59 protein-coding genes and 1 tRNA gene (1 of these 60 running past the window's edge) are annotated in these 55172 nt (G+C 67.2%); 30 read left to right on the top strand and 30 right to left on the bottom strand.

Translation table 11 applies throughout. From position 1 onward, the window contains the following. Positions 1-6: 6 nt before the first annotated feature. The 5 genes from hdrA to FY251_RS03380 all read right to left on the bottom strand — a co-directional run bounded on the left by hdrA (position 7) and on the right by FY251_RS03380 (position 4380). The gene (gene hdrA, locus FY251_RS03400) at positions 7-492 is read right to left on the bottom strand and encodes a dihydrofolate reductase HdrA (protein ID WP_148413445.1); all 486 of its coding nucleotides are present in this window, start codon (positions 490-492) and stop codon (positions 7-9) included. Between the two features lie 89 nt (positions 493-581). Continuing rightward, positions 582-962: a hypothetical protein gene (locus FY251_RS03395; protein ID WP_148413444.1), complete on the bottom strand. Its 381-nt coding sequence runs from the start codon at positions 960-962 to the stop codon at positions 582-584. Positions 963-1142: 180 nt separating this feature from the next. Further along, complete coding sequence (locus FY251_RS03390) at positions 1143-1736, bottom strand: hypothetical protein (RefSeq protein WP_148413443.1); 594 nt, start codon at positions 1734-1736, stop codon at positions 1143-1145. Positions 1737-1778: 42 nt separating this feature from the next. Beyond that, positions 1779-3554 (bottom strand): hypothetical protein, encoded by a 1776-nt coding sequence (locus FY251_RS03385; RefSeq protein WP_255516586.1) that lies wholly within the window; start codon positions 3552-3554, stop codon positions 1779-1781. 154 nt (positions 3555-3708) lie between these two features. Beyond that, positions 3709-4380, bottom strand: a complete 672-nt coding sequence (locus FY251_RS03380; protein ID WP_255516585.1) for a hypothetical protein — start codon at positions 4378-4380, stop codon at positions 3709-3711. A 245-nt stretch (positions 4381-4625) separates the two neighbouring features. Between FY251_RS03380 and FY251_RS03375 the strand changes: the two genes are divergently transcribed. Further along, positions 4626-5633, top strand: coding sequence for a site-specific integrase (locus FY251_RS03375; RefSeq protein WP_148413441.1), 1008 nt, complete (start codon positions 4626-4628; stop codon positions 5631-5633). A 209-nt stretch (positions 5634-5842) separates the two neighbouring features. Here the strand turns inward: FY251_RS03375 and FY251_RS22425 are convergent, their stop codons facing one another. The 6 genes from FY251_RS22425 to FY251_RS03345 all read right to left on the bottom strand — a co-directional run bounded on the left by FY251_RS22425 (position 5843) and on the right by FY251_RS03345 (position 9779). Continuing rightward, a complete protein-coding gene (locus tag FY251_RS22425) occupies positions 5843-7153 on the bottom strand; it encodes a hypothetical protein (protein WP_187367326.1) in 1311 nt (436 codons plus the stop codon). Positions 7154-7590: 437 nt separating this feature from the next. Continuing rightward, a tRNA-Trp gene (locus FY251_RS03365) sits at positions 7591-7767 on the bottom strand. Positions 7768-7823: 56 nt separating this feature from the next. Then, positions 7824-8051 (bottom strand): DUF5795 family protein, encoded by a 228-nt coding sequence (locus tag FY251_RS03360; protein ID WP_013035372.1) that lies wholly within the window; start codon positions 8049-8051, stop codon positions 7824-7826. A 102-nt stretch (positions 8052-8153) separates the two neighbouring features. After that, entirely contained in the window at positions 8154-8540 is a 387-nt protein-coding gene (locus tag FY251_RS03355) for a secondary thiamine-phosphate synthase enzyme YjbQ (RefSeq protein WP_148413440.1), read from the bottom strand. Positions 8541-8582: 42 nt separating this feature from the next. Continuing rightward, entirely contained in the window at positions 8583-9497 is a 915-nt protein-coding gene (locus FY251_RS03350) for a DUF5794 domain-containing protein (RefSeq protein ID WP_148413597.1), read from the bottom strand. Between the two features lie 84 nt (positions 9498-9581). Then, a complete protein-coding gene (locus FY251_RS03345) occupies positions 9582-9779 on the bottom strand; it encodes a hypothetical protein (RefSeq protein WP_148413439.1) in 198 nt (65 codons plus the stop codon). Positions 9780-10171: 392 nt separating this feature from the next. On the opposite strand from FY251_RS03345, the gene guaB reads away from it, so the two are divergent. The 4 genes from guaB to FY251_RS22420 all read left to right on the top strand — a co-directional run bounded on the left by guaB (position 10172) and on the right by FY251_RS22420 (position 14091). After that, on the top strand, positions 10172-11668 hold the full coding sequence (gene guaB / locus FY251_RS03340; RefSeq protein ID WP_148413438.1) for an IMP dehydrogenase: 1497 nt from the start codon (positions 10172-10174) through the stop codon (positions 11666-11668). Between the two features lie 228 nt (positions 11669-11896). After that, complete coding sequence (locus tag FY251_RS03335; RefSeq protein ID WP_148413437.1) at positions 11897-12985, top strand: TrmB family transcriptional regulator; 1089 nt, start codon at positions 11897-11899, stop codon at positions 12983-12985. Between the two features lie 153 nt (positions 12986-13138). Further along, a complete protein-coding gene (locus FY251_RS03330) occupies positions 13139-13729 on the top strand; it encodes a HalX domain-containing protein (RefSeq protein ID WP_148413436.1) in 591 nt (196 codons plus the stop codon). Between the two features lie 221 nt (positions 13730-13950). Further along, positions 13951-14091, top strand: coding sequence for a hypothetical protein (locus tag FY251_RS22420; RefSeq protein ID WP_187367325.1), 141 nt, complete (start codon positions 13951-13953; stop codon positions 14089-14091). Here FY251_RS22420 and FY251_RS03325 read toward each other — a convergent pair whose 3' ends face one another. The 5 genes from FY251_RS03325 to FY251_RS03305 all read right to left on the bottom strand — a co-directional run bounded on the left by FY251_RS03325 (position 14092) and on the right by FY251_RS03305 (position 19281). Further along, positions 14092-16125 carry a hypothetical protein gene (locus tag FY251_RS03325; protein WP_148413596.1) on the bottom strand — a complete coding sequence of 678 codons (2034 nt, stop codon included), beginning with the start codon at positions 16123-16125 and terminating at the stop codon, positions 14092-14094. It lies immediately after the preceding gene. 134 nt (positions 16126-16259) lie between these two features. Beyond that, positions 16260-16976 carry a hypothetical protein gene (locus FY251_RS03320; protein WP_148413435.1) on the bottom strand — a complete coding sequence of 239 codons (717 nt, stop codon included), beginning with the start codon at positions 16974-16976 and terminating at the stop codon, positions 16260-16262. Positions 16977-17125: 149 nt separating this feature from the next. Next, complete coding sequence (locus FY251_RS03315; RefSeq protein WP_148413434.1) at positions 17126-17551, bottom strand: universal stress protein; 426 nt, start codon at positions 17549-17551, stop codon at positions 17126-17128. Positions 17552-17647: 96 nt separating this feature from the next. Then, positions 17648-18799, bottom strand: a complete 1152-nt coding sequence (locus FY251_RS03310; RefSeq protein ID WP_148413433.1) for a pyridoxal phosphate-dependent aminotransferase — start codon at positions 18797-18799, stop codon at positions 17648-17650. Then, on the bottom strand, positions 18796-19281 hold the full coding sequence (locus tag FY251_RS03305) for an Lrp/AsnC family transcriptional regulator (protein ID WP_042663838.1): 486 nt from the start codon (positions 19279-19281) through the stop codon (positions 18796-18798). Before FY251_RS03305 ends, FY251_RS03310 begins: the two co-directional genes overlap by 4 nt. Before the next feature lie 136 nt (positions 19282-19417). On the opposite strand from FY251_RS03305, the gene FY251_RS03300 reads away from it, so the two are divergent. Next, positions 19418-20047 (top strand): PH domain-containing protein, encoded by a 630-nt coding sequence (locus FY251_RS03300; RefSeq protein ID WP_148413432.1) that lies wholly within the window; start codon positions 19418-19420, stop codon positions 20045-20047. Then, positions 20044-20676 (top strand): PH domain-containing protein, encoded by a 633-nt coding sequence (locus FY251_RS03295; RefSeq protein ID WP_148413431.1) that lies wholly within the window; start codon positions 20044-20046, stop codon positions 20674-20676. Before FY251_RS03300 ends, FY251_RS03295 begins: the two co-directional genes overlap by 4 nt. A 49-nt stretch (positions 20677-20725) precedes the next feature. On the opposite strand, the gene nhaC is transcribed toward FY251_RS03295, so the two are convergent. Next, a complete protein-coding gene (gene nhaC / locus FY251_RS03290; RefSeq protein ID WP_148413430.1) occupies positions 20726-22183 on the bottom strand; it encodes a Na+/H+ antiporter NhaC in 1458 nt (485 codons plus the stop codon). 230 nt (positions 22184-22413) lie between these two features. Here nhaC and FY251_RS03285 point away from each other — a divergent pair, with 230 nt between their 5' ends. The 7 genes from FY251_RS03285 (at position 22414) to FY251_RS03255 (ending at position 31459) form a co-directional block, all read left to right on the top strand. Then, positions 22414-24210 carry a BatA and WFA domain-containing protein gene (locus FY251_RS03285; RefSeq protein WP_148413429.1) on the top strand — a complete coding sequence of 599 codons (1797 nt, stop codon included), beginning with the start codon at positions 22414-22416 and terminating at the stop codon, positions 24208-24210. Next, a complete protein-coding gene (locus FY251_RS03280; RefSeq protein ID WP_148413428.1) occupies positions 24210-26675 on the top strand; it encodes a vWA domain-containing protein in 2466 nt (821 codons plus the stop codon). Before FY251_RS03285 ends, FY251_RS03280 begins: the two co-directional genes overlap by 1 nt. After that, positions 26672-27295, top strand: a complete 624-nt coding sequence (locus FY251_RS03275; RefSeq protein ID WP_148413427.1) for a uroporphyrinogen-III C-methyltransferase — start codon at positions 26672-26674, stop codon at positions 27293-27295. Before FY251_RS03280 ends, FY251_RS03275 begins: the two co-directional genes overlap by 4 nt. Continuing rightward, a complete protein-coding gene (locus FY251_RS03270; RefSeq protein ID WP_148413426.1) occupies positions 27288-28247 on the top strand; it encodes a hypothetical protein in 960 nt (319 codons plus the stop codon). Before FY251_RS03275 ends, FY251_RS03270 begins: the two co-directional genes overlap by 8 nt. Next, positions 28240-29256, top strand: a complete 1017-nt coding sequence (locus FY251_RS03265; RefSeq protein WP_148413425.1) for a MoxR family ATPase — start codon at positions 28240-28242, stop codon at positions 29254-29256. Before FY251_RS03270 ends, FY251_RS03265 begins: the two co-directional genes overlap by 8 nt. Before the next feature lie 7 nt (positions 29257-29263). Beyond that, positions 29264-30154: a DUF58 domain-containing protein gene (locus FY251_RS03260; RefSeq protein ID WP_148413424.1), complete on the top strand. Its 891-nt coding sequence runs from the start codon at positions 29264-29266 to the stop codon at positions 30152-30154. A 66-nt stretch (positions 30155-30220) separates the two neighbouring features. Further along, positions 30221-31459: an MFS transporter gene (locus FY251_RS03255; RefSeq protein WP_148413423.1), complete on the top strand. Its 1239-nt coding sequence runs from the start codon at positions 30221-30223 to the stop codon at positions 31457-31459. Positions 31460-31500: 41 nt separating this feature from the next. On the opposite strand, the gene FY251_RS22415 is transcribed toward FY251_RS03255, so the two are convergent. After that, positions 31501-31653: a hypothetical protein gene (locus tag FY251_RS22415; protein WP_187367324.1), complete on the bottom strand. Its 153-nt coding sequence runs from the start codon at positions 31651-31653 to the stop codon at positions 31501-31503. A gap of 149 nt (positions 31654-31802) precedes the next feature. Between FY251_RS22415 and FY251_RS03250 the strand changes: the two genes are divergently transcribed. Beyond that, positions 31803-32249: an ester cyclase gene (locus FY251_RS03250; RefSeq protein WP_148413422.1), complete on the top strand. Its 447-nt coding sequence runs from the start codon at positions 31803-31805 to the stop codon at positions 32247-32249. A 37-nt stretch (positions 32250-32286) separates the two neighbouring features. On the opposite strand, the gene FY251_RS03245 is transcribed toward FY251_RS03250, so the two are convergent. Further along, positions 32287-32484 carry a hypothetical protein gene (locus tag FY251_RS03245; RefSeq protein ID WP_008573933.1) on the bottom strand — a complete coding sequence of 66 codons (198 nt, stop codon included), beginning with the start codon at positions 32482-32484 and terminating at the stop codon, positions 32287-32289. Positions 32485-32793: 309 nt separating this feature from the next. On the opposite strand from FY251_RS03245, the gene FY251_RS03240 reads away from it, so the two are divergent. Continuing rightward, positions 32794-33219, top strand: a complete 426-nt coding sequence (locus FY251_RS03240; RefSeq protein ID WP_148413421.1) for an EamA family transporter — start codon at positions 32794-32796, stop codon at positions 33217-33219. Between the two features lie 82 nt (positions 33220-33301). Continuing rightward, positions 33302-33865, top strand: coding sequence for a thioredoxin family protein (locus FY251_RS03235; RefSeq protein ID WP_148413420.1), 564 nt, complete (start codon positions 33302-33304; stop codon positions 33863-33865). A gap of 33 nt (positions 33866-33898) precedes the next feature. Here the strand turns inward: FY251_RS03235 and FY251_RS03230 are convergent, their stop codons facing one another. Both FY251_RS03230 and FY251_RS03225 read right to left on the bottom strand, forming a co-directional pair. Beyond that, a complete protein-coding gene (locus FY251_RS03230) occupies positions 33899-34327 on the bottom strand; it encodes an RNA-binding protein (protein ID WP_004977322.1) in 429 nt (142 codons plus the stop codon). Between the two features lie 36 nt (positions 34328-34363). After that, complete coding sequence (locus FY251_RS03225; protein WP_148413419.1) at positions 34364-34579, bottom strand: DUF1918 domain-containing protein; 216 nt, start codon at positions 34577-34579, stop codon at positions 34364-34366. A gap of 161 nt (positions 34580-34740) precedes the next feature. Here FY251_RS03225 and FY251_RS03220 point away from each other — a divergent pair, with 161 nt between their 5' ends. Then, positions 34741-35319, top strand: coding sequence for an NUDIX hydrolase (locus FY251_RS03220; protein WP_148413418.1), 579 nt, complete (start codon positions 34741-34743; stop codon positions 35317-35319). A gap of 13 nt (positions 35320-35332) precedes the next feature. Here the strand turns inward: FY251_RS03220 and FY251_RS03215 are convergent, their stop codons facing one another. After that, positions 35333-35719 carry a 2Fe-2S iron-sulfur cluster-binding protein gene (locus tag FY251_RS03215; protein WP_148413417.1) on the bottom strand — a complete coding sequence of 129 codons (387 nt, stop codon included), beginning with the start codon at positions 35717-35719 and terminating at the stop codon, positions 35333-35335. Between the two features lie 182 nt (positions 35720-35901). On the opposite strand from FY251_RS03215, the gene FY251_RS03210 reads away from it, so the two are divergent. The 3 genes from FY251_RS03210 (at position 35902) to FY251_RS03200 (ending at position 38000) form a co-directional block, all read left to right on the top strand. Beyond that, entirely contained in the window at positions 35902-36585 is a 684-nt protein-coding gene (locus FY251_RS03210; protein WP_148413416.1) for a DsbA family protein, read from the top strand. A gap of 147 nt (positions 36586-36732) precedes the next feature. Beyond that, the gene (locus FY251_RS03205; protein WP_148413415.1) at positions 36733-37308 is read left to right on the top strand and encodes a TlpA disulfide reductase family protein; all 576 of its coding nucleotides are present in this window, start codon (positions 36733-36735) and stop codon (positions 37306-37308) included. Continuing rightward, positions 37308-38000: a cytochrome c biogenesis CcdA family protein gene (locus tag FY251_RS03200; protein ID WP_148413414.1), complete on the top strand. Its 693-nt coding sequence runs from the start codon at positions 37308-37310 to the stop codon at positions 37998-38000. Before FY251_RS03205 ends, FY251_RS03200 begins: the two co-directional genes overlap by 1 nt. A 41-nt stretch (positions 38001-38041) precedes the next feature. On the opposite strand, the gene FY251_RS03195 is transcribed toward FY251_RS03200, so the two are convergent. Further along, positions 38042-39340 (bottom strand): twin-arginine translocation signal domain-containing protein, encoded by a 1299-nt coding sequence (locus FY251_RS03195; protein WP_148413413.1) that lies wholly within the window; start codon positions 39338-39340, stop codon positions 38042-38044. A 144-nt stretch (positions 39341-39484) separates the two neighbouring features. Here FY251_RS03195 and FY251_RS03190 point away from each other — a divergent pair, with 144 nt between their 5' ends. Genes FY251_RS03190 through FY251_RS03180 form a run of 3 tightly spaced genes read left to right on the top strand, consistent with a single transcriptional unit; the run spans position 39485 to position 42500 of the window. Next, positions 39485-40156, top strand: coding sequence for an SCO family protein (locus FY251_RS03190; RefSeq protein WP_148413412.1), 672 nt, complete (start codon positions 39485-39487; stop codon positions 40154-40156). Continuing rightward, positions 40153-41226: an iron transporter gene (locus tag FY251_RS03185; RefSeq protein WP_148413411.1), complete on the top strand. Its 1074-nt coding sequence runs from the start codon at positions 40153-40155 to the stop codon at positions 41224-41226. The genes FY251_RS03190 and FY251_RS03185 overlap by 4 nt, the downstream gene beginning before the upstream one ends. A 56-nt stretch (positions 41227-41282) precedes the next feature. Continuing rightward, on the top strand, positions 41283-42500 hold the full coding sequence (locus tag FY251_RS03180; RefSeq protein ID WP_148413410.1) for an MFS transporter: 1218 nt from the start codon (positions 41283-41285) through the stop codon (positions 42498-42500). On the opposite strand, the gene FY251_RS03175 is transcribed toward FY251_RS03180, so the two are convergent. Beyond that, entirely contained in the window at positions 42476-42970 is a 495-nt protein-coding gene (locus FY251_RS03175) for a hypothetical protein (protein WP_148413409.1), read from the bottom strand. The genes FY251_RS03180 and FY251_RS03175 overlap by 25 nt on opposite strands. A 43-nt stretch (positions 42971-43013) precedes the next feature. Then, entirely contained in the window at positions 43014-43988 is a 975-nt protein-coding gene (locus FY251_RS03170; RefSeq protein WP_148413408.1) for an aldo/keto reductase, read from the bottom strand. A gap of 207 nt (positions 43989-44195) precedes the next feature. Here FY251_RS03170 and FY251_RS03165 point away from each other — a divergent pair, with 207 nt between their 5' ends. The 4 genes from FY251_RS03165 to FY251_RS03150 all read left to right on the top strand — a co-directional run bounded on the left by FY251_RS03165 (position 44196) and on the right by FY251_RS03150 (position 49396). Then, on the top strand, positions 44196-45317 hold the full coding sequence (locus FY251_RS03165; protein ID WP_148413407.1) for a polymer-forming cytoskeletal protein: 1122 nt from the start codon (positions 44196-44198) through the stop codon (positions 45315-45317). A gap of 61 nt (positions 45318-45378) precedes the next feature. Further along, on the top strand, positions 45379-46986 hold the full coding sequence (locus tag FY251_RS03160) for an acyl-CoA synthetase (RefSeq protein ID WP_148413406.1): 1608 nt from the start codon (positions 45379-45381) through the stop codon (positions 46984-46986). Positions 46987-47055: 69 nt separating this feature from the next. After that, the gene (locus FY251_RS03155; RefSeq protein ID WP_148413405.1) at positions 47056-47850 is read left to right on the top strand and encodes a creatininase family protein; all 795 of its coding nucleotides are present in this window, start codon (positions 47056-47058) and stop codon (positions 47848-47850) included. Positions 47851-47899: 49 nt separating this feature from the next. Then, a complete protein-coding gene (locus tag FY251_RS03150) occupies positions 47900-49396 on the top strand; it encodes a cryptochrome/photolyase family protein (RefSeq protein WP_148413404.1) in 1497 nt (498 codons plus the stop codon). 117 nt (positions 49397-49513) lie between these two features. Here the strand turns inward: FY251_RS03150 and FY251_RS03145 are convergent, their stop codons facing one another. From FY251_RS03145 to FY251_RS03135, 3 genes are all read right to left on the bottom strand, one after another. Continuing rightward, positions 49514-49708 (bottom strand): cold-shock protein, encoded by a 195-nt coding sequence (locus tag FY251_RS03145; protein WP_148413403.1) that lies wholly within the window; start codon positions 49706-49708, stop codon positions 49514-49516. Positions 49709-49792: 84 nt separating this feature from the next. After that, positions 49793-50374 carry a peroxidase-related enzyme gene (locus FY251_RS03140; protein WP_148413402.1) on the bottom strand — a complete coding sequence of 194 codons (582 nt, stop codon included), beginning with the start codon at positions 50372-50374 and terminating at the stop codon, positions 49793-49795. Between the two features lie 77 nt (positions 50375-50451). Further along, positions 50452-50946, bottom strand: a complete 495-nt coding sequence (locus FY251_RS03135) for a metal-dependent hydrolase (RefSeq protein WP_148413401.1) — start codon at positions 50944-50946, stop codon at positions 50452-50454. A 96-nt stretch (positions 50947-51042) separates the two neighbouring features. Here FY251_RS03135 and FY251_RS03130 point away from each other — a divergent pair, with 96 nt between their 5' ends. Together FY251_RS03130 and FY251_RS22410 are read left to right on the top strand one after the other, a co-directional pair. After that, a complete protein-coding gene (locus FY251_RS03130; RefSeq protein WP_148413400.1) occupies positions 51043-52263 on the top strand; it encodes a mechanosensitive ion channel family protein in 1221 nt (406 codons plus the stop codon). A 102-nt stretch (positions 52264-52365) separates the two neighbouring features. Further along, positions 52366-52503, top strand: a complete 138-nt coding sequence (locus tag FY251_RS22410) for a hypothetical protein (protein WP_187367323.1) — start codon at positions 52366-52368, stop codon at positions 52501-52503. 21 nt (positions 52504-52524) lie between these two features. Here FY251_RS22410 and FY251_RS03125 read toward each other — a convergent pair whose 3' ends face one another. Both FY251_RS03125 and FY251_RS03120 read right to left on the bottom strand, forming a co-directional pair. Further along, a complete protein-coding gene (locus tag FY251_RS03125) occupies positions 52525-54987 on the bottom strand; it encodes a DUF5059 domain-containing protein (RefSeq protein ID WP_148413399.1) in 2463 nt (820 codons plus the stop codon). 74 nt (positions 54988-55061) lie between these two features. Then, positions 55062-55172, bottom strand: partial view of a uracil-xanthine permease family protein gene (locus tag FY251_RS03120; RefSeq protein WP_148413398.1) — the end only. Its footprint extends 1488 nt past the window's final position; 111 of the gene's 1599 nt are visible here — the last part of the coding sequence; its start codon lies off the right edge, out of view; its stop codon occupies positions 55062-55064.

Raw genomic sequence — 55172 nt, 5'->3', positions numbered from 1 at the left:
TCGACCTCAGTCGCGGTCGGCCCGGACCCACTCTTGGAGCGTGAAGCCCTCGTAGTCGGTCGCGGCGTCGAGTTCCCACTCGTCGTCGTCCCACTCGGGATAGAACGCGTCGCCCTCGTACTCACCGGGGACGCGACTCAGCACCATCCGGTCGAGGTGCGGCTGGAACAGCGCGTAGATGGCCGCGCCGCCGATGACGTAGGCCGTTTCCGCGCCCAGCGACTCCGCGATGTCGACCGCGTCCTCGACGCTCGCGGCGCGGCGGGCGGTGTCGACCGCGAAGGACCGCTCGCTTCGACTCATGACGATTTGGGCGCTCCCCGGCAGGTCGTCGAGCATCGATTCGAACGTCGTCCGGCCGAGCACGACCGGGTCGTCGGCGATGCGGGCGCGGTACTGCTCCTTGTCGGCGGGAATGCTCGGCCACGGGAGTTCGCCGTCGCGGCCGATGACGCGGTTCTCGGCGAGCGCGGCGACAGAGACGAGTTCCATCACTCTTCCCTCGGGCGCGGGAGAGAAAATCGTTGTGCAGCGGCGGTGTCGTCCCGCGGTGTCAGCGCCCGACACCGACCGACCGGCACTCAGTCGCTCCGGTCGACGATGCGCCGGCAGTCCTCGATGAATCCCAAGAGGTCCGCCCCGGCGTCGGTTCCGATGCTGATGATGATTCGCTCCGCCTCGGAGAAGGGAAACTGCAGGACGAACGCGTTCTCGTAGTAGTAGACGACGGCGCGGCGCTCGCCGGCCGGATGCGAGTCGGCACCGGGAGTTGCGAACGGCGTCTCGACTCTGAGGTCGGAGACGGCCTCCGTCAGCGTCCGTTCGGTGTACTGCTCCGAGAGGTCGTCGCGGATGTATTCCAGTTCGTAGTCGTCGTCGGCCGCGATGACGACCGTTCGGAGTCCGTCGCCGATTCGCCTGCTCAGGTACTCGGCGAGTCGATGCGCTGTGTCCCGTACCATACCGCGCCATCACCCCGAGTGGCTATAATCAATTGGTATTTTTGTGGTAATTTCTTCCGGATTGAACGCTAATTCTTTTTAGAGGAGCGACAGAGATTGCGACGCATGGAGAAGGAGTCGCGGGACCTCCGCCGTGACGGCGCGTTGGTTCTAAGTTCTTATTAGGACAAGCTATTGGTGTTACAAGATCCGGTTCCGCTCTATCTCAGATTCACACTGCTTAATGATATTTGATGTTTGTTCTTTGAGGTCTCTCCCAGCAATATCCATTTCTATTTCTAACTCGTGTGTAACCTGCAATCCCCAAAGAGAACCCATCAATTGGTCTACGCCTTCTGGTTCAGATTCAATTTTTCTTGGACGGCCCACCATGTGTTGTCTAATTGAGACAAAGGACTCTCTAAAATCACTAACGAGTTTATTATTGGAAGTTTCTAATATTTCCTCCGCAATCTCATCTTCAACTTCCTTTGCGATCTGATCCATCACATCTTCAGAAACATCATCCTCAATAGATTCTCGGGCCACATCCTTCACATTAACATCATCATATATTTCTGACAGTCCCTTTTGGTCGAATTCTTTCATTGACTGAGCAAGATCAACTGTAGCATTCACTCTCTCACAGAGTGTTATCATTTGCTGGTACCAATCTCGAACCTCTTTGGTTTTATTCCACTTTCTAACAATCCAGTTGACACCGAGGTTGAACACAAACGCAAAAGCCGCCGCTAAGAGTGATGTAAGAACAACTGGAAGCTGTATGCCGAGCATAGGTTAGATATATCAACTATAATTAAATTATTATTGGTCAGATCATTCTATCTGTTCTGCTGGGTGGCGCATACACTCCCTGTCTTCGTCGTAGTAGTCATCTACCACCAGTACATGGTCCGCGCTCTCTGGGTCCGTGATACCGTGCTCCCCGACGAAGTGACGTGCGTGCATCGTCCCGTCGTCGTGGTACGCGAAGTTACACTTCGAGCACCGCCACATCTCACCACGTCCGAGACTGTGCTGTAATCTCGTCTCGTCGAGGATGCGCTGTACCGGGAGCTTCAGCGGGGCCATATCGACGCCGCCGCCGTTCGGCGCGTGCTCCTCGCCGTCGCGGTCGACGATGGCCTCTAGGTGCCACTCGGAATCGAGCGACGCCCGGCGGAACGATTCCGGTTCGGAGTCGTCCTCGCCGTTCATCACCGATTCGACGAAATCGGCGTACTCCAGCGGAATCTCGTGGATATTCCGCCCAATCATCGCGTGTACCGATAGTATATCGTCACAGTACTTCAACTCCGTTTCGACGCGCTTCCGTATCCGAGTCTTCGTGGTCGTCTCTCCGACACTCGCCGCCGCGGTCGCGGTCGGCCAGCGTTCGGCCAGCGTCAGCTCGCGCTCAGTCTCGTCCGACTCCCCTTCGGCGTCGAGGGCGTCGCTCAGGTCGTCGTCGGAGACGGGCGCGTCGAGCCGTGACTGGTCTATCGCCCATCCAGAACCACAGCACTCGCAGACGACATCAGGGCCACGGCCGTCGTCCCACACGACCGCGTCGCCGTGCGCGTCGGTCTGGTTCGACTCGTCGGACTCAGCCCGCTGTTCGCAGGCGTCCGCGGCAATCGCTTCGGTGAGCACCTTCGAGCGTGAGGTTCGACGGCGCGCCGCCGACCAGTAAATCGAGCCCCACGCGAGGTACTCGATTGGCTTCTCTAGGAGTTCTTCGGTGTATCCGCCCATGTACGCCGCGAGGTACGAACCCATGTTCTCCACGCTTGCGTTCAGGGAGATACAGCCGTTCGACTCCTCTACGTAGTCGGTTATCGCATCGTAGTCGTGTGCCGACCGACCGGCGTACTCGCACACTTCGACGTGTTTGTCGATGACCCGCTCGAACTCGGAGCCGACGCTGTGCAGGTCGTCGTCGAGTCCCAGCGGTTCCGTATCGAAGTACACGCCGACGTGGAGGTGCGTGTAGCACGCGTTCATCCCGCTCCCGTCGCCGTCCATTCCGTGCGGCTCTGCCTGTAGCCAGTAGCCCCACTGGTCGGCGTCGAGCCCGAGATGATACTCCATCGTGTTGCGGAGTGTGTCGCGTACGCCGTCGTACGAAAACGAGTCGTGTACGGCGTCAGCGTGTTCCACCGGCGGTACCCGAGTCCCGTCAGGAACCGACGACGCGGTGAGGGTGAGCATCGCGGTCGCGGGCGAGTCCCACGCCGCGATTGATTCACCGCCACTCGGTCGGTCGCCGCCGGCCATCTGCCGCTGGAGCGCCATCGCCCGTGCGTACTGCTTCTTCGAGTACTCTTCTCCCCACGCATCTACCAGCGGTATCTCGAACTCGTCGCCCTGCTGGTTGGCGAACCGGGCGCGGAGTCCGTCGTACCGTGCGTGCGCGGTGAGGAAGGCACTCAGCGCGTCCGCCCACGTCGAGGCTTCACGTTTCGCTAGCTCCGTCACTTGGAACGCGTTTTCAGTGGGCTGTTCTGGTTCGACCCACTGGTCTCGCCAGTCCGCTTCCGTAACGATGCGTCTCAGCTTGCGCCCGTGTGTTTCGCACAGGGGCGTCTCGGCCAGTTCCGGGTACTTCTGCACGAACTCTAGAACTCGCTCGTGTACGAGTTCGTCGGGTTCGTTAGAGTCCCGTGAACGCTCGCGTTGAGCCTCTACAGAGTTAGTCTCCTTGGAGGGCCCAGGCTCAGCCCCCGGTTGAGTCCCTTCGACTCCTCCGGTAGGCTGGTCGCCATCGCTACTCACGCTCCCCGCCGTCCGCGACTACGTAATCGCTCAGACGCCGCTGGGGCTTTTCACGTTCCTCGGGGTCGGGGACCCCTCGGTGCGGCCCGGCTTCCGGGTCGAGGGGCAAGCCCTCGCTTCCGGCGGGCTCCTCCCTCCCGCGCCTCGGGGCGCTCGGCGCGGGCAGGACGGTCGTCGCCTCACCGGACCTTGCGGTGGAATCTCGGGCGGCCATGTGCGCCCACAACAGACTGGTGAGACGGTGGTCTCTCACCTTGTCGTCGAGGGCGGGAACCCGCGCGCAGTCCCTACACTGCCGGAGCTTCACGGCGCGCTCGGCGTGGTCGACGAGGCACCGCTTCTTACAGCTTCCACAGTTGTAGCGGATGAGCCGCCAGCTATCTTCTTTCGCTGGTGGTTCCCGGTAGGAGCCGTCGATGACGTGACTCTTCGGCTCGTACGGTGGGTCTGGGTCCGTCCAGTAGTTATCGTAGCGTCCCGGTCCGCGCGACGCCTCTACGGGAAGTGCGTTGAACGCGACTTTCCTCCCGTGCTCTGTCGGCACGGGTGAGAGTCCATCGAGTCGTTTCTTCCCCAGCTCCGACTCGTCGACTTCGGCGTCGTACCAGAGGTCGCCGTCCCCGTCGTCGAGGTCGTCACTCTCCTGTTTTGGAGAGTCAGACACGGGGAAACACCCCCGTATCACAGGGTCGATTACAGCGCTTCTGCTCCTTGTTAAAACCCTGCGAAAGGATTAAGGTTAGAGTGGGGCCGGAGGGATTTGCCCCCCGTCGCCGAGAAAGGTGCTGTAGCGACCGAATACAGCACTCTCGGCGAACCAGATTGATACTCTGATTGGGCGGGTGGAAACTCCCGAAGGTCGCCTCGACGACAACCGAGGCTCCCGCCGGATGCGGTTAAGGAGCAAGAATGCAACTGGATATCTCACCAGAACAAGCCGTACAGGACTTCCTCGCTGAACGTGAGGGAGAAGTCAGTAAAGCCAGCCACCGCAATTACAAGTACGCGTTGGAGGAGTTCGTTCGCTTCTGCGATGAACACTCCATAGAGTCCGTGACCGATCTCCACGGCTACCACCTGAAGAAGTTCAAGCTACGACGTCGAGGGCAGGGTATCAAAGAGGTCACCCTGAAAAACAACCTCTCCACCCTACGAGTGTTCCTCCGCTGGTGTGAGCAGGCAGAACTGGTCGACCAAGGTTTCTCTGAGTTGGTACAGCTCCCTGACCTCAATTACGAGGAACGGGTGAGTGAGACGGTTCTCTCTCTCGACCGAGTGGAAGACATACTCGACTACTACTACAAGTTCGAGTACGCCACACGCCGCCACGCAGTCTTCCAATTGATGTGGCACACCTGCTTCCGAATGGGAACGACGGTCGCTCTCGACCTCAACGACTACCTCTCGAATCGGAAGCAGATGAAGGTTCGTCACCGACCCGACACGGGAACACCGTTGAAGAACGGCACCGAGGCGGAGCGCGTCGTGAACCTAAGCGAACGTGTTACAGACGTTCTGGACGACTACATACAAGTTCAGCGCCACGAGAAGACCGACGAGCACGGCCGAGAACCGTTATTCACGACTCACCACGGACGACTCTCTAAAACGGCGCTTCGGAAGAACTTCTACGGTATCACTCGCCCGTGCAAGGTCACAGGCAATTGTCCTCATGACCGGTGCATAGAGGAGTGCGAAGCTGCTATCCGGAAGAAGAGTGCCTCGCGTTGCCCTTCGAGTCGGAGTCCACATCCTGTTCGACGGGCGGCTATTACATATCACCTCAATCGTGACTGGCCCTCAGAGAAGATCAGCGAGCGAGCAAACGTGAGTGTGGACGTACTGGACGAACACTACGACAGTCGAACAGAGGGAGAGCGGGCGAAGACTCGGAAGCAGTATCTGGACAACCTCTAACTACCGCTCGCAATCTTCACTTTCTCCCACACCAGAAGTTGATTATTCGACACGTCCCGGTATGGCTTGAGACAAGGGTGCATTCGTCATTTGGGTTAGTACCGGTCTACGTGTTCAACCAACCCAGGAGCAGATGAAAATGGCGGAGAGTTAGCCGACGAGTTGGAGGTCCTCCTTGATGACGGAGATGTGCGATAAACCTGGAACCGCTACGAGAGGTCCGATAGCAACGTTGTGACGAACTGTATCATCTCTTGATATTCGACACCGTATTTGAGGAATGACTCCATATCATCGATATCCCATTGTCCATATTTGTCGATATATAGGAGTAACAACCCGTCCAGCAGTAATTTCGCCCCATTTCGATGACCTTGATGAATTTCGGTCTTCAGTCCTTCATGAACGAGCTCGTGGCGTTTTTCCTCTATCTCTTCAATGGCGCGTTTCAATTCGGGACGAAGTGAGTTGTCCCCGTCATGGTAATAAGTAAACGCGAATTCACCACGGTCAACCATATTGTCGAAGTCGCTGGCGTTCGAATAGTCGCTGGTATTGGAGAGGATTTCGATGCCCCTCCAGAAACTGAAGAAGGATTGTCGAACAGACCGTTCAGTTACTGCATCTTGGTACGCGAGTAAGGCACTAACAATATATCCCTCATAGGTTCTCTTGTCAGCGTCGTAGTCAAACATCGGAATGTCGTTGATCTCGTAGATGTCGTCCGCATGGTTGAAATGGAACCGACCTATCGACCGTCGATAGTCAAGATCCATTGGGCGATACGTAACAAAATCGCCGTCTTTGAATGTGAGGTAGAACGGTGGTTCTTGATGCCTAGTCCATTTTTCGTACGGAGCGCGGTCTGAACCAGTTGGTTGCGGCACACCCGCAGACCAGAGTTTGTCGAAGAAGTTTATTTCAGCGAAGCGTGTTTCGACGAGTTCAGAGACCCTGTGTAGGGCATAGAACTCGTCTCGGGCTTCAATTTCTGCCTTCAAATAGGTCCACTCACGACGTTCCAACAGATCGTCGGAATAATCGTTCGGGAGTTCATCCAAGAAGGAGTCAAAGTTCGAATCATCGTCATTTTTCGCTGTCGTGAGATGACTTTCCCACTGGCTATTGTCGATTTGCTCCGCTTTCGACTCATATAGGTCAACTTCATCTGGGAAATGCTTGCTCCGTATCATTATCGGGAAGACAAGCAAGTACGTGTCCGGTGGTGTCCCTAACCAATTCGAGAAAATCTCGTTCCTCTTATTCTGAAAGTGGGGGCTTAATTCGTCTTCGGAGAGGTCTGTCCCTTGCGTTTCGGCTATCTCGATGAGTCCTTTGTGAAATTTCCGGGATAGACCTCTATTCGTGATTCGATGGTAGTCTCTGTCAAGACCTATGTCCCGGATGGCGTTGTAGAGGTTTGTTTCGAATGCAGACCTCCGCCCCATTTGGACATGTACTTTGTCGGCTCCCGGTGGCATCCAGATCTGCTGATACGCGTCGTAGAATCGCTCGTCCATGATGTAGATCTTGTTCGGTTGCCATGTTAAGTTGGTATCCTGTACGTAGCAATCTAATCTATCCGTAGAGTGCCGAATCGATGAGCGACTTGCACTCTCTATTCAGCACAGCCTCAGAAAACTACCAGTGACTGAGGATTTCGGTAGAGCCGACCCACAATATCTGTAGTCTGTTGAAATTTGGACTTGGTTTCGTTCTCGTTGATATCTAGTTCATAGAGTGGGCCGCCGCGTTCACATCAGTCCGGGACTAGTTGATATCCCGAATGAATCGTCATCAAGAGATTGGAGGTCACTTCCGTAAAGCATCATCACTCTGAATCGCAATACTGTCCGGGATATCATCCCCTCATCGACTGAAATCTAACTACATAGAGCGGGGGAGAAGTTAAGCGAGAGGCTCTCTGCTGTCCATTTTAGACCAGTAGGAAGGTTAGTGGGGCCGGAGGGATTTGAACCCCCGATCGACTGATATCTCCGGTGGGCACCTCGGAACTCCAGAGGGTCGTCAACACGACCGATGATCAGTCGGTCGCTCAGTATATCAGCTGGAGTGTCGTCCCGGGCGCCAAGCCTCTGGAGTCAGTCGCCATGCCGGGCTTGGCCACAGCCCCGATTCGTTCTGTCTGCACTCTCTCGTATGGCGATTTTTCTTAAAGGGGTTTCGATTCTACTCGTCGCGGTCGTCGTCGGCCCAGTCGCACTCCTGGCACTTGTAGGCCGTCACGAACTCCGTCACGCTCGGCATGTAGCCCACTTGGATGACGTTCTCGCCGCACTCCGGGCAGTCGAAGTCGGCGTCCTGAATCGGCTCGGCGTCCATCGGGCGCTCGCCCTCGACGAGTTCGGCGAGCGTCTCGGGCGTGACCATCCGTCCTTGCACGACGCGGTTGCTCATACCCGTGGAACCGTCCCGAAGTAAGTAAGCCCTCCGCCAGCGGTCGGCGTCGCTTCCGGGTTCGACGCCGCCGATGCCTGCGAGGCCGCGCCCCGGGTCGACTCAGGGCGTCGCAACCGTCACGGTTCGGGTGCGCGGGCCGTCGCACTCCACGAGGAGGACGGACTGCCACCGGCCGAGGTCGAGATCGCCGTCCGCGACGGGTATCGAGACGCCGTTGCCGACGAGGAGCGCCCGGAGGTGCGAGTCGGCGTTCCCGTCGAGTTCGTCGTGGTCCCAGCCGTCGTCGGAAACCGCCTCGGCGAGCATCGACTCGATATCGCCGAGCAGTCGCGGTTCGGATTCGTTGACGCAGACGCCGGCGGTGGTGTGTTTCGAAAAGACCGTACAGACGCCGTCCGAGTCGGAAGCAAGCGCCGTTTCGACCTCGTCGGTCACGTCGACGACCTGAAGCCGGCGCTCGGTTCGGATATCGAAGCTCCGTCGCATGCGACGGGGTTCGTCGGCCGGGAGAAAAAGTCGCCCGGCGGGTTACAGCCAGGGCGCGCGGGACTCCTCTTCGCCGGGGTAGCCGTAGCCCGGTTCGGAGCCGTCGTCGTCGGTCTCATCCGCGCCGTCGTCGACCAGCGCGTCGTAGTCGTCAGTCCGGTCACTGTCGTCGCCGCCGTCTGCGACCGCTCCGTTGGCGTTGGCGTTGGGCGTGGCCGACTCGGTGGCGGGGGCATCGTCGACGAACTCGTCGAGGGCTTCCTCGTCGGAGCCGGGGTCGAACGCGAACAGCGCGGTGACGGCGAGGACGCCGAGGGCGACGGGTGCCTGCGTCGGCATCAGGCCGAGCACTTCGAGCGCCAGCATGCCGAGGGCGACCGAGCTACCGAAGCGGAAGAGGTCGATGTCGACGTTGCCGCGGAGTTGCGGGGCGAACAGCGCGACCGCCCCGGCGAACCCGACGCCGGTACCGGCCGCCGCGCCGGCGCTGAGGAGGCGCACCGGGTTAGCGGTGAGCAGGTTCGTGTCGGGGCTGATGAGAGCTTCGATGCCGGAGGGGTTGAAGCTCGCAACGAGGCCGAGGCCGACGATGACGCTCGGCGACGGGAGGTACTCGCCGACCTTCGAGGAGGCCGTCTTCGCCGCCACGGCGAGGATGACGAGGCCGGCGAACCGGTGGAACCGCTTGAAGTACAGGACCTCCGCGATGACCTCCGCGAGGGCGGCCTCGGCGACCGCGACGGGGATGAGCAGCGCGCCGAGCAGGAGGATGGACGTGAGCTGTTCGCGGCGCGTGCCGTCCATCTCGGCGAGGATGACCGCGACCGTCGCCGACCCGCCGAAGATGAGCAGGCCGGTCTGGAGGATGCCCGTAATCGAGGGGTCGCCCGCGGTGGTCGTCAGCGCCCCCGCGATGATGAGCGCGGGGAAGATGCCGTCGATGAGGGGCAGCCCCATGACGGTTGCGAGCAGTCGGGTGGCACCCCCCACCTGCTGCTCAAGGCGAAGGGCGACTGGGTGGCGTGAGACACTCATTCGATGTTACTGGCCGTCACCATGGCCCAAGCGGCGATAGGGACGCAATTCGGACAGCGGGGCGCGGGCGCTCCGCACGCGAAGCCCATTTCGTCCGATATTGAACTCCCGTTTAAATGTCTGCCACATCGCTGTAAAGAGAATGCCGGAGTCGGAGGTCGTTTGACCGGCAATGCGCGATGCGGCGGGACGCGTGGAGTCCATACGAGATTACAATAGGACAGGAGTATTAAACGTTGTGTGGGATACGACCGCATGCAACACAGAAATTCCTGCTTTATTTATAAGTGGGGCTGAAGATTCGTCGGCTATATTCTGAAATCTCGGAAATATCGGGATACACATTCGTGAACATGGTGATTATTCACGACAGTCTTGCCATTCGGTACACCATGACGGGGAACGGGTGCCTCGGCAGTCGCGCCGGCGTATCCAATCGACGCGGCCACGGCCGCGTGTTCCGATTGTGCGCCTCGCCCGCCGACGCGGCGGCCGCGTAAGCACACACGTGTACATATTGCCGACGTAGTTTGCGATACATCGACACGCCCGTGCTATCTCGCAACCCTTTTGTCGTCGCCGCAACCACGCTTGATATGGCGAACGACGTTCCTGACCGAGAACCCTTCACCGAGAAGCTACGGGTACCCGAATCCCTCACATTCGACGACGTACTGCTCCGCCCGATGGAGAGCCGCGTCGAACCCGACGACGCCGACGTGTCGACGCGCGTCTCGAAGAACGTCGAACTCAACATTCCCATCCTTTCGGCGGCGATGGACACCGTCACCGAAAGCGGGATGGCTATCGGGATGGCCCGCGAGGGCGGCCTCGGCGTGCTCCACCGCAACATGAACGCCGAGCAGATGGTCCGCGAGATCGAGCGCGTCAAGCGCGCCGACGAGCTCGTCATCCGCCGCGAGGACGTGGTCACGGCCAACCCCGGCCAGACCATAAGCGAGGTCGACGAGATGATGGAGCGCGCCGGCGTCTCGGGCGCGCCCGTCGTCGACGACGACGACGTGGTCCTCGGCATCATCTCCGGCACCGACATCCGCCCGTACCTCGAAGTCGGCGAGTCGGACGAGGTCAGCGAGGCCATGACGGACGAGGTCATCACGGCCGAACGCGACGTGACCGCCCGCGACGCGCTCGAACTCATGTACGACCACAAGATAGAGCGCGTCCCCATCATTGACGACGAGAGCCACCTCGTCGGCCTCGTGACGATGCAGGGTATTCTCCAGCGCCGCGAGTACGAGAACGCCGCCCGCGACGACGCCGGACGACTCGTCTGCGGCGTCGCCGTCGGTCCGTTCGACGACGAGCGCGCGCAGATGGCCGACGACGCCGGCGTCGACGTCATCTTCATCGACTGCGCCCACGCCCACAACCTCAACGTCATCGACACCGCCCGCGACATCAAGGAGTCCGTGGAGGCGGACGTCGTGGTCGGGAACGTCGGCACGCGCGAGGCCGCGGCCGAACTCGTCGACTTCGCCGACGGCATCAAGGTCGGCATCGGCCCCGGTTCCATCTGTACGACCCGCGTCGTCTCCGGTTCCGGGATGCCCCAGATTTCGGCCGTCGCGGAGGTCGCCGACGTCGCCGCCGACTACGACATCCCGGTCATCGCCGACGGCGGCATCCGCTACTCCGGCGACGCCATCAAAGCGGTCGCCGCCGGTGCCGACGCCGTCATGCTCGGCTCCTACTTCGCCGGCACCGACGAGGCCCCCGGCCGCGTCATCACGATGAACGGCAAGAAGTACAAGCAGTACCGCGGCATGGGCTCGGTCGGCGCGATGCAGTCCGGCGGTGCCGACCGCTACCTCAAAGAGGACAACGAAGACGAGGAGTACGTCCCCGAGGGCGTCGAGGCCGCGACGCCGTACAAGGGCTCGCTCGCGTCCGAGCTCCACCAGCTCGTCGGCGGCATGCAGTCCGGCATGGGCTACGTCGGCGCGGAGACCATCCCCGGGGTCAAAGAGCGCGCCCGCTTCGTCCGCGTCTCGGCCGCCGGCCAGACCGAGGGCCACCCCCACGACGTGATGATCACCGACGAAGCGCCGAACTACAGTCCGAGCGAGTAACGCGTTCTCGCGTTTCTCCGGTCTCTCTCGTCTCTGCCGTCTCTGCCCCGATTTCACCGCGCTCCGGCCGTGATTCCCGAACGCCGGCGTTTTTCTGGGACACCGCTCGGGGTCCCGCCGCGCTCACCCTCGCGTCGCATTCGCAATCTAACGACTCGACTCCCGGAACGACCGCGGGACGAGAACATGCGATAATTAATAGGGATGTATGTCGTCCGTCTACAAGCGATGGATACCGCGGAGCTACGCACCGCACTTCGGAACGCCGGGTTGTCACAGTATCAAGCCGAGGCGTACGTCGCGCTCCTCCAACTCGGAGCGGCGAGCGCGACCGAACTCGCCGACGCCTGCGCCGTGCCGACCGCCCGTATCTACGATGTTCTCCGCGACCTCGAAGCGAAAGGCTACATCGAGACGTACGAACAGGACAGTCTGCACGCGCGGGCGTGCGACCCGAAATCCGTGATGGAGGACCTCAAGAACCGTGCCGTCCAACTGGACGAAGCGGCGGAGGAAATCGAGACGCGCTGGCAACAGCCCGCGGTCGACCGGCACATGCTGAGCATCGTCAAACGCTTCGAGACGGTGTTCAACCGGGCCGAAGAGATGATTCGGGAGGCGGACGGCGAGGTCCAACTGTCCGTCACCCCCGAGCAGTTCGACGAGCTCAAGCCGGCGCTCGCGGAGGCGTACGAGAACGGCGCGCTGGTGAAGGTCGTGCTCCACCCCGAGCGGACCGACGAACTCGAACCGCTCGCACAGCGGGAGTACCGCGGGGTCGCCACGGAGGTCAGACACCGGACGCTGCCGACGCCGTTCGTCGCCATCGTCGACCGGACGGGCGCGTGTTTCGCGCCGCACGACAACTCGGTGAACCAGTACGGCGTCCTCGTCGACGACTACACGCTGGCGTACGTCTTCCACTGGTACTTCCAGACGGCGCTGTGGGAGGTCTGGGACGTCGTCTACGACGCCCAGACCGACGAACCGCCAATCGTGTACTCCGACATCAGACACTTCGTTCAGGACGCGGAACCGCTCGTCCGCGACGGGAGCCGAATCGTCGCCCACATCAAGGGCTACGAGACCGACGAGCGCGACCCCATCGAGTTCACCGGCGAAGTGACGGACGTGTACTACACGGCGGTCTCCGCGCCGACGGACACGTTGTCGTTTTCCGAACTCGCGGGACAGGTCTGTCTGACCGTCGAGACCGAGGAGGAGACTTACACCGTCGGCGGATGGGGTGCAGTGTTGGAAGACGTCGAGGCGAACCGCATCACTATCGAGTCGATTTCGGGGACGCCTGACGGGTAGTATCTGTTCGGTTCGCCGGAATGTATAACAACTCCGGGGGGTAATTAGTGCCCACAAGCGCGGTTTCGGACGGCGTTAGACAAGAGGTATTTTGATATACCACTGCACGACATTGAGTTTCGTGAGCGTCCCCGGAACACCACTACAATACCAATGAGCGCAGAACAGCCACTGGTGCTCATCGTTGAAGATGAGCCTGACCTCGCCGACCTGTACGCAACCTGGCTTAGGAACGACTACAGCGTTCGTGTCGCCTACGGCGGCCGCGAGGCGCTCGATAAGCTCGACGACGAGGTTGACGTTGTTCTCCTCGACCGTCGAATGCCCGACCTCTCGGGCGACGAGGCGCTCTCGGAGATCCGGGACCGTGGCTTCGAGTGCCGCGTCGCGATGGTGACCGCGGTCGAACCCGACTTCGACATCATCGCGATGGGCTTCGACGACTATCTCGTCAAGCCAGTCTCGCGCGAAGCGCTGACCGAGACGGTCTCTAACCTCATCTTGCGAAACGCCTACGACGTGGGCATTCAGGACCTGTTTTCCCTCGCGTCGAAGAAGGCGCTGTTAGAGTCCGAAAAGGACGAGGCTGCGCTCGAAGAAAACGAGGAGTACCAGCGGCTCACCGCCCGTCTGAACGAGCTACGGCGCGAGCTCGACGAGACGCTCGGCCAGCTCGACGAGACCGAAGGAATCTCCGCGGTGTACCGGGACATCGGCGGCGAAGCCGATATCGACAACTCCTGACCGACCCCACTCGTTTCGAACGCCGACCGTTCTCCCTGTCTCCCGTCTTCGTCGGTTAACGGGTCGTTTCTCGTCCCCGACGGGTCGTTTCTCGCACTCACACGGGAACCGTTCGTCTGATTGACGATTACTTGCGAGTCCCGCTCACTTAATTCATTTAATTTCATATCAGATATACACGAAAAATTATATTTTGAGCTCGCTCCTTGGGGTAACTGCACATGTCCGACGACAGCAACCAGATGCTCGCGTACCTTCGTCAGAACCCCCGCATGATGGGCGTCCTGTTCACGCTCGCGCTCCTGCTCTCACAGGCCGGCAGCGTGGCGGCCGGAAACACCAGCGTTATCTACGGGCCGTAACTACGCGAGGAATTCGTAGTCCCAGTAGACAGTATCGTCGTAGATAACCGGAATTTGTTCTAGCGCGAGAAACTCTCGGAGTTCGTCCTCAGTCAGCTCGGTGTTCGAGACACCGGAAGAAGAGAGATAATACGGCATACTGTCGGTGAGTGCGGGCCTGATCAGCGACCCGATTCCCGCCCGGGACGTATTGAACGCGCGATATGAAACGTCGAACTGGCCGTCTACTTTGTCGAACACTTCACAGAGCACCGCGACCCCGCTCTCAGTTTGCACGACCGACAGCCCGCCGTCCCCGACGACGCCGTACTGGTGTGCCACGTCGCTGTCGATTCGGACCACCTCCAGCGACGCCTGTAGCGGGAACCCCCCGTTGAGCAGGCGAGCCAGCGTTCGCCCCACGCCGACCGCCTGACTGTTGATGACCTCGCTGAACGTGACGATGCCGCCGATTGCGCCGGCCTCGACGAGCGCCAGTCCCTGGTCGTACGACTGACACGCGTTGAGGAAAAACGCCCCCGTTCCGACGGTGTCGAGCGTGTCGGCGTCGACCTTGCCGTCGCGACACTGGAAGCCGTCGTCGTCGATGTGACCGATGTAGTGGAGGAAGTCGGTCGGCTCCGCGAGCGTCTCCCGAAGCGCCGCCCCGCTGAGGTCGTAGTGGGCGTCGACGTCGAACGACAGTCCGTCGCGCGAGCCGTACACCTCGTCGACGATATCCGTCTCGGCGAGCATCTCGGGGTCGTTACAGACGACCGTGATACCGATGTCGCCCTCCGTCGGCTCCCGCCGAAGGCGGTTCCGGTAGGCGGCGGGCGTGGTCTTGCTCGCGCCGACGGGCGTCCCGTCGCTTATCCACGCCTGCTCGACCGAGTCGGTCGAACTGGGTTTGACGTACGTCTCGCTGGGCGTCGTCGCGCCCGCGCTCCTGACGGTGTCGGCGGCGTCGGCGTCGTCCCTGAGAAAGTCGTCGACGACCGCCGCCTGTACCGCCGAGTGGTGAACCTCGGTTCCCGACGGCGTCCGGACGACCGCGAGGTCGTTCGTGACGAATGGGAGAAGCTCGATGTTGTCGGCCCGGGGCGCGACGTGCGTCGTCAGCTTCCACTCCGGGAGGAGGTCGGCGATCCGCTCGTAGGGAATCTCGAAGTACGCCGAGAGCCGTTCGTCCAGTGACGCGTCGTACAACTCCTTGACCTCGATGTCCGTCCGCGATTCGACGGTCTGACGCTCGTGGAGCGGCACGTCGTAGATGCCCTCCGTCCGAACGACGCAGTCGAGGAAGAACGTCCGCTTGAGCGCGCGCGCGACCGCCTCCTCGAAGCCGTGGGGGCCGTCGAAGTCGTGGCCGAACCCGCTTTCGGCGACGAGTCGCGGGGCGTCACCGGGGACGAGCCGCGCGCCGAGGTAGTACGCCAGCGGCGTCGCCACGAACACGTGGCGAAGCGTCGGCGGGAGTTCGATGCGGACGCCGGTCTCGGGGACGTCGAGCGCTTCGGGGACGGCGAGTTCGTCGCCCAGTTCGAGAAGCGGCGGGTGGCCCCGGAGCGTCGGGTACGACCGCTCGACGCTCGTGGTCTTGAGCGCGGAACCGAACGCCGAGACGGCCGCCATCACGTCGAGCGGGTCGTCGGTCGTCGTAATCGTCGCCGCCGGGCTCTCGTGGGACGACCGCGCGCCGACGGACACCGGCTGCGGGTCCTCGAAGGAGAGCACGGTTTCGAACGGTCGCGCGTCGACGGTCAGCGGTCCGTCGGCCCGGAGGTACGTCTTGACCGCGCCGAAGAGTTCGATGCTGTACGTTCCCGCCCCGAGTTCCTCGCGCCCCTGTTGGTCGACCTGCGCGAGCATCGACCCCGCCTCGTCGCGGACGCAGACGACCGTGTTCGCCGCCAGCCCGATGCGGCCGGTCTCGATGCGGACCGCGGCGTCCGTCGGAAGCGAGAACCGACGGCGGTCGGTGGGTTCCGGCGCGACCGGCGACGGCGTGCGGAGCACGAACTGGTGGCGTTCCACGTTGTCCCGAACGACCAACCCCGTTCCTTCTGAAGGGAGCGAAAAGCCGACTTCCAGCGTGGAAGACGCGTCAGCCCGCTCGCCCTGCCCGGGCGGTTCCATTGTGTCTATGTGACACGATTAAGGTGAAAAACGTACTGGTCGCGAGAAGTTCACGACTCCAACGGAAACCAGCCGGACGAGACGTCTTTCCGCCGGAGAGACCACCGCTGACGGGCCTCGGAACCCTCGACGTCGAGTTCGACGACGGCGTCGAACAGCGGTTCGAGCAGCCGGTTGACCTCGTCTTCGCGGTCACCGGGTGACCAGACGTGGACCATCCCGTCTCGCGCGCGAACGTGGGTGGTCATGACGTGGAGGAACCGAAACACGTGGTCTCGGTCGTACCGCGAGAGGAGCGACGGGAGACAGTCGAACGCGACGCGGAGTTCGGCCGGAGAGAGCCCGCCGGCGAGCGTGTCGAACTCGGTCACGTCGGCGGCGAGTTCCGCGCCGAGTCGGCCGAGGCCGCCGTCGACCCAGCGCTCGCAGGTGTCGTCCGCACTCGGTACGGCGGCGGCGGGCGACGGCGATGCCGCCGCGCTCCGTTCGAGCGTCGCGTACCGAACCACGCGCGTCCACTCCGTGGAGCGTTCGACGCCGGGATCGAGCCGGTCGTCGAGCGGCGTCGAACCGTTGAGAACCAGTAGACGACGCCGCGGCTCGTCGGGAGCGCCGAGCATCTGCTTGGACGCGCGCGAGTAGAGTTCGGTCGGAACCGATCCAACGACGAGGAGCGCACTCCCCCGTCGCTTGAGGTCGTCCAGCCCGAGTTGGAACGTGGACGTGTCCTCCGTCACGGCGGTGTCCGTGTCACCTCCCGAAACCATTCGTATCGAACGACGAAACCACATTTAATAAGACTTTGCGTGTTGGTCTCCCGAGATGTGCCAACAGTGGTCGGCACCGATGACACACTCCGTCCGGCGGCGTCAACGGCCGTTTCGAACGATCGAGTCGTCGTGTCCGCTTCGCCGGACTACTCGGTGGCACGGACCGTCAACACGGGAACCGGCGCGGTCCGGACCACGCGCTCCGTCACGCTCCCGAGGAGCACGCGTTCGACGCCCGTCCGCCCGTGGGTCGCCATCGCGATGACCGCCACGCCGTGTTCGGTCGCGTAGTCGAGGATGGCGCCGTGCGGCGCGCCCCGACGCACGGCCCCGACCGTCTCGATACCGCGGCTCTCGCCGCGTGCTGTGACCTCATCGACGACGCGTTTGCCCTCCCGTTCCAGCGTTTCGAGGACCGGCCCGCCGACGATGCCGGCGTTGTCCCGCGTGGTGTTCACGACGAACAGCACGTGGACCGTCGCGTCGTACCGCTCGGCGAGGTCGAACACGTGCGGCGCCGCCTGTTCGGCCGTCGGACTCCCGTCGACGGGGAGCAGGATTGCGTCGTACATCGCTGAACGTACGCGCCCCAACCGTGTGAATGCTTCGCATACTTCGGTGCGGCGCTCGTTCGGGAAAAAGCGGGGTGCGGGTGTCGTCCGGTCGGCTCAGTCGCTGACGTACGCCTCGATGCGGTCCATCGCCTCGCGGAGTTCGCGCATCCCCGTCGCGTAGGAGACGCGGAGGTGGCCCGCGCCGCCCTCGCCGAAGACGCTTCCGGGGACGAGCGCGACGTTCTGTTCTTCGAGGAGGCCCTCGGCGAACGCCTCGTCGTCGCCGTCGGGGGCCTCGGGGAAGACGTAGAACGCGCCCTTCGCCTCGAAGCAGTCGAGTCCCATCTCCTCGAAGCGGGCGAGGACGAACCGGCGGCGGCGGTCGTACTCGCGGCGCATCTCCTCGACGGAGTCGTCGCACGACCGGAGCGCCTCGATGGCCGCGTACTGCGCCGTCGTGGGCGCCGACAGCATCGCGTACTGGTGGACCTTGTTCATCGCGTCGATGGCTCCCGCCGGAGCCATGGCGTAGCCGAGGCGCAGGCCGGTCATCGCGTAGGCCTTCGAGAAGCCGTTGAACACGATGGTCCGCTCGCGCATCCCGGGGTGGGTGGCGATGGAGGCGTGGTCGTCCTCGTACCGGAGGTCGGAGTAGATTTCGTCGGAGAGCACGACGAGGTCGTGGTCCCTGACGAACGAGGCCACGTCGGCGAGTTCGTCGTCGGTCATCACCGCGCCGGTCGGGTTGTTCGGGTAACAGAGCACCAGCACGTCGGCCTCGTCGGCCCCGGCGGCTTCGAGCGCCTCGGGCGTGAGCGTGAACTCGTCTTCGGCGCGGGTCGGCACCGGAAGCGGTTCGCCCCCGGCGAAGATGGCCCCCGGCGTGTACGAGATGTACGACGGCTGGGGAATCGCCACCACGTCGCCGGGGTCGACGAACGCCCGGAACGCGAGGTCGACGGCCTCGCTCGCGCCCGTCGTGACGATAATCTCGTCTTCGGGGTCGTACTCCTGGCCGTAGCGGGTGACGCGCTCCGAGATGGCCTCGCGGAGTTCGCGCATCCCGCGGTTCGACGTGTAAGAGGTCTTGCCGCGTTCGAGCGAGTCGATGGCGGCGGTCCGAGCGGCCCACGGCGCGGAGAAGTCCGGTTCGCCGACGCCGAGGGAGATGACGTCGTCGACCTCCTCGGCGAGCTCGAAGAACTTCCGAATCCCCGACGGCGGCACCTGTTCGACGCGGTCCGAAAGCTGGTCGCCGAGCGTCATGGCGACACAGACAGCCGGTCGTCGTCGTCGCCGTCGCCGAGTTCGATGCCCTCCTCCTTGTAGGAGTCCATCACGAAGTGCGTGACCGTCTTCGTGACCTCGGGGATGGGGGCGATGCGCTCGGAGACGAAGTTCGAGACGGCGTGCATCGACTCGCCTTCGACCTCGATGAAGAAGTCGTAGTCGCCGGAGACGAGTCTGAGCGTGGCGACCTCGGGGAACCGCGCGATGCGGCGGGCGATCTCCTCGTAGCCCGTCTCGCGGTCGAGTTCCACGTCGACTTCGACCTGCGCGCGAACGTGTTCCTCCTCGACGCTGTTCCAGTCGACGACCGCCTGATAGCCGCGGATGACCCCGTCGTCTTCGAGTTCTTCGAGCGCTGCTGCCACTGCTTCGGCGTCTGCGCCCAGCTGGCGGGCGATGTCATCTACGCTCTCGCGAGCGTCGTGACGCAGCAAGTCGAGCAGTGACTGCTTGTCCATGGAAGCCCCGTTGCGGGCATCCGTAAAATGGTTTGCCCAACCGGGCGGAATTGTCGTGGTAAGCGGTACCGACACCCACGGACGGCGGCCTTAGTCGGCGGAACACTATTCCACCGCCGCCGGAAACGTGTCAGCCATGACCACCGAGTTCGACTGGCTCACCCTCGACGACGACGAAGAGGTGCTCTGGGCCGACACCCCGCATCCCTACAGTCTCGTGCCCTCCTTCATCGTCGGCGTCCCGCTCTCGCTCGTCCTCATCGGCATTCCGCTCCTCGTCGGGTCGTACCTCTCGCACACGAACACGAACTACGTCGTCACCTCCGACGCGCTCTACCGGAAGACGGGCGTCCTCTCCCGGAGCGTCCAGCGCATCGAGTTCGACAAGGTGCAGGACACCTCCTACAGCCAGACGTTCCTCGGCGCGCAGTTCGGCTACGGCTCCGTCAACATCAGCACCGCCGGCGGAAGCGGCATCGAGATGAGCTTCCGGAACGTCGCCGACCCGCAGTCGCTCCAGACGCTCGTCAACGAGCGAATCAAGCGCCGCTCCGGACCGGAGACCGACGCGGAGGGGAAGGCGGCCGTCCTCGACGACATCCTGACCGAACTCCGCGCGATTCGCCGGGCCGTCGAGGGCGACGACGAGACGACCGGGAGCGACGACGCGACCGACGGGGACGGAACCGACTCCGACCCCGACGCCCCGGCCGACGCGCTCGAACCGAGCGACTTCGAGTTCGACGCGACGACCGACGAGCGATGATGGACGGCGATTCACGACCCGCGGGCTCGCCGGACGACCCCGCCCCGACCGACTCGGCGGCCGACTCAGCGACCGACTCGGAGACCGTCGCGGCCGTCGACGACTGGCTGGCCCGCGGCGACGACGAGACCGTCCGCTGGGCGGGTCGGCCGCGGATACAGACCGTCATCCCCGCCGCGGTCGTCGGAGCCGCGATCGCCGTCGTTGCCGTCGCCGTGGCCGTCGTAAACGACGTGCCGGCGCTCGCGCTCGTGGCCCTCGTCGGACCCCTCCTGCCCGCGTGGTCGTACCTCCGGGTCACTAACACGCGTTTCGTCGTCACCGACCGGGCGCTGTATCGGAAGACGGGCGTCCTCTCTCGGACGGTCCAGCGCGTCTCCCTCGACCGCGTCCAGAACAGCGCGCTCTCGCAGGGCGTCACCGGGTCGCTGTTCGGCTACGGGACCGTCGCGGTCGAGGCCGCGGGCGGCGGCGCAATCCGCTTCGACGACGTGGACGACCCCGGTACCGTGCGCGACCGAATCGAAGGTCACCGCGACCGCGATAGCGACGAGATTCCCGGCACGGTCGAGCAGTGGGCCGCCGTCCGCGACGAGGTGCGGGCGCTCAGAGCGGCGGTAGAGCGGTAACGAAAAACCGAGATTTCGGCTCGGTATCGCGGCGCGGGTTCGCGTCGCGTCAGTCGTCGTCAGACGCTGCAGCGGCGGGGCCGGGTCGGGTCGTGCCGTTCCCCGAGAAGCCGACGCCCGCGAGGACGAAGGCGAACAGCACGAGCGGCGAGAGGTAGCCGAAGAAGTAGTACGGGAAGTACTGGAGCGTCGAGACGCCGAGGACGCCCGCCATGTACGCGCCGCCGGCGTGCCACGGGAGGAGCGCGCCGGTCGGGGTCCCGGCGGACTCGATGGCCTGCGAGAGGTCCGAACTGTCGAGGCCGAACTCGTCGTAGGTGTCGCGGAGCGTCATGCCGGGGACGACGATGCTCATGTACTGCTGGGCGGTGAGCGCGTTGGTCACTATCGCCGAGAGTCCGGTCGAGGCGACGAGCAGGCGCGGGCTCCGCATGCCGCGCTGGAGGCGGTGGGCGAGGACCGCGAGCACGCCCGTCTGTTCGAGCAGGCCGCCGAGCGTGAGCGCCGCGACGACGACGGCGATGGTCCACGCGGAGCCGGAGACGCCGCCGGAGGCGAGCAGGCTGTTGACGAGTTCGGAGCCGGTCTCCGGGCCGGTGCCGCTCATGAACGTCTGCCACGCCGCGACGAACGACGCGCCCTGGACGAGGACGCTCGTGAACGCGCCGGCGAACGCGCCGGCGAGGAGGACGGTCAGCGCGGGGTAGCCCGCCGCGGCGAGGCCGAAGGTGACCGCCAGCGGCAGGAACGCGAGGAGCGTGATGTCGTACGAGGAGGCGAGCGCGGTCTGAATATCGGCGATTTGGCCGGCCGGAATCGTCCCGGTGATGCCGAGGCTGAGGACGACGAAGCCGACGAGCGAGAGGCCGAACGCGACGGCCGTTCCGTTTCGCATCGCGCGGATGTGGTCGTAGAGGTCGGTGTTCGTGACGGCGGCCGCGAGGTTCGTCGTGTCCGACAGCGGGGACTGCTTGTCGCCCGCGTACGCGCCGGTGAGAATCGCGCCGGCCGTCATCGGTTCGGGGACGCCGAGCCCCGAGCCGATGCCGATGAAGGCGACGCCGAGGGTGCCGACCGCGGTCCACGACGAGCCGATGGCGAAGGTGGCGATACCGACGAGAAGCGCCGTCGCGGGCAGGAACACCTGCGGCGACAGCAGGTCGAGGCCGTAGTACATCAGCGCCGGAATCGTCCCCGCGGCGACCCACGTCGAGACGACGCCGTAGATGGTAAACAGGATGAGAATCGCCTGTAGTCCCATCGCCAGACTGCGTTCGATGCCCTCGTAGAGGTCCTCCCAGGTGTAGCCCCAGACGAACCGGCCGAGGAGGCCGACCAGCGCGATACTCCAGACGAGCGGGATGTGCGGGTCGAGCCCCAGCCACGCCGACCCGAGTCCGAGGAAGGCGACGAGTCCGAGCACCGGCACGAGCGCCTGTCTCAGCGTCGGGCGCTGGTCCGGGGCGATGTCGTCGTACGACCGCGGTGTGTACCTATCAGTTCCCATCGTAGCTCAATAAATAACCTCAGAGCATAAAATTGTGTCGTGTTATAATTCAAGTGCATTGTTATGCAATGACGTACTTTTAATTGACAATCTAATGCACCGTGGTAATTCAATCGCCGAATCGACCCGCGCGAGTGACCTAGACGTTCACGTATTCAGACAGGTCGATATTTCGGAACGTGTCAACGAATAGGGAAACAGCCATACCGGAGGCGCGCCACGGGTCGGGCATGGCCCTCGACGAGTTCTTCTTGTTCCCCCTCGGGTTGGTCGCCCTCCTGGGTGCGGTCCCCCTCGTCATCCTCTATCTGTTGCGGCCGGAGCCGGTCCGGCGCACCCTCCCGACCTTCCGGTTCCTCGCGGACGCGGCGGGGCGAAGCGCCTCGAACCCCATCTTCGACCGCCTGCTTCGGAGCCTGCTTCTCCTCATCCAACTGCTCGCGCTCGTCGCGCTCGTCGGGTCGCTGGCGACGCCCTACGTGTTGGTCCCCGAGTCGGAGACGGTCCAAGAGACCGTCCTCGTCGTGGACACGAGCGCGAGCATGGGCGTCCGCGACGGCGGCGGGACGCGATTCGACAGCGCCCTCGCCGCGGCGCGAGACGAGGTCTCAGGCACGACCTCGGTCGTCGCGGCGGGGGCGAACGCGAACGTGGTGCTCCGTCGGGGGAGCGCGACCGACGCCCGAGCCGCCCTCGACGGCCTGCAGGCGAGCGACGCGCCGGGCGACCTCCGTTCGGCGATTACCGCCGCCGCCTCCGTCGCCGGCGAGGACGCCCGCGTCGTCGTCCTGAGCGACTTCGCCGACGACTCGCCGTGGAGCGACGCGGTCCGCGAGGCCCGCGCCCGCGGCCTCGTGGTCGAACTCCAGCAGTTCGCGGGCGGCGGGCAGGGTAACGTCGGCATCGTCGACCGGCGATTCTCGGGTACGAACGTCACCGTGACCGTGAAGAACTACGGCGACTCGGCGGCGACTCGGACGCTCTCGCTCGCCGGGACCACCCGCGAGGTTCGCATGGACCCCGGCGACGTGGCGACCGCGACGCTCCCGGTCCCCGCCGGCGGCGGCCGGGTCGCGCTCTCGCCGGGCGACGCCTTCCCGACCGACGACGCGCTGTACGTCGCGGCCCCCGAGGACGCGTCGGTGGACGTGCTCGTCCTCACGAACGACGAGAACCGGTACCTGACGGCCGCGCTGTCGGTCATCCCCGAGGTGTCGCTGACCGTGGACAACCCGCCGACGGCCGTCTCGACGGACTACGACGTGGTCATCTACAGCAACGTCAACCCCGGTCGCCTGCTCGCGGGCAACGTCGAGGCCGGCCGGGAGGTCGTCGCCGACGGCGGCGGCGTGGCGATTCAGGCCCAAGAGGAGTCGCCGAACTACGGCGACCTGCGCCTCGTCTCGCAGGGCCCCATCGAGACGAACCCGACGGTCGGGACCGTCGAGAGCCACCCGATAACCCGCGACATCACCTTCCCGCCGCCGACCGAGTACGTCGCGGGCGACCTCCGGGCGGGCCAGTCGCTCGTGAACACGACCGACGGCACCTCGCTCGTCGCCGTCGAGCGCCGCGGGGCCGGCCGCGTCCTCTACTACGGCTTCATGGAGGACGGTTCGGCGTTCAAGTACAACTACCAGTACCCCGTGTTCTGGAAGCGCTCGGTGTTCTACCTCGCCGGGCGCTCGACGCTCTCGGAACTGAACCGGGCGACCGGCGGGTCGCTCGCGGCGGGCGCGAACCAGACCGTCGGGACGCCCGCCGGCGAGGCGACCGGCCCGGAGGTCCGCCTCGACGACGCCGGCTTCTACCGCGTCGGCGACGAGCGGTTCGCGGCGTCGCTCCTCAGCGAGGCTGAGTCCGACGTGGCCGCCGCGCCGCTGGACGGCGAGTCGGCCCCCGGTGACTACCCGACGCGGGTCGAAGAGCGCGAGGTTCCGGACCCGCTCACCGAGTGGGCCGCGCTGGTCGCGCTCGCGGCGACGATAGTCGAGTTGGCGTACCTGCGCCGGCGGGGTGACCTCTGATGGCGGCGCTCGGAGTGGCGTCGGCGCTCCCCGTGCTGACCGCGCTGGCGGATGTCGCCGCGGCCGCGACTTCCGCCGCCGCGCCGACGCCCCTCGCGTGGACGGTCGAGGCCGCCGGGCGGACCCTCGGCCTCCAGCGCCCGCTGTTCCTCGTCGCGCTCCCGGTGGCCGCGCTCATCGCGTGGGCGCTCATCTTCCGCGGGGCCGACGGGACCGCCGGCGGGCGCTCCCGGCGGCTCCTGTTCGCGTCCCGGCTCCTCGTCGTCGTCCTCTTGGTCGTCGCGGCCGCGGGGCCGTACACCGTCACGACGCGGCAGACCGACGGCGACCCGCAGGTGACGCTCCTCGTCGACGACTCCGACAGCGCGGCGGTCACCGAGGACGTGGCGTCGCAGCTCGCGGCGGACATCGAGGACGAGGGCGTCCCCGTCACGACCTCGACGGTCGCCCGCGGCGACGAGTCGCCCATCGGGGACGCCGTCGCGGCCAACCTCAGACCGGACGGGACGGTCGTCCTCGTCTCCGACGGGCGGGTCACCTCGGGGCGGAGCCTCGCCTCCGCGACGACGCTCGCCCGCGACCTCAACGCGACGGTGAGCGCGGTCGCGGCCGAACCGACCGAGGCCGAGCAGTACGTCACCGTCAGCGGCCCGTCGAAGACCAGCGTCGGCGTCGAGAACGCCTTCCTCGCGCAGGTCGAGGGCGTCGTCCCCGACGACGTCGAGACCGCGACCGTCGAACTCGTCGTGGACGTCGACGGCGAGGAGGTCGCCCGCGAGACGGTCAACACCACCGACGGCATCGAGGTCTCGCGGACGTTCGAGACCACCGGCACCCACCGCGTCACCGCTCGCATCGACAGCGACGACCGCTTCGAGACGAACGACGTGTTCCGCAAGACGGTCCGCGTGGTCGAGCCGCCGCGGGTGCTGTACGTCTCCCGCGGCGACTACCCGTTCCGCGGCTACCTCTCGCAGCTGTACGACGTGGAGACCGCCGAGGCCGTCCCCGCGGACCTCTCGTCGTACCACGCCGTCGTCCTACAGGACGTGCGCGCCGAGGACGTCGGGAACACCGAGGCGCTCCAGCGCTTCGTCATCGACGGCGGGGGACTGTTGACCGTCGGCGGGCGCAACTCGTTCGAAAACGGCGGCTACGACGGGTCGAGCCTCGCGTCGATGCTCCCGGTCACGACCGGCGAGGGCGCGTCCCAACAGACGAACCTCGTCTTCGCCATCGACGTCTCCGGCAGCGCGGAAAGCGGCATGCGCGTCCAGAAGTCGGTCGCGCTCGACGCGCTCGACCAGCTCGGCGACGAGAACCGGGTCGGCATCGTCGGCTTCAACTACCGCGCCTACGACGTCGCGCCGCTCCGCCCGCTCGGACCGAACCGCGAGTCGACCGCCGACCTCATCCGCCGGCTCCAGTCCGGCGGCGCGACCGACATCGCGGTCGGTCTCGACGGCGCGGCCCAGCAGCTCGGCGACAGGCGCGGGACGATTATCCTCATCAGCGACGGCCACGACCGGTTCCAAGACGCCGCGACGCTCGCGGACCAACTCGGCCGCGACGGGGTCAGCGTCATCACCATCGGAACCGGGCCGAGCCCGAACGAACGGACGCTCCGGGCCATCGCGCGGGCGTCCGGCGGGAACTACCTCAGGGCCGACGAGACCGACCGGCTCCGCATCCTCTTCGGCGGGTCGAACCGCCAGTACGCCGGCGACGGTCTCACGGTCGTCGACCAGAACGACTTCGTCACCGCCGGGGTGGAACTGACCGCCAACCCCGGCAGCGTCAACGACGTGTCGGTCAGGAGCGGCGCGAACTTCCTCGTCGCGGCCGACGACGGCACCCCCGCGGTCGCCTCGTGGCGCTACGGCCTCGGCCGCGTCGCCACCGTCACCGCCTACGCGGGCGACGGCACGCTCGACGGCCTGCTCCAGCGCCCCGACTCGCTTCTGCTCACGAAGACCACGAACTACGTCATCGGCGACCCCGAGCGGAAGGCGTCCGGCGTCGCCGAGGTGGCAGACACCCGGGTCGGCGAGCCGACGACCGTCGTCTACCGCGGCGGCGAGCGCCCGCGGGGCGTCGAGGAACTGTCCTTCTCGGCGGTCGATACCGGCGTCTACGAGGCGACCGTCGTCCCCACCGAGACGGGCTACCGAGACGTGCTCGACACCGCCTTCGCGGTGAACTACCCCGTCGAGTACGCCGGGTTCGGTCGGTCGGCCGCGCTCGAAGCCGCCGTCTCCGACAGCGGCGGGACGATGTACGGCCCCAACGACGCGGCCGAAATCGCCGCGTCCGCCCGCGACAACGCCGCCGGCGTCCAACCCGTGCGCGACGACTGGGCGGCCGCGTTCGTCGCCGCCGCGTTCCTCCTCTACCTCGCGGAGGTGCTCGTCCGGCGTCTTCAAGTGTATCGGGGTCGAACGCAAAGTGAAGGTGGTTTGATATGAGCGCCCTTGGTCGGTCCCTCAACCTCGGTCTCGTCGTCATCGTCGTCCTCCTCACCGCCGGAACCGTCGGCGCGACGATGTTCTACCAGTACTCGGTCGACTCGCTCGACCAGCAAAACGAGCAGTTGCGCGAGCGAAACGCGGCGCTCGAAGAGGACCTTTCGCAAACCCGACAGAACCTGTCGGCGACGCGGACGGAGCTACGGGAGCTGAACAACAGCCTCGAACGCACCCGGGGCGACGTCTCGCAGGTCTCCGACAGCCTCGAAGACACGGAGTCGCAGCTGTCGTCGACGCAGGGCGAACTGTCGTCGACGCGGGGCGAGCTTCAGGAGACGGAAAACAGCCTCGAAGACGCCCGGAGCCGAATCAGCGACCTCACGGCGACGCTCGACGACCTCGAAGAACAGCGCAACCGCCTCGAAAACCAGATAGACGACCTCGAAACGGACAACGAGGAACTCGAAGCGACGAACGACCGACTGGAGGACCGCATCGGGTCGCTCCGGGCCGAGGTCTCCGACCTCGAAGGCCAAGTCAGCGAACTCGAAGCCGAGCTCCAACAGGCCTGTTCCGGCTATCAAGACGGCAGTGAACCGGCGGTGTGTAACGGTGTCTGAAACGACTCCCGACGACGCCGACGTCGACGCCGGTGTCGATGCCGCCGACGCCGCCGCCAACGAGGCGGGTTCGCCCGACGACGAGGGAATCGCCCGCCGCGAGGCGATGGCCGACGCCGTCCGCGAGGTTCGCCGCGAGGCCGCGAAGGCCGCCGTCGTCTCCAGCGCCGTCGACGCGGCGGTGGCGACGCTGTTGGCGAACGTCGCGTTCCGCGTCGTCGAACTCCCCGTCGAGTCGTCGGTGTCGCTCGGCTTCCTCCCGCGGGTCGACCCGGGCGTCTCGGTCCACGTCGCCGTCCCGCTCGCCCTCGCGGTGGGCCTCCTCGTCGGCGTCGCGGAGTACCTCGTCCTGATGCGGGTGCCGCCGGTCGAGCAGTTCGAGGCGGTGAACCCCTCGGTGGCCGAGGCGCTGCGGACCGCCCGCGACCTCGTCACCGACGACGGGAACCCGAACCGCGACTCGCGCATGTCGGTCGCGCTCTACGACGACGTGCTGTCCCGCCTTCGGGAGTCGTCGTCGGTGGAACTGCTGCCGACCCGCCGCATCGTCGGCGCGCTCGTGGTCGCCTTGCTCCTCTCGGCGGGGAGCATTCAGGTCGCCATCTCGGACATCCAGTTCGATGGGCTCGCGGGCGACGCCGCGTCCGCGGGCGGCGGCCCCGACCGGTTCTCCGACGAGGAGACGCGGCTCCAGAACGGGACCTCCATCCTCGGCGACCCCGAGGACGTGGCCGCCGGCTCGGAGCAGTTGAACGCCACCGTCGCCGGCACCGGCGGCAGCGGCGACGGAGACGGGCCGGACTCGTCGGCCGCGGCCTACGACTCGACCGGCTACGGCGGCGACGGTGCCGTCGAGAGCCAGCGCGCCGGCTATCTCGCCGACGACACGCTCGAAGAGGCCGACCTGATTCGCGACTACAGCTTAGAGATACGAGAGAACGAAGATGAGTGACAACCCAGACCGGCCCGGAGACGACGGACAGCAGACCGCAGTTGACGGCGAGGCCGCGGTCCCGACAGACGACGACCTCAGCATCGAGGAGCTCCAAGCGAGCGTCGGCGCGGTCAGAGACGAGGTCGGAAAGCGCATCATCGGCCAGCACGACGTGGTCGAGCGACTTCTCGTCTGCGTCCTCTGCGACGGCAACGCGCTCCTCGAATCGAACCCCGGACTGGGGAAGACGACGCTCGTGCGCGCCCTCTCGGACGCGACGGACCTGGGGTTCTCGCGCGTGCAGAACACGCCCGACCTGATGCCCTCGGACATCACCGGCACCGAAATCATCCGCGAGACGCCCGAGGGCCGGGACTTCGTGTTCGAGCGCGGCCCCATCTTCGCCAACGTCGTCCTCGCCGACGAGATAAACCGGGCGACGCCGAAGACGCAGGCCGCGCTCCTCGAAGCCATGCAGGAAAAACAGGTGACCGCCGCGGGCGAGACCTACGAGCTTCCGGACCCGTTTTTCGTCCTCGCCACGCAGAACCCCATCGACCAGGGCGGCACCTACCCGCTCCCGGAGGCCCAGACCGACCGCTTCCTGATGAAGATTCTCGTCGACTACCCCGAGTTCGACGAGGAGCGGACCATCGTCAAGCAGTACGCCGAGGGCGCGGCGTCGCCCGAAGTCGAGCGCGTCCTGCCGCGGACGCACCTGCTCGCGGCGCAGCGACTCGTGCGGCAGGTCCCCATCTCCGACGACATCCGCGACCGGACCATCGAACTGGTCCGCCGGACCCGCGAGGACGAGCAGGTCGAGTTCGGCGCGAGCCCCCGCGCGAGCATGGCGCTCGTCCTCGCCGCGAAGGCGCGGGCGTTCGTCCACGGGCGCAGCCACGTCTCGTGGGAGGACGTCGTCGAGATGGCCCCGCCGGTCATCAGACACCGCGTCATCCTCGACTTCCGGGCGGAGCGCGAGGGGCTGTCGCCAGACGACGTGATTCAGCGGCTGTTGAACGAGTGACCGAGCGATGATAGACCCCGGCTTCCTCGACGAACTCGACCGCTTCGACACCTCGCTGAAGCGCGTCTCGGACGCCCGACGGCAGGGCGAACAGGAGTCGCCGGACGTGGGCGAGGGGCTCACGTTCAGCGACCACCGCCGGTACGCCGCCGGCGACGACCCGCGGCTCATCGACTGGAAGGTGTACGCCCGGACCGAGGAGCTGTTCATCAAGCGGTTCGAGGCCGAGCGGAACCTGACGGTCCACGTCCTGCTGGACGCCTCGGCCTCGATGGACTTCGGCGAGGCCGACGCGAACAAGTTCGAGTACGGCGCGAAGCTCGGCCTCGGCTTCTGCCACCTGACGGCCGAGGAGAACAACGACTTCCGGTTTTCGCTCCTCGGCGATTTGCCCGACCGCATCGACACCGACGCGTCGAGCCGCGGCGAGGTGCTCCGGCTCGTCGAGCACCTCAACGAGACGACGCCCGGCGGCGACGGCGACATCACGGCCGCGCTCTCGACCTACGCCGAGAGCATCCACTCGCGGTCGCTCGTGGTCGTCGTGAGCGACCTGCTTTTCGACCCCGACGACGTGGCCGCCGGCCTCGCAGCGCTCGCGCGGAACGACGTGCTCGTCGCGCAGGTGCTCACCTCCGAGGAACTCGGCCCGGAGGCGACGGGCGACGCCATCTTCGAGGACCCCGAGTCCGAGGCGACCCGCCGGACCTACTTCGGCGGGTCGGCGGCCCGACAGTACACCGACCGACTCCAATCGCATCTCGCGGCGGTCGACGAGCGGTGTCAGGCGCTCGGCATCGAGCGCGAACTCGTCGACACCGGCGCGGACTTCTTCGACACGTTCGCCGACCTCTGGCTCGGCGCGCGGCTCGGCGGCGAGCGGCGCGGTGGCGGCTGACCCGCGTTCCGGACCAACGTCGCCGCGGACCGCGGGCTTTTCACGAATCACCGCCCATTGCCCGGTGTGACGGAGACACAGGAGCGCCGCGTGGTCGGTCTCGTCGCCGGCTCGCACGTCGTCAACCACGCGTATCTGGTCGCGCTCGCGCCCGTTATCGGCCTCGTCGCCGACGACTTCGGCGTGAGTATCGCCGCCGTCGGCCTCGCCATCGGCGTCCAGGGCGGCGTCGTGACGCTCCTGCAACTCCCCTTCGGCTACCTCTCGGACGCGCGGAGCCGGACGCTCGTCCTCGCCATCTCGCTCGGCTTCGGCGCGGCGGGTATCGTCGCCACCGCGCTCGCGCCCTCGTACCCGTGGCTCCTCGCCTCGCAGGCGCTTCTCGGCGTCGGCATCGCGGGCCACCACCCCGCGCACTACCCGCTTTTGGCGACCGCCTCCTCCGAGACGAACCGCGGGCGGGCGTACTCGCTGCACGCGCTCGGCGGGTCGCTCGGCTTCGCCGTCTCGTACACCATCGCCGCCGGCGTCGGCGCGCTCGGCCTCGGCTGGCGCTGGACCGTCGCGGGCATCGCCGTCTTCGGCGCGGCGTTCGCGCTCGTCGCGCTCCCGGTCGCCCGCGGCTTCCCCGAGCGAATCCGGAAGCCGGCGGCGGAGGACCGCCCGTCGTCTCGCCCCACGCTCGCGGGGATTCGGCGGGGCGCGTCGGAGCTCCTCTCGTCGTCGGGGCTGCTGGGTCTCACGCTCCTGTCGTTTCTCACCTCGGCGGCCGCGTGGTGCATCCGGACGTACGCGCCGCAGCTGCTCACCGCCGGCTACGGCCTCGCGCCGGGCACGGCGAACCTCCTCGTCTCGGCGATGCTCGTCGTCGGCGCGGGGACGATTCTCGTCGGCGGCGCGCTCACCGACCGGGTCGGCCCCGGCACCGTCGCCCTCGGCGGCTACGCCGCGCTCGCGGGACTGGCGACGCTCCTTGCGAGCGGGTCGCTCCCGCTCGCGCTCGTCGTGTTGATTCTCCCACTGAGCGGAACCATCAGCGTCTCGCGGCCCGCGCGCTCGACGCTCGCGGACCGCCTCTCCGAGCGCGCCGACCTCGGGAAGAACTTCGCCGTCGTCACCGTCGGCATCTCGCTCGGCGGGGCCGTCGCGCCCCCCGCGTTCGGGGCGCTCATCGAACTCGCGGGCGTCCGCGTCACCTTCGGCGTCGTCGCCGTCCTCGGCCTGCTCTCGATCGGGCTGACGCGGTGGCTCCTCGGCCGAGTCGACGGGTCGGCGCGGCGGCCGCAGACGGCCCCGAGCGACTGACGGCGGCGCGTTCGTGCTCGGTTACTCGCCGCTCCTCGCGTTCAGTACTCGTCTCCTCGACCCACGAGCACCCCGAGCGCGATGCCGACGACCGCGCCGAACCCGGCACCGAACGGCCCCAGAAACGCGAACCCCGCGCCGCCGAAGACGAGCGCCGGAACGAACACCGCAATCGGCGAGACAGCAGCGGACATACCCCACGATTCCGTCCCCACGGTGATAGTTCCGTTGACACTTCGCGGTCGCGAGAGACTGAATCCCGGTTCCCTTCGCCGGCGACGTTCGTGATGCCAAGAACCCATAACTAAGCCGCTGTCGGCCGTCTCTCCGAGCGGTGGTGGAAATGGCAGCAACATCCGAGAGGGAACAACAGCACCGAGACTCGTTCATGCGCGTCGCGGACGAACTGTGGAACAAACGCGACTACGACGTCATCAGAGAGGAGTACGACCCGCTGGTCGAGGTCCACGCGTTTTCCGACCCGGAGGGAATCATCGGGACCGACGCGGTCGAGGAGTGGGCGCGGCGGTACCACGACGCCTTCTCCGACTTCCACGTCGAACTGTTCGACGTGACGGCGCGGGACGACCGCGTCTACGGCCGGTATCGACTGACCGGCACCCACGACGGGACGCTCCGGAGCGCCCGCGGCGACATCCCGGCGACCCACCGCAAGATGGACACGTGGGGACTCGTGGAGGTGCGCTACGAGGGCGGCCTGTGCGTCGAGGAGTGGAACAGCACCGACATCATGTCGATGCTGTCGCAACTCGGCGTCGCTCCCGAGTGAACCGACCGCACCGCGAAAAACAACCGTTTTTGGCCGCCTATCCGGACCACTCGCCGCGAACGTCGTCGGCGACCGCATCGCGCCACATGCCGAACCCCTGTTGACAGACGGGGCTCTCTTCGAGGTGGTCCATGAACCCCTCTCCTTCGCTCTCCAGTTCGTCGAGACAGAACGGACAGCGAGTCGGGTCGTCCCACGTGTGCGCGATTACCGAGGGTTGTACTTCCTGGGACATACCCACCAATACGCGATAATACTTGATAAAAATTTGGTCGTTGGCCCTCTCTAGCTCTATTCGTCTATCGGGAGTGGCTTTTTGTACTCGATCCTAAACTGGATTATGGCGCGACGTCACCGTGTTATCGCGGTCCGTTCGCGCTACTTGCGTCCGAATGACCCCGTCGAAATCACTGACCGCCGATCATCTGTTGGGGATGTGGTGAGCCGATGGCGCTTATTCGACACGCCCGACTCGTCGACGTCTGAGCGTTTCACGGAGCCGCGAATCGTAACCCTATACACGACTCGGTGCCGCGTTCTATCCGTGAATTACATCTCGTGGGCGGTCGTCGCGCTCGGGGCCTACTCCCTCGTCGCGCCGCTGATGAAAGTGGCGACGACGGGACAGGAGAAGATTCCGAGCGACGTGGCCGCGCTGGTCGCCAACACCGTGCTCGTCGTGGGAACCATCGGGGTCATCGCCGTCTCCGGGCAGAGCGTCACGGACTCGGTCGTGAGTTCGAAACTCCCCTACGTCCTCGGTGCCGGCGTCTGTCTCGCGGTCGGCATCCTCTCGTACTACCGGGCGCTCGCGCTCGGCCCCGTCTCCATCGTCGCCCCCATCTTCGGGATGTTCCTCGCGGTCTCGTCGGTCGTCGGCATCGTCGCACTCGGCGAGCCGCTGACGGTTCGCAAGGTCGCCGGCATCGGCTTGGCGGTCCTCGCTATCGCCCTCGTCTCCATCGACTGAGCGGTCGTCGCGGAGCCGTCGAGGGCGACGCGGAACTGCCGCGGGCCAACGGCTTTTGGTGCTCGCGGGCCAACGCGCCGCCATGGTACTGCTCGAATCCGACTCCGAGCTCGAACGCGGCGACGCAGCGCCCGACTTCGAACTCCCCGGCACCGACGGCGAGACGTACTCGCTCTCGTCGTTCGCCGACTACGACGCCCTCCTCGTCGTCTTCACCTGCAATCACTGTCCGTACGCGAAGGCGAAGTTCGAGGAGCTGAACCACCTCGCGAGCGCCTACGACGACCTCGCGGTCGTCGGCATCAACCCCAACGACGCCGCGGACCGCCCCGAGGACTCCTTCGAGAAGATGCGGGAACTCGTCGCGGACGGCACCATCCAGTACACCGCCTACCTCCGCGACGAGTCGCAGGAAGTCGCCGCCGAGTACGGCGCGGTCTGCACGCCCGACCCGTTCCTCTTCGAGAACGCCGGCGACGGCTTCGAACTCGCGTTCCACTCCCGCATCGACGACGCGATGAGCCCCGACGACGAGGTGACCGACTACGAGATGCGCACGGCCGTCGAGGCGCTCCTCGCCGGCGACGACATCCCCGTCGAGGAGTCCCCCTCGCAGGGCTGTTCCATCAAGTGGAAAGACCAGTAAAATAGCGCGACCGCGCTCGCCAGACTCGCGGTCCTACTCGTCGCCGAGGAGGGCTTCGCGGGCGTTCTCCACCGCGGCTTCCTTCTTCGCCGGGTAGGCCTCGACTTTCGCGCGGAGCGTGAGCCCCCCGCCGCGACGGGCCTCGCCCTTGAACGCGGCCTGTTTGTCCAACCGCAGGAAAAACTCCGTGTTGTCCGTGACGCGCTGGTCGAGTTCGTCGAGGAGCGTCTCGAAGTCGGGGAGGTCGCGAATCTTGGCGAGGACGTGCCGCACGTCGTTCGCGCGCTCGACGCGCGCGGAGAAGACGATGATGCGGTCGCCGTGGTGGCCGGTGCTCTCGACGCGGTCGACGTCGAACTCGTCGGGGAGGAACGTCCGAAGCGCCTCCTCGACCCGTTTTTCGTCTTCCGTCTCGTAGCAGAACGTCCGGAGGTCGATGTAGTGGAACGGAACGCGTGGCATAGTGGGTCTGAGAGGCGGCGGGTCGGTGTGAGTCGCTTACTCTTCGTCGGCTTCGTCGGCTTCGTCGTCGTCGCCGTCGGCGGCTTCGAGCTGGTCCTGCGCGATGCCGACCTCCTGACCCTCGTCGAAGCTGATGGTGTAGGTCGGCTCGCCGAACATGCTCTCGATGACCTGCGTGACCGTGCCGGTCTCGCCGTCGAACTCGCTGTGCTTGTCGTGCAGAACGACCGTGTCGTCTTTCTCGAAGCTCATACGCACAGGTTCCGCGCCACCGGATAAAAGGGCGATGATTGGCCGCGAAGTCGCCGGCTCCGCGTCTCGACGGCGCGTGTCGAAGCCGATTTGTGGAGTCGCGCCGAACCGTCGGGTATGCCGAGTCGCCCGCTCGCACATCGACCGCCGGCCGCGCGCCGATGACGGTCGACGACCTGTGGTTCCTCGCCGACGAGGCGCGACAGCGCGCAGAGCAGGCCTACCATCGCCTGCGCCGGAGCCACGCCGACGCCGACTACCTCGAACCGGTCCACACCCGCCGCGTCTCCCGCCCGCGGTTTCGGACGCTCGCCGCCCGCGTGAAGTCCACGGGGACGCCCTACGGCGTCCACACCGTCGTCCGCCGCCGCGACGACGAGATACTGCTCGTCCGCCACGAGGGCGTCGACCTCTGGGTCCTCCCCGGCGGCGGCGTCGACGGCGGCGACGAGGGCTTCACCGAGGCCGCCCGGCGCGAACTCGCCGAGGAGGCCGGCATCACCGCCGACTACGGCGGCCTCGCGATGGCTACGCGAATCGATATCCGCTGCGACGGCCACCAGACGTGGGGCGTGATGCCCGTCTACCGCGCCCGCGCCGGCGAGACCGCGGAACTCAGCGTGAACGACCCCGACGAGGAGATATCGGCCGCGCGGTGGTTCCGCGTCTCGGAGCTCCCGGCGGACACCCGCGACCGCGACGACCTGCTGTCGTGGTACGACCACGTCGCCGGCGACTGACCGCGCCGCCGACTCAGTCGGACTGTTCCGGCGTTCCTCGCGCGTCTCGTTCGTCGCCCGCTTCGGCGTCGTCACTCTCGTCGTCTCCGACGTCCTGGCCCCAGAAGCCGGGGTACTTCTCCACCCAGAGGTCGCCGAGAACGACCGTCTGGCACGCGAGTCGAAGCCCCGAGTCGGGGTCGTGCGGGGGGAACCGGAGCCGGCGGCGCTCCTTTTTCGTCCGGTAGGTCACGGGACCGCGAACCTCGACGGCGCAGGTACCGCAGGAGCCGCCGCCGCGGCAGTTGAACCACGACGAGTGACCGTTGTGCGGCGACTCACCGGCCGCGCGGAGCACGTCGCGGAGGACGTCCCCGCGGTCGCACTCGATTTCCCGGCCGCGGAAGTGGACGGTTGGCACGTGTGGGGGGACGCCGCAAGGGGGTTAATCAGTGTCGTTTGTGGGACGACGGAAACCGGATCGGGACCGGCGGCCGCCGCGCCGCACCGATTCCCGAATCGAACCACGAAAAGCGGCAATCACCTCCGAAACCCCGCGATTCGCCTCGGAGAATCTAAGTTCGTTCGCCCCCGAAGCCGACCATGCGCAACACACGACGCACGTACCTCGCCGCCACGGCGGGTGCGCTGACGCTGGGTACCGCCGGGTGCCTCGGCGGCGGAAGCGGCGGTTCAGGCGACGGCGCCGTCGCCGCCATCGGTTGCGAGGTTCCCGAGCGCGACACAGTCGATTCGCTCCCCTCGCCCGTCATCGGGTCCGAGGACGCGAGCGTCGTCGTCGACGTCTGGGAGGACTTCGCCTGTCCCCACTGCGCGACGTTCGCGGTCGACGTCGCCCCGCAACTCCGGTCCGAGTACGTCTCGGAGGGCGTCGTCCGCTACCGCCACCACGACTTCCCGATTCCGGTCGACGACTGGTGGTCGTGGAAGGGCGCTTCGGCGGCCCGCGCCGCTCAGGACGAGGCCGACGACGAGACGTTCTTCGACTTCGCCCACACGCTCTACGAGAACCAATCGGAGTTCGGCGGCGGCGACGCCGAGGGCTCGCTGTCGACGCTGCAGTCGCTCGCGAACGACGCCGACCTCGACGGCTGTTCTGTCGCCGCGGCCGCCGCTCGCGAGCGTTACCGCCCGCTCATCGAGGCCGAACGAACCGATGCCGTCGACGAGCGCGGCTTCCAGGGGACGCCGACCGTCCTCGTCGACGGCGAGCAGGTCGCCCCGCGGTGGTCCGACCTCCAGAGCGCCGTCGAGAACGCCCGGTAATCGGACGCGAATCGAACGATTCGACGCCCGCACCACCTCCCGCGCGGGATTCGTGCGCGACACCAGCGACGCTTTACGGCGGGGTTCACTAGCCACGAGTATGGACACGACGCGACCGCGCTCCCGACTCCGACGAGGTGACGCCCGGTGAGACGACGCGCCCTGCTCTCCGTTCTCGCGGGCGCGGGCGTCGCCGGTCTCGCGGGGTGTCTCGGCGACGGGACGGCATCCCCGGGGACGGCTGCGGCGACTGAGACGGCCGCCGAAACCGCCTCGGCAACCGCGTTGCCCGACACGGGCGACCTCCCGCTCGTCGTCGATACCGTGGAGGCACAGGGGTCGTCGGCCGGCGAGGCGCGAATCCCCGCGGCGGGGATGCCGACCGTCCTCGACCTCTTTGCGACGTGGTGTGCGCCCTGCGTCGCCCAGATGGAGTCGCTTCGGACCCTCCACGAGGAGTTCGGCGACGACGTGGCGTTCGTCTCGGTGACCAACGAGCGCCTCGGCGGGGGACTCACCATGGACGATATCCGCGCGTGGTGGGCGGAACACGACGGCAACTGGACGGTCGGCCACGACCCCGACAGCGACCTGATGCGCGCGGTCCGCGCGAACGGCCTCCCGTACCTCGTCGTCTTCGACGCCGACGGCGAGGTGTCGTGGACGCACCGCGGCCTCGCCAGCGAGGAGAACCTCCGGGCGGCCGTCGAGGACGTCGCCTGATGCCCGGGTTCGGTCTCGGTCCCGCGCTGGGGCTCGACCCCGGATTCGCCGGCACGCTCGCGTTCGCCGTCAGCGCGGGCGTCGCCACCTTCTTCGCGCCCTGCGCCTACCCGCTTCTCCCGGGCTACGTCGGCTATTACCTCTCAAGCGAGGAGGCGGACCTCGGCGGCGCGGTCGTCCGCGGGGCGGTCGCCTCGCTCGCCGCGTTGGTCGTCCTCGGCGCTATCGGGAGCGCGCTCGCGGTCGTCGGCGGCCGCATCGCCTCGCACCTCGCGCTCCTCGAACCGCTCGTCGGCGCGGCGCTCGTCGGCTTCGGCGTCCTCATGTTCACCGGGCGCGCGCCGAGCCTCCACGTCGTCCTCCCGGAGTACCGGTCGTCGGTGACCGGCTTCGCCGTCTTCGGCGGGGTGTACGGCCTCGCCGCGGCCGGCTGCGTCGTCCCGATTTTCCTCGGCGTCGTCACGCAATCGCTCGCGCTCCCGACCGTGCAGGCGGTCGTCTCGCTGGCGGCCTACGCCGCCGCCGCAGCGCTCCCGCTCGCGGTGGTCACCATCGCGGCCGCGTTCGGCGACGGACTCGCCCGTCTGTTTTCGGGCTACGTCGGCTGGGTCCAGAAAGTCGCCGCGGCCGCGATGGTGCTCGCCGGCCTCTGGCAGATTTGGCTGGCGCTGTCGTTCTTGGGACACGTCTGAGGGCGCGAGCGGTCGGCTGCCGGATAGCTCGCGGCGGCGACTCAGCCGTCCAAACCCGGCACTTCGCCGGTCGGCGTCGGCAACGCGCGAATCCCCCGCGGCGGCACGAGGAAGTTGCCGCGGCGCTTGACGAAGATGTACTCCAAAATCCCGTTGTTGACGCGCTGGCGGACGGTCGGCACGTCGGTCAGGTCGGTGCCGTTCATCGCCTCGCGGACCTCCTCGAACGCCGAGATACCGCGCTGGAGCGACGGGAAGTGCAGGCTCGCCACGCCGTCGTCGTCCGACTCGAAGTGTCTGCGGAGGAGTCTGACGTTGCCCTCGTCGTCGCGGTTGGCGCGGGCGGCCTTCTGGGCGTGGCCGACGTGGCCGAACTCGAAGGCGTCGTCGCGGAGGCTGTCGAGCATCGCGTCGATGCCGCTGTCGTCGCCGAGGTTGTCGCCGACGCCGTCGACGAGTTCCTGCTCGGCGTGCGCGGGCGAAAACAGCTTCATGACCCGGTGGTAGCGGTCCTCCTCGTCGTACCAGTCCGAGAGGCGCTGGCGGATGTTCGCCACGTGCTTCGTGGTCGCGCCCGCGAACGGCCCCTCGTCGATGGTGACGTACGCTTCGGTGGCCTGATTGCCGGCGAAGCCGGCTTTGAACCCCATGAACAGCGGCGATTCCTCGGGGACGGGGTTCCCGTCGGGGATGCCGTTGAGGTCGGACTGGTGTTCCGCCGGAAGTCCGGCCCCGACGAAGCCCGTCCGCCGGGAGGCGACCGAGAAGACCCCCGAGAGGTCGGCGTCGACGGCGACGCCGTTTGCCTCGTCGGTCTCGCCGCGGAGGGCTTGTTCGGCTTCGAGAACCGCGTCGGCGCGGTCCGACGCGAGGTGAACGAGCGCGTCCTGTCGGTCGAACTCGGGGGTCTCGAACGGCGACAGCGCCCGCGGTTCGGGCAGGTCGACGCTCTCGGGGAGCGGGTCGTCGAAGCGGTCGAAGTACCGCGGGGTGTAGGCGGCCGACCAGACGACGCCCTCGTGGCTCCGCTCGTAGGCGCGGTCGAGGACGCGGAAGGCGTTCTCGACGGTCTCGCGGTCGGACTCGTCGGGCGGCCCCTCGCCGTCGAGGTCGAGGTAGAGAAGCACCTGATGTCTGGGCATCTCGGCGTTGCCGTGGTCGTCCTCACGGCAGAATTCGTTCCACGCGTGCTGTCGGCTCGGAAGCGTCTCGAACGCGTCGGTCCCCGCCGGGACGGGGTCGTCCGGTGCCCTGTCGAGGCAGGCGGACAGCGCCGCCGCGCCGCCCGCGGCGACCGCGGCCTTCAGGAACTCCCGGCGGGACGGAGACCCGTCGAACATACCTCGGCTAAGGACTTCCCGGGGAAGTCCGTTCTGGTGTGTGCGTCGAAGCTTTCGCGTCGGTCGTGCGGAACGAGAACACGCGCGCTGGCGTTCGAAACGCACACCAAACGGCATTTCAGTACCGGGGCGCTAGCGAGGGTAATGAAACGACGTACGTATCTCCGCGCCGCCGGGGCGGGCGCGGCGCTCGGGGTCGCGGGCTGTCTCGGCGGCGGCGACGCCAACCCGAACGTCTCGCTGTCGAAACCGGACCGCGAGAACGACGTGTCCAGCGAGGACCTCCCGTACCCGGCGTGGGGCCAGCGGGTCCCCGACGTGACGCTCACCGACCCCATCGCGGGGACCGAGGTGTCGGTGCGCGACATCGACGTGCCGCACTTCCACACGTACTTTTTCACCAACTGCGAGACCGTCTGTCCGGTCCTCATCAGCGCGCTCCGCGAGGTGCAGATTCACTCGGTCAGCGAGGGCTACGCCGACGAGGTGTCGTTCTACCCCATCACGTTCGACCCCGCCCGCGACGACGCCGACGCCTTCCGCGCGGAGGCCGACCAGATGAACGTCGACATGGACGCGGGCAACTGGCAGTTCCTCCGCCCCGCCGACGAGGCCGAGGCGAAGTCGGTCGTCGAAGACCAGTTCGGCGTCTTCTTCCAGAAGAACGAGCCGAACGACGAGGGCAACTACATGTTCACCCACCTCGGTCTCGTCTCGCTCGTCAACGGCGACGGCTACGTCGAGCGGACCTACCGCGGCAACCAGCCTGACGAACAGACGCTCATCGACGACCTCACCGCGCTCCGGGAGGCATGACGAGTCGGCGTCGGTTCCTCGCGGCGAGCGGAACCGTCGGAGCCGCCGGGCTCTCCGGCTGCCTCGCCGAGCTCGGCCGGCTCTACACGTCGAGCGAACCGCCGGTCGTCTCGAACCGCCCCGACGAGGTGTACGTCCCGACCCACACCGAGGGGATGCGCATGGTCGGAAGCGCGGATGCCGGCGACCTCCGCGTGGGCGTCTTCTACAGCTATCCCCACCGCTTCTGGGTGATGGCCGACGAGGGCGAGGGGTTCGGAACCTCGAAAACCGCCGTCGAGGCCGGCGACGACGTGCATCTCATGGCGTCCGTCTGGGACCCCGAGACGGGCGTCGTCGTCCCCGACACCGGCCTCTCTATCGAAATCGCCCGCGACGGCGACCTCGTGAGCGAGGAGGTCGTCTACGCGATGCTCTCCCAGCGGATGGGCTTCCACTACGGCTCGAACTTCGGCCTCGACGGCGACGGCACCTACGAGGTGTCGGTGGACGTGGGCGTACCCTCACTGCGCCCCTTCGGCGACCTCGCCGGTCGGTTCGAGTCCCCCGCGAGCGCGACGCTCGACTTCGAGTACAGTTCCGGCGACCGCGACGACATCCCGTACACGACGTTCGACGACCAGCAGGGCGACCCCGGCGCGGTCAGGCCGATGGAGACGGACGGTCTCCCGCTCGGCCGCGGCCCCGAGACGCTTCCGGGGACGGCGCTGGGGGCCGCGACGACCGGGAGCCTCCGACTCGTCGGCACCGCCCTCGACGCCGACCGCTTCGGCGACGACCCGTACCTCGCCGTCTTCCCGCTGACGCCCTACAACCGGCTTCTCGTCCCGCGGCTGGGCCTCACCGCGACCGTCGCGTCCGGCGGCGACACCGGCGGGTCGTCCGGTTTCGACGGCCGCCTCGAACCCGGCCTCGACGCCGACATCGGCTTCCACTACGGCGCGTCGGTGCCGGGGCTCGCCGGCGACGACGCGACCGTGGACCTCGCGGTGGACGTGCCGCCGCAGGTCGCTCGCCACGAGGGCTACGAGACGGCCTTCCTCGACTTCGACCCCGTCCGCCTCGGGTAACGGCAACCGCGTCGAACAAGGACAGGGCTATTTTCGTCCGGACCGACCGACCCCGTATGGACTCGACGCGCCGCGAACGAGCGACGCTCGCCCTCGCCGTCTGGGGCGTCCTCGTCTCGCAGGTGCTCCTCTACCCCGGCGTCTCCGACCTCGTGACCGCCCTCGGCGGCGGACAGGGGGAGTACGACCTCTCGGCCGGGATGCTGTTTCTCGTCGCCGAGTTCGCCTCGTTCGTCGCCTTCTCCAGCGTCTGGGGCGCGCTCTCGGACGCGCTCGGCCGGCGGACGCGGCTCATCGTCGCGGGCGCGCTCGGCGGCGCGGCCAGCTACGTCGCGCTCCTCGCGCTCGCCACGCTCCCGTGGCTCGACGCGACCTTCGGCGCGGTGCTCGTCGTCCGCCTCGTCGGCGGCGCGATGACCATCGGCGCGTTCTCGCTGTCGATTACGATGCTCGCGGACCTCTCGGGGGGCAACGGTCGGAACATGGGCGCGGCGGGCATCGCCATCGGCCTCGGCGCGGCGCTCGGCTCGGTCGTCGGCGGCCAACTCACGACTATCGACCCCCTCGCGCCGCTGTACGCGTCGGCCGCGTCGCTCACCGCCGTCGCCCTGCTCGTCACGACCGTCACCGACCGGACGCCCGACTCGACCCGCGTCGGCGTCGGCGTCGTCCTCAAGAAACTGGCCGCCCGGCCGGCGTTCGCGGTCCCCTACGCCTTCGGCTTCATCGACCGCATGACCGCCGGCTTCTTCGCCCTCGTCGGGGTGTACTACTTCCGCGAGGCGTTCGGCGTGAACGCCGCCGTCGCGGGCGGGGTGCTCGCGCTCTTTTTCGTCCCCTTCGCGCTCCTGCAGTATCCCCTCGGCTCGCTGTCCGACCGCGTCGGCCGGTTCGTCCCCGTCGTCGCGGGGTCGGTGCTCTACGGCGTGTCCATCGTCGCCGTCGGCGTCGCGCCCGCCTTCGAACTCGCGGCCGGCCTGATGGTCGTCGTCGGCGTCTTCGGCGCGCTCGTCGCGCCCGCGACGATGGCGCTCGTGACCGACCTCGCCGACTCGGGCGAACGCGGGGCGGCCCTCGGCGGCTTCAACGTCTTCGGGAGCCTCGGCTTCCTCGCCGGCTTCCTCATCGGGGGCGTCGTCGCCGACGTGGTCGGCTACCTCCCGTCGTTCCTCGTCGTCGGTTTCGCCGAGGTCGCCATCGCCGTCGTCGCGCTCCGGGCGGTGAAGCGACTCGACGGCATCGACGCGGCTCAGACCCCGTCGAGCGCCGACTGAAGCTCGGCGTTCACGACGAGCCACATCCCGCGGAGACAGACGACGACGGCGAGGCCGACGCCCGCGAGGACGAACGCCAGGAACAGGCCGACGAAGACGCCGCCGCCCCGCGGGTCGGGGACGGTCGCCGCGAACGCGCCGAGTTGGACCGCGAAGGCGACGATGCCGGCGACGAGAAACGCGAGCAGGAGTTCGAGGAGTCGCCAGAACGTCTCGATTCGCAGGCCGCCGCGGCCGGTGAGGAGGAGGGCGATTCGCCGCGACGCGGCCAGAAGCGAGACGGCCGCGAGAAGGAGCGTCGCGGCGGCCGCGACCCCGAAGCCGACGTCGGCCAGCGGGAGCGCCGACGCGAGCGGGGAGACGAGCGTCAGCGCGACGCCGAGGAGGACGCCGGTCGCGAGGACCGACTCGACGCCGAGAATCGCCGTCTCCGGCTCGTCGCGGGCGATTCGTGCGAGTGTCCCGTACACGGTCGTCCCTCGCTGCGGGCGCTGAAGGCTGTTTCCCTTGGGCCTACTCGTGCCCGGAGACGCGGACCGGCCGGTAGGGTTCTTCGAGGTAGTCGACGTCGGAGTCCGAGAGCTTGATGTCGAGGGCTTCGACCGCGTCTTCGAGGTGTTCGATACTGCTGGTGCCGACGATGGGCGCGTCGACCCAGTCCTTGTGGAGCACCCACGAGAGGGCGAGTTGCGCCATCTTGACGCCCTTCTCGTCGGCGAGTTCCTCGACGCGCTCGTTCACCTCGCGGCCGCCGCCCTCGAAGTAGGGGTGGCCCTTGGCGTGTTCGTCGGTCCGGCCGCGGGTCGTCGCCTCGAACTCCTCGTGGGGGCGGGTGAGGTAGCCGCGGGCGAGCGGCGACCACGGCATGACGCCGACGCCCTGCTTCTCGCAGAGGGGAAGCATCTCGCGTTCCTCCTCGCGGTACAGCAGGTTGTAGTGGTTCTGCATCGTGGCGAAGCGGTCCAGCCCGAGCGAGTCGGCGGTGTACTGCGCCTCGGCGAACTGGTGGGCCCACATCGACGACGCGCCGACGTAGCGCGTCTTGCCGCGCCGAATCGCGTCGTCGAGCGCGCGCATCGTCGTCTCGATGGGCGTGTCGTAATCGTAGCGGTGAATCTGCAACAGGTCGAGCGTGTCCATCCCGAGGCGGGAAAGCGAGTTGTCGAGTTCCTGCTCGATGGCCTTCCGCGAGAGGCCGCCGGAGTTCGGGTCGTCTTCGTCCATCTGGAAGTACACCTTCGAGGCGACGACGGCCTCGTCGCGGCGGCCCTCCAGCGCCTTCCCGAGGACGCGCTCGGACTCGCCGTTCGAGTACATGTTCGCGGTGTCGAAGAAGTTGATACCGAGTTCGATGGCGCGGTCGACCAGTTCGAGGCCCGCCTCCTCGTCTAAGACCCACTCGCGCCACTCCGGCGTGCCGAAGCTCATACAGCCGAGACAGATGCGGGAGACCTCCATGCCGGTGTCTCCGAGCGTCGTGTACTCCATGCCCGAACATCCCCGCGAGTCGGCAAAAAGATGGACCAAGCGGTAGCTTCGGTGGGGAACCGGGCCGACAGCAGCGCTTCGCGCGCCCGAGCGGCGATTGTTGACAGTCAGCCGAACCGGCCGTTTCTCGGCGTTTGAAACCGTCTCTCTCGGTTTATTCCCTCTCGCGTCGTATCATTCACCCGAGGCGTAGCCTCGGTGATTCCGATGTTCACATCGAAACAACTGGTCGCGCTCCTGCTGAGCCTCCTCGTGGTGGGGTCGCTCGCGGGCGTCGCGGCCGCACAACAAGGGCCGGCGGCCGGCGGTGCCGTCGTCGTCGACGAAGGCGAGACCTTCGACGGCGACCTCGACGCGGTCGGCGGCACGGTCGTCGTCGCCGGGACGGTGACCGGCGACGTGTCTGCGACGGCCGGGACCGTCCTCGTGACGGAGACGGGCGTCATCAACGGGAACCTCGACGCCGTCGCGGGCTCCGCGACCCTCGAAGGGACCGTCAACGGCGACGTGAGCCTCGCGGGCGGCGCGGTGTTCGTCCGCGACACCGCCGCCATCGACGGGTCGTTAGACGCCGCCGGCGGCACCGTCCGACTCGACGGCGCGGTCGACGGAAACGTCCGCGTCGGTGCCGAAGAGCTCGCGGTCGGGCCGACCGCCCGGGTCGGCGGCTCGCTCGAATACGACGCGGCGACCGCGACCGTCGACGCCGCGGCCGTCGTCGACGGCGGCGTCCAACAGGTGGACGACCTCGCGGTCGCCGCGCCCGTCGTCGCCGGCACGCCGTTCCAGTTCGGCCAGTTCGAAGGCCCGGTCATCCCCGGCTGGGTCGTCTCGGGCTACTGGCTGCTCGCCAACTTCGTCCTCGGCGCGATTATCGTCCTCGTCGCGCCCGACTTCGCCCGCCGCGTGACGGGTCTCGGAACGAAGAAGGCAGTTCGGAGCGGCGGCGTCGGCCTGCTCGCCATCGTCGCGGTGCCCATCGTCCTGCTGCTCCTGGTTTTGACCCTCGTGGGCATCCCGCTCTCGCTGGCCGGCGGGGTCGGCTTCCTGCTCGTCCTCTGGGCCGCGAGCATCTACGGCGCGCTCGTCCTCGGGACGTGGCTCCTGTCGCTCGCGGACTACGACAACCGCTGGGTCGCGCTGTTCGCCGGCCTGTTCGTGCTGGCCGTCCTCGACTTCGTCCCGCTCGGGGGACTCCTCGAATTCGTCGTCCTCCTCGTCGGACTCGGCGCGTTCGCGCTGGCGCTCCGCGGGGAGTCCGCCGACGACGGCGACGAGAACGTGAGCGCGCCCGACGAGGGTCCGCAAGAGGGCTCGCCGATGGCCTGACGGCGCGGCGCTCTCCTAACCCGGACGAACAATTATTATGGTCTGTTCTGTCTGTCGAGCCATGGCAGTCGACTACGCGACCGAGTCGGAATCGTTCGAGTGGGACATCCCCGAGGGGTACAACATCCCCGCGGTCATCGAATCGCACGCCGACGCCTTCGGCGACCGCGTCGCCCTGAAGTTCCGCGACGCCGACGGCGGCCGCGCGGAGCGGACGTACGGCGACCTCCGAAACGACATGAACCGCTTCGCCAACGCGCTCGAATCCATGGGCGTCGGGAAGGGCGACCGGCTCATCCACCTCCTCCCCCGCGACCCCGACGTGTTCGCCGTCCAACTCGGTGCGCTCAAGCGCGGTGCGCTGCTCGTCCCCAGTTCCTCGATGCTCAAGCCCAAGGACATCGCGTTCCGCGCCAACGACTGCGAGGCGACGACCGCCGTCGTCCACGAATCGCTCGTCGATATGGTCGACGAGGTGCGCGACGAGACGCCGCTTTCGAACTTCGTCGTCCTCGGCGGCGACGCCGACGGCTGGACCTCCTTTTCCGACCTCGTCGCCGACGCGTCCGCCGAACACGACGGCCCCGACCTCCGGGCCGAAGACCCGATGTCCATCAACTACACGTCGGGGACGACCGGCCAGCCCAAGCCGGTGCGCCACCGCCACCGCTGGATGCGCTGTTTCGAACTGGTCAACGCCCCCTACTGGTGGGGCGTCACGGCCGACGATGACCTCTCCGAGGAACTGCTCTGGGCGACGACCGGCACCGGCTGGGCCAAGTGGTTCTGGAGCCCCGTCGGCGTCGGCCTGACGACCGGTGCGACCCAGTTCGTCTACCGCGGCGACTTCGACCCCGACACCTTCCTCGACATCATGGAGGAGGAGGGCGTCACCCGCCTCTGCGCCGTCCCGACCCAGTACCGGATGTTCGCCCAGCGCGACCTCGGCTCGTACGACCTGCAACTGACCGAGGCGCTGTCGGCGGGCGAACCGCTCAACCGCGAGCCGATAGAGGCGTTCCGGGAGGCGTTCGGCGTCATCCCGAGAGACGGCTACGGCCAGACCGAGACGGTCGCGCTCCTCACGAACTACCCCGGCATCGACGTGAAACCCGGCAGTATGGGCAAGCCCACGCCCGGCCTCGGCACGACCATCATCGACGAGAACGAGGAGGAGGTCGGCGTCGACGAAATCGGCGAAATCGCCGTCCCCGTCGGCTGTCCCGGCATCTTCGACGGCTACTACGAGAAGCCGAACCTCGACGAAAAGACGTTCTCGGGCGACTACTACCGCACCGGCGACCTCGCCTCCCGCGACGAGGACGGCTACTTCTTCTTCGAGGGCCGCGCCGACGACATCATCATCTCGGCGGGCTACCGCATCGGCCCCTTCGAGGTCGAAGACGCGCTCGTCTCCCACGAGGCGGTCGCCGAGGCCGCCGCGGTCGCAAGCCCCCACGAGGAGCGCGGGAGCATCGTCAAGGCGTACGTCGTCCTCACCGACGGCTACGAGGGCTCCGACGACCTCGTGGACGAACTCCAGTCGTTCATGAAAGCGCAGACGGCCCCGTACAAGTACCCGCGCGAAATCGAGTTCGTCGCGGAGCTGCCGAAGACCTCCTCGGGGAAGATTCGCCGCATCGAACTGCGGTCCCAAGAGCGGGACTGAGCCGGCGGCCTCCGGGAACTCGTTTCCCCTTTGGCACCTTTCTTTAGGCGTCGTCGCCTGGTGACGTCCATGTACATCGCGGACCGGACGTGGCCCGAACTCGGCGACTACGTGGCCGAATCGTCGCTCGCGGTCGTGCCGCTCGGCTCGACTGAACAGCACGGCCCGCACCTCCCGCTCGCCACCGACCACCTCATCGCGGAGGCGCTGGCCCGCGAGGCGGCCGACCGGACCGGCTACCTCTGCACGCCGACCGTCAACGTCGGCGTCAGCCCGCACCACCGCCAGTTCCACGGGACCATGTGGGTGGACGCGGCGCAGTTCCGCGACTACGTGGAGTCGATGACGCGCAACCTCGCGTACCACGGCATCGACCGGGTCGTGTTCGTCAACGCCCACGGCGGCAACGTCCAACATCTCCGCGAGGTCGGGCGTCGCCTCCGCGACGACGGCACCATGTACGCCATCGAGTGGATGTGGGACGAGTCGATTCCGGACCTCGTGACCGACCTGTTCGACCACCCCGGCCCCCACGGCGGGCCGAAGGAGACCTCGATGATTATGCACATCGCCCGCGACCTCGTCCGCGAGGGCGAACTCGAATCCGCCCGCGACGGCGGCGTCCCGGACCTGAGCGACGACCACCTCCGCGAGCACGGCGCGCGGACGTTCTACGACGCCGTCGAGAACTCCGAAAACGGCGTCTTCGGCGACCAGACCGACGCGTCGCCCGAGGCCGGCGAAGAGCTGTTCGAGGCCGCGACCGACCAGCTCGTTCACCTGCTGTCGTGGCTCGACGACCAGCCGATAGACGACCTGCTCGCGCCCGCGCACGTCGACCCCCAACCGGGGTCGCGTCGCTAACCCTTCGACCGGCCGACACGCTCTTTTCGCCGCCGCCGAAGGGACGCCTATGACCGTCTGGGTCCTCGGCGACCAACTCGACCCGTCGGCCGCGCCGCTCCAGTCCGACGACCGCGTGCTGATGATAGAGGCCCACGCCTTCGGCGACCGACTGCCGTACCATCCCCAGAAGCTCGCGCTCGTCTTCTCGGCGATGCGGCACTTCCGCGACGACCTCCGCGACCGCGACTACGAGGTGACGTACGTCGAAGCCGAGACGTTCGGCGAGGGGCTCGACCGCTACTTCGAGGCCGCCCCCGGCGACGACCTCGTCGCGATGGACCCGCCGAGCCACGGCGCGGGCGAGCGGCTTCGGGAACTCGTTTCCGCCCGCGGCGGGTCGCTCACGCTCGTCGAGAACGACCTGTTTCTCACGACGCCCGCCGACTTCGACGACTGGGCCGGTGACGCCGACAGCTACCGACAGGAACGCTGGTACCGACACGTCCGCCGAAAGACGGGCGTCCTGATGGACGGCGACGACCCCGTCGGCGGCGAGTGGAACTACGACGACCGGAACCGGGAGACGCCACCCGAGGGGTGGACGCCGCCCGACGCCCCGCGGTTCGACCCGGACGAGACGACGCGCGAGGTCATCGCGTTCGTCCGCGAGCGCTACCCCGACGCGTGGGGGTCGCCCGAACCGTTCGTCTGGCCGGTGACGCGCGCGGAGGCGAAACAGGCGCTGTCGCAGTTCGTCGAGGTCCGCCTCCCCGAGTTCGGGGCGTATCAGGACGCGATGGTCGACGGCGAGTGGGCGCTGTGTCATTCGCTCCTGTCGGCGGCCATCAACCTCGGCCTGCTCCACCCGCGGGAAGCGGTCGAGGCGGTCGAAGAGGCGTACGAGTCGGGCGACGCCCCGCTCAACAGCGTCGAGGGGTTCGTCCGGCAGGTCCTCGGCTGGCGGGAGTTCGTGCGGCACGTCTACCGGCGGTCGATGCCCGAGTTGGCCGAGGCGAACCAACTCGTCCAGACCGAATCGCTCCCGGCGGCGTACTGGACCGGCGAGACGGACATGCGCTGTCTCTCGGAGGCCGTGGGCCACGTCCGCGACCGCGGCTACGCCCACCACATCGAGCGCCTGATGGTGCTTTCGAACTTCGCGCTCGTCTACGGGGTCGACCCGGCGGAACTCAATCGGTGGTTCCACCTCGGCTTCGTCGACGCGTTCCACTGGGTGACGACGCCGAACGTGGTCGCCATGGGGTCGTTCGCCACCGACGCGCTCTCGTCGAAGCCCTACGCCTCCTCGGGCAACTACGTGAACAAGATGTCCGACTACTGCTCGTCGTGTCCCTACGCGGTGTCGAAGACGACCGGCGAGGACGCCTGCCCGTTCAACGCGCTGTACTGGGACTTCCTGAAGGAGAACGAACAGCGCCTCCGCGGGACGGGTCGGATGGGGCTCATGTACTCCCACGTCGACCGCAAGGACGACGAGGAGTGGGAGGCCATCCGGACGCGGGCCGACGAGATTCGGCGGATGGGGCGGGCGGGGACGCTCTGAGGCGACCGGGGACCGTCTGAGGAGGACGACCGAACTCTCCCGAGCGCCGCGGCTGGCGGGGTGATAATACAGAACTCGGTTCGGTGTCGAGTCGTCGTCGGGCGGAACGCGCCGGACTCAGAGTCGCGTGACGTTCGTCGCCCGCGGGCCCTTGTCGGCCTGCTCGATGTCGAACTCCACTTCCTGACCCTCTTCGAGGTCGGGGCCCTCGATGTCCTCCATGTGGAAGAACACGTCGTCGTCGTGGTCGTCGGTCTCGATGAAGCCGTAGCCGCCGGAGGACTTGAAGAACGCAACCTTACCTTTCGCCATTGCGTGTCGAACCTCGCCGGTATCGGGCATAAGGATTCCGCCCATTGCTACCACGGGTCGTGGTACTGTTTACTCTCGTTCGAGTCAGTCGTCGCGCGGTTGGCGGCCGAGCGTGTGGAACTCCTCGTTCGGTCGCATATCGGCGAACATCGCCATGCGGTTGCTGAGGTTGAAGAAGGCCGTGACCGCGCCGATGTCCCATATCGCCTCCTCGGAGAAGCCGGCGTCGCGGAGTCGCTGGAGGTCGTCCTCGCCGACCTCGGCGGGCGATTCGGTGAGTTTGACCGCCACGTCCAGCATCGTCTCGTGTTTCTCGGGGATGTCGGCGGTGCGGTAGTTGGCGACCAGTTGGTCCGCGAGCAGCGGGTCTTTCGCGTAGATGCGGACCAGCGCGCCGTGGGCGACGTTGCAGTAGTAACAGTGGTTGACGCCGGAGACGGCGACGATTATCATCTCCACCTCGTGGCGTTCGAGGTCGGTGTCCTCCACGAGGGCGTCGTGGTACTCGAAGAAGGGCCGGAAGTGCGAGGGCTTGTACGCGAACGCGGCGAAGACGTTCGGCGTGAACCCGGCGCGGTCGGTCTCGTCGTCGATGCGCTCGCGCAGGTCGTCCGGGAGGTCGTCGCGGTCGGGCACCGGGAAGCGGCGCATTGCGTCGTCGTCCATGCGTCTCCGCTCTCTCGGGGGGACCTTAACGATTCCTCAGGTTCGAGGGGCGCTCGCCGTCTCCAGTTCCGGGGCGCTCAGAGCGCGACCGAGAGATACGCCGCCGCGGCCACGGCGAACACGCCGACGGCGAACAGGCCGTAGTTGGCGACGGTGTTGTCCGCGGTCCACAGCGAGAGCGTGAACTTCCGGGAGGAAAGCGGCCACAGGGGGCGGATGCCGGCCGGCGTGAGCACGTCGGCGAGGAGGTGCGCGAGGATGGTCAGCGCGCCCACGGCGAAGCCGAACGCGCCGAGCGCCGTCGCCGCGGTCTCGGGTTGGCCCGCGTTGCTGGCGAGGAGGTACGCGCCGCCGCCGCCGACGCCGCCGACGAGGGCGGCGAAGAGGACTGTGTGGGTCGGCCCGCGGTGGGAGATGCCGGGGACGCGCATGTCGTAGTCGGGGAGCATCGCCAGCCAGCACATCGCCGCGCCGGCGGCGAAGGCGAGTTCCGGGCGACCGGCCTGCACGAGCGCGAAGCCGAGCGGGGCGAACACGAGGAGCGAGACGCCCCAGTGACCGAATCGGTACATCCGGTGTCACCTCGCGCCCCCGGCGAACAAAACCTTTCGGCCTCCGCGACCGTCAGGGGAGCAACCGTTATCCCCGGTGGCCGCGATTTCCGCGGCATGAGCCAACACCTCTCGTCGTTCCTCTCGGGCCTGTCGGCGCTTGAGGTGACGGCCCTCGTCTTACTCATCTCCGTCGGCGGCGCGTTCGTCATGGAGAAGGTGGTCATCCGCCTCCTGTTTCGGTACACCAGCCGAACCGAGACCTCTCTGGATAACATCGTCGTCCAAGAGCTTCGGTGGCCAATCGTCGTCACCGTCTCGCTGGCCGGCGTCTTCCTGTTCTCCAGAGCCCCGGCGGTCGCCGAGGCGCTCGTCGTCGAGGAGGGCGTCCTCAACGACTTCTTCGGCCTGCCGTCGCTGTCGGTCGGCATCGTCGTCTGGGCGTGGGCGCTCAACCGCCTCGTCAACCGCCTCGTCGAGGCGGTCAAGGACAAAGGGAGTCGCTACGACTTCGCGCCCGTCTTCTCGAACGTCTGGACCATCGTCGTCTCGGTCGGCACCATCGGCGCGCTGCTGTACATCTGGGGCATCGAAATCACGCCGCTTTTCGCCGGCGCGGGCATCGCCGGCATCGCCGTCGGCTTCGCCGCCAAGGACACCGTCGCCAACTTCTTCGGCGGCATCGCGCTGTACTTCGACGACACCTACAAAATCGGCGACTACGTCGTCCTCGACTCCGGCGAGGCGGGCACCGTCGTCAAGGTCGGCATCCGCTCGACCACGCTTCTCACCCGCGACGAACTGCTCGTGACCGTGCCGAACTCGGTGCTCAACGCCGCCAAAATCATCAACGAGTCCGCGCCGAACCGCCGCCGTCGGCTGAAGGTCCCGGTCGGCGTCGCCTACGGCACCGACGTGGACGAGTTCGAAGAGCTCCTGACCGACATCGCCCTCGACGAGCCGCTGGTCCTCGACACGCCCCGGCCGCGGCCGCGGCTCCGCCGGTTCGGCCCCGACGCGCTGGAGTACGAACTCGTCTGTTGGGTCAACAGCCCGCTCAAACGCGGGAAGGCGACGCACAACCTCAACCGCGAGATATACAAGCGCCTGAACGACGCCGGCATCGGAATTCCGTTCCCCCAGCGGGACGTGCACGTCCACTCCGCGGACGCCGAGACGACCCGGCAGTCGCCCGCGGCCGGACTCTCGAACGGCGGGGTCCGGCGACCGCGCCGCACCCGAGACGCGGCCGGCGAGGACGTTGCCGACGGTGTCGCGGACGCGGACGCGAACGCGGCGGCGGACTCGGACGTAGACGACAGCGCCTACGACGAGTGAGCGCCCGGCGTCGCTCGGCGGGTGCGCCCGCCACGCGCGCCCGGTTCGGTCGCCCGCACCGGCCGCCGAGAACGTTAACCGCGGCGCGGCCGTGACTCGGGTATGCTCCAACTCGGCCCCGTGGACGGACTCATCGAGACCTTCGGTCCCTTCGCGATTCCGGTCTTGCTGTTCGCCGCCGGGCTCGTCGGCTACCTCGTGCTCGTCGCGCTCGGGCGGACCGGGCGCGACGAGCGCTGAGCCTGCTTCTCGACGACGAGACTACTCCTCGACGACGATAGTACCCGTCATGCCCGCGGCCTCGTGGGGCACGCAGAAGTACGCGTGCTCGCCGGCCGTCTCGAAGGTGTGGACGAAGGACTGACCGGACTGGACCGCGCCCTTCCCTTCGCCCCAGCCGGTCTCGGCCGCCGCTTGGGACTCGAAGCCGCCGGAGGCCCAGTACGCCGCGCCCTCGGGGAGGTCATCGCCGGAGGCCGTGACCGAGTGCGCCTCGCCGGCGGCGTGCTCGAAGGCGACCGTGTCGCCGGCGGAGACGGTCAGTTCGGCCGGTTCGAACGCGACGGCGCTCATCTTCACGACGTGGTCGGCGTCCTCGGGGACGCCCGCGACGACGTTCGGACCCCCGGACAGCGCGGCGTCCGCGGAGCCGCTCTCCTCGGCGCTCCCGGCCGCGGGAGCCTTGCCGACTTCGCCGACGACCGCGAACTGGGCGCGGGCCGTCGCCGTCGCGTACGCCTCCGCGGCGGCGTCGACCTCGCTTCCGTCCTCCAGCGCGGCGACGTAGTCCGACAGCGCCGCCTCGAATCCCTCGTAGGCGTCGTGGTCGGCCTCCTCTAAGGCCTCGTGGACGCGGGCCTCCTCGAACGTCTGGAAGACGCCGGTCATGCGCTCGGACGCGGCGGCTCCGAGACCGGCGTCCGCGGCCGCGGTGGCGACGACGGCGTACATCGAATCGACCGCTTTCTGACCGTAGGTCTTGGCCGCGCCGTAGGCGTCGCCGCCCTCCTCGGCCGCGGTTCGGACCGAGCCGAGCGCGCCCTCGAACGACTCGTAGAGGCCGTGGTTTGCTTCCTCCAAGGTCTCGTGGTAGCCGCCCGCGCCGGCCTCGAAGAAGGCGAAGGTGGACTGGACGACCGTCGCGGCGCGGGCCGACGCGCCGACCTGCGCGAGCGCCGCGGCGTCGAACCCGCGAGCACCGAAGAACGCGGCCTCGGCGGCCGACACCTCGGCGGTCGCGCCGACGGCCGCCTCGAACTCGAACAGCGCGTCCATCGCGCCCTCGGCGTGGGCCGCGGCGGCGCCGGCGTTCCCGGCGGCCGCGTCCTCGACGAGCCCCGCGAGGTGCTCCTCTTCGAAGCGGTGATACAGCTCTTCGGACTCCTCCTCGACGGACTCGTGGAGGTCCGCCTCGTTCTCCTCGAAGCGGGAAAAGAGGGCCTCGCCGACCGCGGCGGCGCGGTCCGTCTCGCCGACCGCGACCAGTTCGCGGGCGTCGCCGAGGCGGGCGCGGAAGAACGCCGCTTCGAGCACCGTCGCGGCCTCGCCGCCGACGAGCGCCGAGATTCCCGCGAGCAGGTTCTCGTCGACCGTCGCCACCGCCTCCTCGGCCGCCGCGGCGTCGCCCGACTCGGCGGCCTCGGTCAGCGACTCCAGCCCGCCCTCGAAGCCCTCGTAGGCGTCGTGGTCGGCCTCCTCTAAGGCCTCGTGGGCCCGCGCGCCCTCGAAGTGCGCGAAGACGTCGCTCGCCACCGTCGCGGCGAAGTCGCTTTCGCCTGCGGCGACCAGTCGGGGCACGTCGGCGGCCCGGGCGCGGTACAGCGACAGCGCGGCCGCGTGGGCGAACTCGTCGCCGGGACCGCCGAGCCCGGCCAGCACCTCGGCGTCGAAGCCGACTGACTGCATGAGCGCGAGGTGCCCCGCGCCCGCGACCGTCTCGGGGGCGAGTTCGTAGCTCGCGTCGACCGTCGCGGCGGCGGCGGTCCGGGCCGAGGCGGCGAGCGTCTCGGCGTCGCCGGCGGCGGCCGCGCCCTCGACGGCCGCCTCGAAGGTCTCGTACAGTTCCCCGGAGGCGGACTCAAGCGCCGAGTGGGCGGGCGCGTCCTCGAAGCCCTCGTACACCGCGTTCGCCAGTTCGGCCGCGGCGTCGACCTCGCCGGCCGCGGCGAGCAGGCCGGCGTCGCGGGCGCGAGCGCCGAACAGCAGGACGTCCAGCGCGTCGACCACGGCGGCGTCGACCCGGCCGCGCTGGGCCGCCAGCAGGTTGTCGGCCGCCTGCACCGCGAGGTCTGAACCCCGCCCGGCGTCGCCGGCGGCGTACGCCTCTCTCGCGCCGCCGAGGTGCTCCTCGAACGTCTCGTAGTTCCGCTCGTTCGTCGCCTCCAACTGCTCGTGTGTGCCCCACTCGCCCGAGGACCGCTCGAAGCGGGCGAACACGTCGCCGGCGACGCGGGCGGCGGTTCCCAGTCGCCCCGCGGCCGCGAGCGCGGCGGTGTCGTAGAGCCGGGCGCGCATCGCGTTCCACTCGGCCGCGACGGCGACGGTGGCGTCGACGCTCACCGACGACTCGGCGTCCTCGGTGGCCGTTTCCGCCGCGGTTTCCGTCTCCGAGTCGGTCTCGGCGGCGGTCGTGCCGTCGGTCGATTGGCCGTTACAGCCCGCGAGTCCGGCGGTCGCGACTGTGAGTCCCGTCGTCTGCAAGAGACGCCGTCTGCTGTAGTTCATGATTTTAGGCACGCCTAATAGTAGAAAAACACGTCGATTTTTAGGTCGGCCGAAAATGTTGCGCGTCGGTCGGCTCAGTCGGCCGTCGCCGACTCATCGCCGCGGAAGCGGTCCAGCGCCGACTCGAAGTCGCTGTCGTCTTCGACGGTATCTTCCCACTCTTCGAGGCCGCGCTCGGCGCGGGT

Source organism: Haloferax sp. KTX1, from assembly GCF_902410085.1.
Lineage (GTDB): Archaea > Halobacteriota > Halobacteria > Halobacteriales > Haloferacaceae > Haloferax > Haloferax massiliensis.
The sequence above is the reverse complement of the archived record's forward strand: the minus strand, read 5'-3'. Positions and strand labels throughout refer to the sequence as shown.

Excerpts from the sequence above, each read along its gene's own strand:
- hdrA (WP_148413445.1), bottom strand. The coding sequence starts at position 492 with ATGGAACTCGTCTCTGTCGCCGCGCTCGCCGAGAACCGCGTCATCGGC.
- FY251_RS03395 (WP_148413444.1), bottom strand. The coding sequence starts at position 962 with ATGGTACGGGACACAGCGCATCGACTCGCCGAGTACCTGAGCAGGCGA.
- FY251_RS03390 (WP_148413443.1), bottom strand. The coding sequence starts at position 1,736 with ATGCTCGGCATACAGCTTCCAGTTGTTCTTACATCACTCTTAGCGGCG.
- FY251_RS03375 (WP_148413441.1), top strand. The coding sequence starts at position 4,626 with ATGCAACTGGATATCTCACCAGAACAAGCCGTACAGGACTTCCTCGCT.
- FY251_RS22425 (WP_187367326.1), bottom strand. The coding sequence starts at position 7,153 with ATGGACGAGCGATTCTACGACGCGTATCAGCAGATCTGGATGCCACCG.
- FY251_RS03360 (WP_013035372.1), bottom strand. The coding sequence starts at position 8,051 with ATGAGCAACCGCGTCGTGCAAGGACGGATGGTCACGCCCGAGACGCTC.
- FY251_RS03355 (WP_148413440.1), bottom strand. The coding sequence starts at position 8,540 with ATGCGACGGAGCTTCGATATCCGAACCGAGCGCCGGCTTCAGGTCGTC.
- FY251_RS03350 (WP_148413597.1), bottom strand. The coding sequence starts at position 9,497 with ATGGGGCTGCCCCTCATCGACGGCATCTTCCCCGCGCTCATCATCGCG.
- FY251_RS03345 (WP_148413439.1), bottom strand. The coding sequence starts at position 9,779 with ATGGACTCCACGCGTCCCGCCGCATCGCGCATTGCCGGTCAAACGACC.
- guaB (WP_148413438.1), top strand. The coding sequence starts at position 10,172 with ATGGCGAACGACGTTCCTGACCGAGAACCCTTCACCGAGAAGCTACGG.
- FY251_RS03335 (WP_148413437.1), top strand. The coding sequence starts at position 11,897 with ATGGATACCGCGGAGCTACGCACCGCACTTCGGAACGCCGGGTTGTCA.
- FY251_RS03330 (WP_148413436.1), top strand. The coding sequence starts at position 13,139 with ATGAGCGCAGAACAGCCACTGGTGCTCATCGTTGAAGATGAGCCTGAC.
- FY251_RS22420 (WP_187367325.1), top strand. The coding sequence starts at position 13,951 with ATGTCCGACGACAGCAACCAGATGCTCGCGTACCTTCGTCAGAACCCC.
- FY251_RS03320 (WP_148413435.1), bottom strand. The coding sequence starts at position 16,976 with ATGGTTTCGGGAGGTGACACGGACACCGCCGTGACGGAGGACACGTCC.
- FY251_RS03315 (WP_148413434.1), bottom strand. The coding sequence starts at position 17,551 with ATGTACGACGCAATCCTGCTCCCCGTCGACGGGAGTCCGACGGCCGAA.
- FY251_RS03310 (WP_148413433.1), bottom strand. The coding sequence starts at position 18,799 with ATGACGCTCGGCGACCAGCTTTCGGACCGCGTCGAACAGGTGCCGCCG.
- FY251_RS03305 (WP_042663838.1), bottom strand. The coding sequence starts at position 19,281 with ATGGACAAGCAGTCACTGCTCGACTTGCTGCGTCACGACGCTCGCGAG.
- FY251_RS03300 (WP_148413432.1), top strand. The coding sequence starts at position 19,418 with ATGACCACCGAGTTCGACTGGCTCACCCTCGACGACGACGAAGAGGTG.
- FY251_RS03295 (WP_148413431.1), top strand. The coding sequence starts at position 20,044 with ATGATGGACGGCGATTCACGACCCGCGGGCTCGCCGGACGACCCCGCC.
- nhaC (WP_148413430.1), bottom strand. The coding sequence starts at position 22,183 with ATGGGAACTGATAGGTACACACCGCGGTCGTACGACGACATCGCCCCG.
- FY251_RS03285 (WP_148413429.1), top strand. The coding sequence starts at position 22,414 with ATGGCCCTCGACGAGTTCTTCTTGTTCCCCCTCGGGTTGGTCGCCCTC.
- FY251_RS03280 (WP_148413428.1), top strand. The coding sequence starts at position 24,210 with ATGGCGGCGCTCGGAGTGGCGTCGGCGCTCCCCGTGCTGACCGCGCTG.
- FY251_RS03275 (WP_148413427.1), top strand. The coding sequence starts at position 26,672 with ATGAGCGCCCTTGGTCGGTCCCTCAACCTCGGTCTCGTCGTCATCGTC.
- FY251_RS03265 (WP_148413425.1), top strand. The coding sequence starts at position 28,240 with ATGAGTGACAACCCAGACCGGCCCGGAGACGACGGACAGCAGACCGCA.
- FY251_RS03260 (WP_148413424.1), top strand. The coding sequence starts at position 29,264 with ATGATAGACCCCGGCTTCCTCGACGAACTCGACCGCTTCGACACCTCG.
- FY251_RS22415 (WP_187367324.1), bottom strand. The coding sequence starts at position 31,653 with ATGTCCGCTGCTGTCTCGCCGATTGCGGTGTTCGTTCCGGCGCTCGTC.
- FY251_RS03250 (WP_148413422.1), top strand. The coding sequence starts at position 31,803 with ATGGCAGCAACATCCGAGAGGGAACAACAGCACCGAGACTCGTTCATG.
- FY251_RS03245 (WP_008573933.1), bottom strand. The coding sequence starts at position 32,484 with ATGTCCCAGGAAGTACAACCCTCGGTAATCGCGCACACGTGGGACGAC.
- FY251_RS03235 (WP_148413420.1), top strand. The coding sequence starts at position 33,302 with ATGGTACTGCTCGAATCCGACTCCGAGCTCGAACGCGGCGACGCAGCG.
- FY251_RS03230 (WP_004977322.1), bottom strand. The coding sequence starts at position 34,327 with ATGCCACGCGTTCCGTTCCACTACATCGACCTCCGGACGTTCTGCTAC.
- FY251_RS03225 (WP_148413419.1), bottom strand. The coding sequence starts at position 34,579 with ATGAGCTTCGAGAAAGACGACACGGTCGTTCTGCACGACAAGCACAGC.
- FY251_RS03220 (WP_148413418.1), top strand. The coding sequence starts at position 34,741 with ATGACGGTCGACGACCTGTGGTTCCTCGCCGACGAGGCGCGACAGCGC.
- FY251_RS03210 (WP_148413416.1), top strand. The coding sequence starts at position 35,902 with ATGCGCAACACACGACGCACGTACCTCGCCGCCACGGCGGGTGCGCTG.
- FY251_RS03200 (WP_148413414.1), top strand. The coding sequence starts at position 37,308 with ATGCCCGGGTTCGGTCTCGGTCCCGCGCTGGGGCTCGACCCCGGATTC.
- FY251_RS03195 (WP_148413413.1), bottom strand. The coding sequence starts at position 39,340 with ATGTTCGACGGGTCTCCGTCCCGCCGGGAGTTCCTGAAGGCCGCGGTC.
- FY251_RS03190 (WP_148413412.1), top strand. The coding sequence starts at position 39,485 with ATGAAACGACGTACGTATCTCCGCGCCGCCGGGGCGGGCGCGGCGCTC.
- FY251_RS03185 (WP_148413411.1), top strand. The coding sequence starts at position 40,153 with ATGACGAGTCGGCGTCGGTTCCTCGCGGCGAGCGGAACCGTCGGAGCC.
- FY251_RS03180 (WP_148413410.1), top strand. The coding sequence starts at position 41,283 with ATGGACTCGACGCGCCGCGAACGAGCGACGCTCGCCCTCGCCGTCTGG.
- FY251_RS03170 (WP_148413408.1), bottom strand. The coding sequence starts at position 43,988 with ATGGAGTACACGACGCTCGGAGACACCGGCATGGAGGTCTCCCGCATC.
- FY251_RS03165 (WP_148413407.1), top strand. The coding sequence starts at position 44,196 with ATGTTCACATCGAAACAACTGGTCGCGCTCCTGCTGAGCCTCCTCGTG.
- FY251_RS03160 (WP_148413406.1), top strand. The coding sequence starts at position 45,379 with ATGGCAGTCGACTACGCGACCGAGTCGGAATCGTTCGAGTGGGACATC.
- FY251_RS03155 (WP_148413405.1), top strand. The coding sequence starts at position 47,056 with ATGTACATCGCGGACCGGACGTGGCCCGAACTCGGCGACTACGTGGCC.
- FY251_RS03150 (WP_148413404.1), top strand. The coding sequence starts at position 47,900 with ATGACCGTCTGGGTCCTCGGCGACCAACTCGACCCGTCGGCCGCGCCG.
- FY251_RS03145 (WP_148413403.1), bottom strand. The coding sequence starts at position 49,708 with ATGGCGAAAGGTAAGGTTGCGTTCTTCAAGTCCTCCGGCGGCTACGGC.
- FY251_RS03140 (WP_148413402.1), bottom strand. The coding sequence starts at position 50,374 with ATGGACGACGACGCAATGCGCCGCTTCCCGGTGCCCGACCGCGACGAC.
- FY251_RS03135 (WP_148413401.1), bottom strand. The coding sequence starts at position 50,946 with ATGTACCGATTCGGTCACTGGGGCGTCTCGCTCCTCGTGTTCGCCCCG.
- FY251_RS03130 (WP_148413400.1), top strand. The coding sequence starts at position 51,043 with ATGAGCCAACACCTCTCGTCGTTCCTCTCGGGCCTGTCGGCGCTTGAG.
- FY251_RS22410 (WP_187367323.1), top strand. The coding sequence starts at position 52,366 with ATGCTCCAACTCGGCCCCGTGGACGGACTCATCGAGACCTTCGGTCCC.
- FY251_RS03125 (WP_148413399.1), bottom strand. The coding sequence starts at position 54,987 with ATGAACTACAGCAGACGGCGTCTCTTGCAGACGACGGGACTCACAGTC.